Origin of the sequence: Nocardia goodfellowii (genome assembly GCF_017875645.1) — a bacterium.
Lineage (GTDB): Bacteria > Actinomycetota > Actinomycetes > Mycobacteriales > Mycobacteriaceae > Nocardia > Nocardia goodfellowii.
Map to the genome: position 1 here is coordinate 3,877,883 of NZ_JAGGMR010000001.1, position 57,671 is coordinate 3,935,553.

Below are 57,671 nucleotides of genomic sequence, written 5' to 3' on the forward strand. Positions count from 1 at the left end.
AGGTCGCCGCCATCGCCGACACCGCCGGGCTCGGTTCGGTCATCAGCGATCCGGCCGCGGCGGTGAACTCGCTGCTGAACGGCGGGTCGCTGGCCGCCCTGCCGGGTGTCGACCAGCTCATCAGCCCGATCCTGCAGCTGCTCAGCAGCTTCGGCACCGGTGTCATGGGCGCGTTGGACCCGACCGCGATCCTGAGCAACGCCTCCTCGGTCATCGAATCGGCGATGCAGGTCGGCCAGGGCGCCATCACGAGCGTCCAGCAGCTCTGGGAGGGCACCGCCGCGGAGCAGGCCACCACCGCCGCTCAGCAGGCGAATGCCCAGGGCACCGAAACCAGCCAGCGCGGCTTCGATATCTCCGATCTGACCCAGAAGGCCGCGGCCGTGGTGCAGACCGGCAACACCCAATTGACGGGCATCGCAACGTCATTCGCGAGCCAGGCGGTCGCCATGGCGCCGGTCATCCTGACCCCGCCCGGGCAAGCCGCCCTGGTGGCCTCGGCGACGGAGCATCTCGGCAACGCGGTGTCCGTGGTCAACGCCACCCGCGGCGATCTGTCCGGCAAGACCACCGAGCTGAACGCGATGCTGTCGAACCTGGTCGGCCAGAGCGGGCTGCCGTCGCCGCAGGAAGTCGCGCAGACGCTCGCGCAGAATGTCGCCGAACCGCTGTCGACCACGGCGCAGGAAGCCGCGACGAAGGCGCAGTCCGCGCTCAGCTCGGGCCTGCCGTCCAGCTCCACCACGCCCGCGTCGACGAACCCGTCCGCCCTCAACACCGGTGGTACTCCGGGCGCCACCAGTGTCCTGGGCACGGGGACGCCCCGGACGTCGACCGGTACGCCCAGAACCGGGACGGGGAGCGGGGTTCCGTCCACCGGTAACCCGTCGTCCAAGGGCGTGTCCGGTGTGCCCGGCACGGTCTCGCCGTTGCGCGCGGCCACCGTGCCCACGGGTCTCGGCGCCGGTATGAACGCCTCGACGACGCCCGCGGGCACGGGTAACTCGTTCATGGGTAATCCGGCGGCTGCCGCGAACCGGGGCAACAACGACGAAGACGAGCACGATCGCAACGTCACCCCGTACCAGAGCCTGACCGGCAACGACGATCTCACCGGCCCGCTCGGCGAATCGACGCCGGATGTCATCGGCGCCACGCACTCCGATGAGATGCTCGGTATGGACTACGAGCAGGATCAGTTCTAACACGCTCGAAAAACGATGCCCCGCTTCCCCTTCGGGAAACGGGGCATCGTCGCGTGTGGCCTAGTCCTGCACGAAGGCGTCGAACAGCCGCCGGTAGAGAGCCGCGAAACGAATCCGTCCGTCCTGTTGCTCGGGCGAGAGCCCCTCGGTGAAACCCGGTGCGTACAGGATCAAATGGACTTCTTGGCCTCGCTCCGCGGGCATCAGATCGATGATCTGCTTGCTTTCGTCGGTGACCGCGGGCTCCCCGAGGTCGACTGTGGACAGCGCCCGGATCTCGGCCTGCGCGGCCCGCAGCACATCCGCTCGGAGCGAACCGTTGAGCTGCTGCGGCGGCACCTCCGGGGCGCGTCCGGCGGCGGCTGCGTCGGGCTTCTTGATCGCGCGCCCGTCCGGGAAGACCTCGAGCTCGGGACGGAGATCGTGCCGGCCGGACCAGCCGTGCGGGATGGTCGTCAGGGTGACCTCCGCCAGCACCGGCGACGTCGCGGGATCGGGATCGGGATCGGCCGCGGCGAGACCCGAACCGCCCGCGAGCATCAGAACCAGAACGAGTAGAACCGATTTCGACTTGCGCATGGAACCCCTATTCGTTGGAACCGGGTGATGCCGAGATGTCGAACGCGCGGGAACCGAGGTTCCCGCGCGTCGCGGTGTCGATCATTGTGACAGGGCCCAATGTTCGGCCGGAGCCGGATCAGCGCACGGCGGGGGGATTGCCCAGGTCCGCCGCGCTGAAAGTGTCGCATCCCTTCAGCTGGCCGGACTTGTAGCCGGAGAGGAACCAGGCCTGCCGCTGTTCGGAGGCCCCGTGCGTCCATGCCTCCGGATTGACCCGGCCGCCCGACTTGCGCTGGATCCGGTCGTCACCGACCGCCGCGGCCGCCGACAGCGCGTCCTTGACGTCTTGATCGGTCAGCGGTTGCAACAGGGGAGCACCGCCGCCGGGCGCGGGCTGCTTGTCGGCGTAGTGCGCCCAGATTCCGGCGTAGCAGTCGGCCTGTAGCTCGGTGCGCACCGCGCCGGATTCGGGCCCGTTCGGATCCCGCTGCGCGCGACCGAGATCGCCGAGCAGGTTCTGCAGATGGTGCCCGATCTCGTGCGCCACCACATATTCCTGTGCCAGCGGGCCGGTGCTCGCGCCGAAGCGGGTGGTCAGCTCGTTGAAGAAACGGACGTCGAAGTAGGCGGTCTGATCGAGCGGGCAATAGAACGGGCCGACCTCGCTGGTGGCGTTGCCGCACCCGGTGGCGGTGGCGCCGGAGAACAGGACGACCTCGGGTTTGACGTATTCCTTGCCGCCGGTCTGTTCGGGAAACTCCGTGCCCCACACCGAATTCAGGCTGGTCACCGTCGCCGCTACCCGGCAGTCGAGGTATTTGTTGGCGTCCGCGCCGGTCTTGCAGTGCTCCGGCGTGCCCGCCGTCGGCGCGGAGGGGCTGTCCTCGACACCGTTCAGCCCGCCGACCACCGAACCGGGATCGCCGCCGAGCAGCAGGACGACGACCGTCAGGATCAAACCCCCCAATCCGCCGCCCAACGCGATTTTCCCGCCTGTGCCGGGACCGCCACCTCCGGACCTGACCGCGTCCGGATCGATCTGTGAGCCCTCGTTGAAGGTCATTGGTCTCGCTCCTGTAAATCGAATGGCCGGTCGGGCGCGGTTCGTCGCCATGGAGCTAGCGCGCCTACAGCTTTACATGTGATACCCAGCAATCCGGGACTCACCGCAATCGTGTCGCGTCCACTGCCGCCGCCGCCCTTATTAGGGCTTGGGCCTGCGTCATCGCTACGATGGCTACGCACCGGACGGGGAGAATGCCCGGTGACCGCAATCGTCGAAAGGAACACCGTGCTGCGCACCCACTTGGCTGGTTCGCTGCGAAGCGAGCACGCCGGTCAAACCGTCACCCTCACCGGATGGGTGGCCCGGCGGCGTGACCACGGTGGCGTGATCTTCATCGATCTGCGCGATGCGTCCGGTGTCTCGCAAGCGGTCTTCCGGGAAGGCGCGGCAGCCGAGCAGGCGCACAAGCTGCGCGCCGAATTCTGTGTCCAGGTCACCGGCGTGGTCGAGCAGCGGCCCGACGGCAACGAGAACCCCGAATTGCCCACGGGGCAGATCGAGGTCAACGTCACCGAGTTGGAGGTGCTCAACGAGAGCGCCCCGCTGCCGTTCCAGCTCGACGAGCAGCCCGGTGAAGAGGCCCGCCTCAAGTACCGCTACCTCGACCTGCGCCGCGAAGGCCCGGCGCACGCCATGCGCTTGCGTTCCAAGGCCAACGCCGCCGCGCGGGCGGTGCTGGCCGGTCACGAGTTCGTCGAGGTGGAGACCCCGACGATGACGCGCTCCACCCCCGAGGGCGCCCGCGACTTTCTGGTGCCCGCACGGTTGCAGCCGGGCAGCTTCTACGCCCTGCCCCAGAGCCCGCAGCTGTTCAAGCAGCTGCTCATGGTCGGCGGCATCGAGCGCTACTACCAGATCGCGCGCTGCTACCGCGACGAGGACTTCCGCGCCGACCGTCAGCCCGAGTTCACCCAGCTCGACATCGAGATGAGCTTCGTGCGCCAGGACGATGTGATCCTGCTGGCCGAGGAGATCCTGGTCGCGCTGTGGAAGCTGATCGGCCACGACATCACCACCCCGATCCCGCACATGACCTACGCGGAGGCCATGCGCCGCTACGGCTCCGACAAGCCGGACCTGCGGTTCGAGGTCGAGATCACCGAGTGCGCCGAGTACTTCAAGGACACCCCGTTCCGGGTGTTCCAGTCGCCGTATGTCGGGGCGGTCGTCATGCCGGGCGGCGCGAGCCAGCCGCGGCGTCAGCTCGACGCCTGGCAGGAGTGGGCCAAGCAGCGTGGCTCGCGCGGTCTGGCCTACGTGCTGATCGGTGAGAACGGCGAGCTGAGCGGTCCGGTCGCCAAGAATCTGTCCGAGGCCGAACGCGAGGGTCTGGCCAAGCACGTCGGCGCGGAGCCGGGCGACTGCGTCTTCTTCGCCGCCGGTGAGGTCAAGGCCAGCCGCGCGATCCTCGGTGCGGCCCGCGGCGAGATCGCCCGCAAGTGCGGTCTGATCGACGAGAACGCCTGGGCGTTCGTGTGGATCGTGGACGCGCCGATGTTCGAGCCGGCCGCCGACGCCACCGCGAGTGGCGATGTGGCACTGGGTTCTTCGGCCTGGACCGCGGTGCACCACGCGTTCACCTCGCCCAAGCCGGAATCGGTCGACACCTTCGACACCAACCCGGGTTCGGCGCTGGCCTACGCCTACGACATCGTCTGCAACGGCAACGAGATCGGCGGCGGTTCCATCCGTATCCATCGCCGCGATGTCCAGGAACGCGTGTTCAAGGTGATGGGCATCAGCCACGACGAGGCACAGGAGAAGTTCGGCTTCCTGCTCGACGCCTTCGCCTACGGCGCCCCGCCGCACGGCGGCATCGCCTTCGGCTGGGACCGGATCACCGCGCTGCTGGCCGGTGTGGACTCGATCCGCGATGTCATCGCGTTCCCGAAGAGCGGCGGCGGCGTCGACCCGCTGACCGACGCGCCCGCGCCGATCACCCCGCAGCAGCGCAGGGAAGCCGGGCTGGACTTCAAGCCCGAGGACAAGAAGAAGGACGACGCCAAGGGCAAAGCCGCCGAGTAACTCGGCTCCGCTCCCGCGCCTCCGCCCCACACTCGAAAGAGCGTGGGGCGGAGGTGTTTTGCCTAGCGCGACGGTACGAGGGTGCCGTCGGTGAGGATCCGGTAGGCGTAGGTCACCGCGATGACCGCGATCGGGGCCGCCACGAGCAGCCCGAAACCGCAGAGCAGCGCGCCCAGGAAGGTGAGCACCAAGACCGCCAGGGCGAGCAGCAGCACCGGACCGACATTGGCCATGACCAAGCGCGCGCTGGACCTGATCGCCTGAATCGGACCGAGGTCCTGGTCGACCACGAAGTGCAGGGCGAACATGCACAGCACTCCGATGATGATGCCCGGCAACACCAGCAGGGCCAAGCCGATGAAGGTCGCCACGAACGCGATCAGCGACGTCAGCAAGACATTGCCCGCATTGCCGACCTGGAAGTACGAGCCGAACACCGGTGGGGTGCCGTCGGTTTCATAGAGCGCGCCGCGGACCATGGCGGCCTGCAGCAGCCAGAGCGCCGCCATCACCGCGAGGAACAGAACCGTCAGGACCAGAACCGAATTCGGCTCGAAGATCGCGACGAAGAGCCAGTACACCAGGTAGATGGCGAAGCCGACCGCCGTAATACCGAGCCAGGGTGCGGTATTGCCGCGGAACCGATCCAGGCCGTAGCCCAGGGCGGAACCGACGTCCAGGCCGGTCGGCCGGTCCGGCGCGGCCGCCTGATATCCGAAGGCCGGTTGACCGGGCGGCTTGTGCCCGCCGGGTGGCGGCATCCCGCCGGGCGGGGGTTGCATGCCGCCGGGCGGGCCGTAGCCGGGCGGCGGGGGAGCGCCGGGCGGGCCGTAACCGGGCTGGGCCTGGTAGCCGGGCTGCGACTGATAGCCCGGTGGAGGCGGAAAACCTTGCTGCTGTTGGTATCCCTGCTGGGATGGCTGGTCGTCCTGCTGTTGGTAACCCTGTGGCGATGAGCTCTGCTGGGGTTGGTCACCGTGCTGGGGTGCGTATCCCTGTTGCGCTGAGCTTTGCTGCGGTGCGTATCCCTGCTGCGGCGAGCTTTGCTGGGGTTGGTCACCCTGCTGCGGTACGTATCCCTGTTGCGCTGAGCTTTGCTCCGATGCGTAACCCTGCGGGGATGGCCGGCCGACGTTGGACGGTGGTTCGTTGCCGTGCTGAGCGGAGGCCGGTCGACCGGATTGCGGGTCGTCGCCGGCTCCCGGCGTCTCCTGTTGACCATGCCCGCTTTGCCCGGCCTGCTGGGCCGGGGCCGGGTACTGCTGGCCACTCCGTGATTCGGGCGCGTCGCCAGTTGGTTCCTTCTCAGGGTCTCGGGGAGCGGACTGCGGTCTGTCGGTCATTGTCGTCGACCTTTCCGGCACAACTGGTTTGCGGTGTGGCGCACAACAGTTCACGATGAGAAAACCGGACGAACGCACCTGGTGTCAAGCAGACCGCGCAGGTCCGGCAACCACGTGACAGACACGCCGAGCGACGCGGAAAGGTTGTGCAACCGCTCGCTAGAAGTGACCCGATGCGAGTAGCTTGAGAGGCGATGACCGCACTATTGGCCGAACGCGCCGCCGAAGTCGTGTCCGCAGCACAGCAATTGCTCACAAAGCGAATGGGTGCTCCGGTGAAGCTGAGCGATCCGATGGAACTCAGCGGTAGTGGTAGGACGACGGTCCTACGTGTGCGCGTGTCCGAGAACGCCTTCTCGTTACCGCGCACCCTCATCGTCAAGCAGGTTCGCGGCAACGCCGCGGAACGCCGCACCGGCGGGCTCGCCCCGGGCGTCGCCAGCATCGACTCGGCATTCCTCCGGGAAGCCGTCTCCTACCAGTTCACCACCGCGCTCAGCCGCGATCAGCGCCCCGGCGCTTACCTCATCGCGCACAGCCTGCCGGAACGGCTGCTGATCCTCAGTGACCTCGGTGAGAACTCGCTGCTGACCCAGCAGTTGCGGTCCGGCGCCGAACCGGCCACCCGCAACGCGCTGATGGCCTTCGCGCAGGCACTCGGCCGGATGCACGCGGCGACGGTCGGGCGCGAAGCCGACTTCGTGGCGCTGCTGCGCCGCGTCGACGTGATGCACCGGGTCGACGGGATCGCTCAGCAGGCCGAGACCGCGATCGCCGAGGTGCCCGGCATGTTGCGGCGCGAACTCGGCATCGAGGTGCCGGGGGAGATCGCCGAACTCATCGTGCGCGGCAACCGGCTGTTCTCCGCGGGCCGGTTCCGCGCGTTCAGCCCCTCGGATCTGTGCCCGGACAATGTCATCCTCAACGAGGAGGGCGCCCGCTTCCTTGATTACGAGTGGGGCGGATTCCGCGACGCCACCCTCGACATCGCCTACGCGCTGGTGTCCTTCCCCGGTTGCCTGTGCGATTTCGAGCTGGCCCGGGATCGCGCCCGGCAGATGGTGGAGGCGTGGCGTTCCGAGGTGGTCGGGGTGTGGCCGGCGCTCGCCGACGACACCGTGCTCGCCGAACGGATCCTGGAGGCCCGGCTGATCTGGGTCTGGCTCAGCACGTACTGGTTCCTGCCCGTGGACCACGCGCGAATCGCCGCGGCGCGCGAGCACGGGTTGTCGGTGCCGCGTTCGGAGGCGCTGATCAACCGGTGGGCCGCGCTCGCCGAAGACGCGCGGTGCACCGGCGACGACATCATCGGTGACTTCGCCGACGAGGTATCGGCCATGCTCGAGGAGCGCTGGTCGGAGTAATTCGTGACTGTTCGGCCGGGCCCCGTCGGGTCCCGGCCGAACGCGTATCCGAGGTCAGACCACCGGAGCCGGACGGGGTTCGATCCGCCCACCCGAGCGGACCGCGAACGAAGCTCCGTGGCGGACACCGGTGTTCGGGTCCTCCACGTTCAGTACGTAGAACCAGTCCATCTGTGTCTGTTCCGCGGTGACCTCGAGCACGCCGTAGCCGTGCGACTCCAGTTCCACGTAGCGCATGTGGTGGTTGACGCCCTTGATCGTCTCCTCCAGCGGCACCGCCGCCGTGCGCGGAGCCGATTTCAGCATCTCGCCGATGCTGGCGGAGGTGACCGACGGGACGACGAACTCCGCGCCTACGGTCGGGCCCGCGGGATAGGTCGCGGCCTCCACCGGCAGGTCCGAGGCCCAGGAGGAGTGGATGTCGCCGGTCAGGAAGACCACGTCGGAGACCTGATTCTCGGTGAGCGCGGTGAACAGCTTCCGGCGGTCGGCGGTGTAGCCGTCCCACTGGTCCGCGTTCGCCGGAACACCCGACTGCGGCAGGCCGATCGCATCGGTGAACGCTTTGCTCTGGGCCGGGTCCAGCGGCGGGAACACCAGCGGTGCGACCATCACCGAATTGCCGATCAGCTTCCAGCGCACCGGCGCCGACGCCAGACCCGCGGTGAGCCACTGCATCTGTGCCTGGCCGGTGAGCGTCCGGGCGGGGTTGTCGACATTGCGCCAGCCCGCGCCGGGAGCGACCTCCTCGTCGCGGTAGCTGCGCAGATCCAGCATGGACAGTTCGGCCAGCGTGCCGAAGCGCAGGCGGCGATAGATCTGGACGTCGTTGCCGGAACCCTTGGCGCGCACCGGCATCCACTCGAGATATGCCTGAGCCGAGGCGGCGCGCCGAGCGGACCACGGGCCCTGGACGGCGGGATCGTGATGGCCGGCGCCGCCGGACCAGGAGTTGTCGGCGGACTCGTGGTCGTCCCAGGTGCAGATGAACGGGACCAGCGCGTGCAGGGCGGCCAGGTCGGCATCGGTTTTGTATTGTCCGTGCCGGATCCGGTAGTCGGCGAGGGTGACGATCTCGGTGGCCGGATCGTGCCCGCGGACCGCGCCGGCGCGGCCGCCGTATTTGCCGCGACCGTATTCGTAGATGTAGTCACCGAGGTGGATGACCGCGTCGAGGTCGCCGCGGGCGGCGAGGTGGCGGTAGGCGCTGAAGTAGCCGGCCTCCCAGTTCGAGCAGGAGACCACGCCGAACCGCAGGCGGTCGGGTGTGTCGGACTCGGCCGGTGCGGTCCGGGTGCGGCCGACCGGGGAGGTCTCGCCCAGGGCGGTGAACCGGTAGTAGTAGACGCGATCCGCCGTCAGGCCGGATACGTCGACCTTCACGGTGTGATCGGAATCGACTGTGGCGGTGAACGTTCCGGACGCGGCGAGCGATCCGAAGGTGTCGTCGCCGGCGACCTCCCAGCGCACCGGGGTGGCGGCCCCGATACCCGAACCGGGGGTCGCGTCGTCGGCTACGGTGACGCGCGTCCAGATCACCACGCCGGTCGGTAGCGGATCACCCGAGGCGACGCCGTGCCGGAACATCGAGCCCTGAGCGCGCGCCGGGCCGGCCACTGACAGCGTGGTCGCGGCGGCAGCGGCGGCACCGCCCTTGAGGAGCGTCCGCCGACCGATGGATCCCGGCACAGCGGAATCTGAAACAACCGTGTTTTCAGCCACGACTATTGATCTCAGTCGATTACCGGGCGCTGAGCAAGTCGAAACCGCCGAGCTTCGTGGTCTTCGATGACCGGTATCGGCTTTCGCTGCCGTTGGCCGGCGACCGTGCGGAGATGTCGGAGGTGCGAGGTACCGTCGCCCTCATGACCGAGCGGATGTTCTTCCTGCGTGCCCCGAGCGAGGTGCGGGCATGACCGACGGACTGTTCGACGTACCCGGGCAGGCCGCGGGGGAGTCGGATGGGCGGGGCCGGGTCGAGTTCCGCGGTGCGGGGGATTCGGTGCCGCTGGCGGTGCGCATGCGCCCCGCAACGCTGGAAGAGGTCGTCGGGCAGCAGCATCTGCTGGGTCCCGGTTCGCCGCTGCGGCGGTTGGTGGAGGGCTCGGGCGCGGCCTCGGTCCTGCTGTACGGACCGCCCGGCACCGGGAAAACCACGCTCGCGTCGCTCATTTCGCAGGCCACCGGCCGCCGCTTCGAGGCGCTGTCGGCGCTGTCGGCCGGTGTGAAGGAGGTGCGCGCGGTCATCGACTTGGCGCGCCGCCGGTTGACCGTCGGCGAGCAGACCGTGCTGTTCATCGACGAGGTGCACCGCTTCTCCAAGACTCAGCAGGACGCGTTGCTCGCCGCGGTCGAGAACCGCATCGTGCTGCTCGTCGGTGCGACCACCGAGAACCCGTCCTTCTCCGTGGTCTCACCGCTGCTGTCGCGTTCGCTGGTGCTGCGACTGCACTCGCTCACCGACGCCGACATCCGTCAGGTGCTGTGTCGCGCCATCGAGGATCCGCGCGGTTTCCACGGCGAGTACACGGTGACCGAGGCGGCCTTGGCCCACATCGTGCGTATCGCGGGCGGGGACGCCCGCCGGGCCCTGACCGCGCTGGAAGCCTCGGCCGAGTCCTCCCTCGACGGCAATGTCGACGTGGATCTCGTCGAAGCCAGTGTCGACAAGGCGGCGGTCCGCTACGACCGGGCCGGTGATCAGCACTACGACGTGGTCAGCGCCTTCATCAAATCCATTCGCGGCTCCGATGTCGACGCGGCTCTGCACTACCTGGCCCGCATGCTGAGCGCGGGGGAGGACCCGCGCTTCATCGCCCGCCGCCTGGTCATCTCGGCCAGTGAGGACATCGGGATGGCCGACCCGACCGCGCTGCAATCCGCGGTCGCCGCCGCCCAGGTGGTCCAGCTGATCGGCATGCCCGAGGCGCAGCTCACCCTGACCCACGCCACCATCCATCTGGCCACCTCGCCGAAGTCCGGCGCGGTCCCGGCCGCCCTCGGCGCCGCCATGTCCGATATCTCCGCGGGTAAAGCCGGTCTGGTTCCGCCGCATCTGCGCGATGGGCACTACGCGGGCGCGGCCAAGCTGGGTAATGCCCAGGGCTACAAGTACCCGCACGACGACCCGGACGGCGTGCTCGCCCAGCAATATCCACCGGACGAACTGGTCGGCCGCGATTACTACACCCCTACGGATCACGGCAACGAACGTGAGATCGGGCCCCGGGTCCAGAAGCTCCGCCGCATCGTCCGCGGCAAGTAGCCGGGTCGGAAGATCACCGCACCATATCCGGATAGCGTTCTCGCCCAGGGCTGTTCACGAGTCGTCCCCGGAGCGCCGAAAACAGGTGTGCCGCTCGGTTGCCGGGCGTAGGGTCGGGCCAGCGGTGGGATGCACTGACCAACGGAGGAGGTGCCCGGTGACAGTTCGGCCGGACCGACCTCAGATGTCAGTGGCAGAGTTCGAGGAGCTCGCCCGGCACACGCCGGAGGCGGTGCGACTGGAGTTGCTGTCCGGAAAGCTGACGGTGCGGGGCAACGCTCCGCAACTGCTGATCGAAGAGTTCGAGGAACTCGCCCGGCACGCGCCGGGTTCGGTGGCGCTGGAATTCCTGTACGGAAGACTCGGCGCGAAGCTGGCGCCGGACCGCAGCCGAGTGGAGATCCGGCGCTCGATCACCCAGCAAGTCCTGCGCCAGCGCGACGATCTGCGGCTCTATCCCTGCCTGGACCTGAAGGTGCAAGCCGACCGGGAAGGCCGGGTCCGGGTGGACGGCGCGGTGGCGCTCGACGGGACGTTCCGTCGTCGCGGCTGGGCCGAACCCGACGAGGTGCTGATGGTCGTCGAGGTCACCGCCTACGAAACCGAGACCGATCAGCGCGCCCGGGTCCGCAAGACCCAGGCCTACGCCGAAGCCGAGATTCCGCTCTACCTCCTGGTCGACCGCGCGGTCCAGGGCGCTTTCGTCTTCAGTCATCCCGTCAAAGGCTGGTACGCCCAGACCTCCCGCGCGGAATTCGGTCACACCATGGAGTTGCCGGACCCGGTCGGCGCGGTGCTGGAAACCGAACCGTTCCGCGCGTCGGCCGGCCCGTGCTGATCACTGGGCCGTGAAAAACCGGATGCGCCGTCCCGGTAGGCTGGATACCTGTGCAGACCCACGAGATCCGACGGCGATTCCTGGAACATTTCGTCCGTGCCGGCCACACCGAGGTGCCGAGCGCCCCGCTGAGCCTGGACGACCCGACCTTGCTTTTCGTGAACGCGGGCATGGTTCAGTTCAAGCCGTACTTCCTGGGTCAAGAGGCAGCGCCGTACCCGCGAGCTACCAGCGTGCAGAAGTGCGTGCGCACCGGTGACATCGAAGAGGTCGGCGTCACCACCCGGCACAACACCTTCTTTCAGATGGCCGGCAACTTCTCCTTCGGCGACTACTTCAAGGAAGGCGCCATCACCTACGCGTGGGAGTTGCTGACCAAGTCGCAGGAGGACGGCGGCTACGGTTTCGACCCGGAACGCCTGTGGGTCACCGCCTACGAATCCGACCCCGAGGCCGCCGAGATCTGGAGCAAGAAGATCGGCATCCCGGCGGAGCGGATCCAGTTCCGCGACGGCCGCGACAACTACTGGGACATGGGTGTGCCCGGACCGGGCGGCCCGTGTTCGGAGATCTACTTCGATCGTGGTCCCGCCCACGGTAAGGACGGCGGCCCGGTCGCCGACGAGGACCGGTACCTGGAGATCTGGAACCTGGTCTTCATGCAGGACATCCGCGGCGAGCAGAGTCCCAAGTACGGGCACCCGCCGATCGGTTCGCTGCCGAAGAAGAACATCGACACCGGCATGGGCGTCGAGCGCGTCGCGATGCTGCTGCAAGGCGTGGAAAACGTCTATGAGACCGACCTGCTGCGCCCGATCATCGCCAAGGCCGAGGAACTGACCGGTAGTTCCTACGGTGTCGACGCCGAGGGCGATCGCCGGTTCCGCGTCATCGCCGACCACGCCCGCAGCGGCGCCATGCTGATCGCCGACGGCATCAACCCCGGCAACGACGGCCGCGGCTACGTGCTGCGGCGGCTGCTGCGCCGCATCGTGCGCTCGGCTCGTCTGCTCGGTGCGGACAAGCCGGTGATCGGCGAGTTCATGAAGACGGTCAGCGATCTGATGGCGCCGTCGTACCCGGAACTCGGCACCGATTTCGAGCGCATCAGGAATGTCGCCGTCGCCGAGGAAGCCGCGTTCCTCAAGACGCTGAACACCGGTTCCAAGCTGTTCTCCGATGCCGTCGACGAGGTGGCGGCCAAGGGCAGCAAGACGATTCCCGGTTCGGCCGCGTTCAAGCTGCACGACACCTACGGCTTCCCGATCGAGCTCACTCTCGAAATGGCCTCCGAGGCGGGGCTTTCGGTGGACGAGGCCGGCTTCCGCTCGCTGATGGCCGAGCAGGTCGCGATGGCCAAGGCCGACGCGCAGGCGCGCAAGCACGGCCACGCGGACCTGTCCATCTACAAGGAGCTCGTCGATCGCGGCGCCACCGAGTTCACCGGCTTCGACGAGCTGACCTCCGAGGCGAAGGTGCTCGCGCTCATCGCCGACGGTGTGCGTGTCCCGGTCGCCACCGCGGGCCAGGACGTGGAGGTCATCCTCGATCGCAGCCCGCTCTACGCCGAGTCCGGCGGCCAGATCGCCGACCGCGGCTCCATCACCGGCACCGGTCTGAAACTGACCGTCAACGACGTGCAGAAGATCGCCAAGAAGCTGTGGGTGCACAAGACCACGGTCGAGCAGGGCCAGATCACCGAGGGCGATGTCGTTCTCGCGCAAGCGGATCCGGCCTGGCGGCGGGGCGCCACCCAGGGGCACTCGGGTACCCATATGGTGCACGCGGCGCTGCGGCAGATCCTGGGGCCGAACGCGGTGCAGGCGGGTTCGATGAACAAGCCGGGCTACCTGCGCTTCGACTTCAACTGGACCGGTCAGCTCTCGGAGAGCCAGAAGGTCGACATCGAGGCCGTCTCCAATGACGCTGTGGGCGCGGACTTCCCGGTGAACACCTTCGTCACCGACCTGACCAAGGCCAAGCAGATGGGCGCGATGGCCTTGTTCGGCGAGAACTACGGCGACGAGGTGCGCGTGGTGGAGATCGGCGGCCCGTTCTCGATGGAACTCTGCGGCGGTACGCACGTGCAGCACTCCTCGCAGATCGGCCCGATCACGCTGCTGGGCGAATCGGCCATCGGTTCCGGCAAGCGCCGCGTGGAAGCCTTCGTGGGCCTGGACTCCTACAAGTACCTGGCCAAGGAACGGGCGCTGCTCGCCGGTGTCGCGTCCTCGCTGAAGGTGCCCTCCGAGGAGGTGCCCGCCCGGGTCGAGCAGCTGGTGGAACGGCTCAAGGTGGCCGAAAAGGAACTCGAGCGCAGCAAGATGGCCGCGGTGCTGTCCTCGGTGTCCACCTTCGTGGAACAGGCCGAGCGGATCGGCAGCGTACTGCTGGTCGCGGTGGCGGCGCCCGAAGGCGTCGGCGGCGGTGACCTGCGCACCCTCGCCACCGATATCCGCGGCCGCTTCGGCACCGATCCCGCGATCGTGGTGCTGCTCGGCAACGCGGACGGCAAGGTGCCGTTCGTGGTCACCGTCAATAAGCCCGCGCAGGAGCTCGGCTTCAAGGCCGGCGATCTGGTCGGCGCTTTCGGCCCGAGCATCGCGGGACGCGGCGGCGGGAAGCCGGAAATGGCGCAGGGCGCGGGTTCGGATCCCTCGGGAATCGGCACCGGTCTAGCGGCCGTCCGGGCACGGGTGGCCGAACTGGCCTCCTGATGGACGACTCTTCCGAAACTTCAGATTCAGCCTTGCCCGCGGGCGGTCACCGGCCGGATCCGACGACCGACCCCGGGCGGGGCAGGCGCATCGCCATCGACGTGGGCAGCGTCCGTATCGGCGTGGCGTCAAGTGACCCTGACGCTATTCTCGCGACGCCTGTCGAGACGGTGCCGCGCGCGAAATCCGGTGCGCGCGGCGGGGGTCCGGCAGCCGACATCACGAGGATTGCCGAAATTGTGCGCGAGTACGAGGCAGTGGAGGTTATTGTCGGCCTGCCCCGAACATTGCGCGGGGAGAAAGGCACTGCGGCGGGATTGGCCATTGCATTCGCCAAGCGTTTGCAGGCGAGTATCGCCCCCGTGCCGATCAGGCTTTCCGACGAACGGTTGACTACGGTGTCAGCTGCACGTGCATTGCGGGACAGTGGAGTACGCACGCGTGGCCAGCGCCGAGTAATCGATCAGGCGGCGGCCGTGTCGATCCTGCAAGGATGGTTGGACGAACGGAGTGCGGTGTTGAGGTCGGGCGAAGAGGTACGTGGTGCGTCGTCGGAGGGCGATGCATGACGGATCGATGGGCGCGGGCCGAAGAACGTTTCCGGCAGCGCGAGGCTGATCGGCGCTACCGGCGCGACGACCAGGCGTGGGAAGACTACGACGACGACACCACCGTCATCCCGCGCTACACCGACGACGAGCCGTTCTACGAGGGCCCGGCGCTCTACGATCCCGCCAAGGATCCCGACTACGACGGCTATGACGTCGATCCCGATTTCGACGGGGAGCTCGACGAGCCGGAACCGCCGAAGCGCGGCAAGCCGGTGCGCACGAATTCCCGTGCCACCCGGCGGACCAAGCCGGAGCGGGCGCCGAAGTCGCCGCGCAACAGGCGATCTCGCGCCGCGTCCCGCAAGGCCGCCGAGCGCAAACGCCGTCGCCGCAATCTGTGGATCATCGCGGGCGTCTTCGTCGTCTTGTTCACCGGCGCCGCCGGTTTCGCGATCATGAAGTTCGCGAAGTCGTTCGGACCGCCGGAGGATTACGCCGGGCCGGGCGGCCCGCTGGTGGTGGTGCAGGTGCACCCCGGCGACACCTCCAGCCAGATCGCGGAGACCATGCTGGAGAAGGACGTGGTCAAGAGCAGCGCCGCGTTCTTCGAAGCGGCCGTGCGCAATTCGAATATGACCTCGGTGCAACCGGGGTATTACGCCATTCCCAGCCAGATCCCCGCCGCGCAGGCGGTCACCACCCTTGTCGGCAAGGGGTCGCGGGTCGGGAATCTGGTTGTCGCCGAAGGCAAACTGCTGCACGACCAGCACGACGTGAACACCGGATCGCGCTCGGAGGGCCTCTACACCAAGATCGCGGCCGCGAGTTGTGTCGGTGCCGGACCGCAGCAGAAGTGTGTCACCGCCGACCAGCTCGCCGCGGCCGGGTCGAGCACCGATCTCGCCGGTCTCGGCGTCCCGGCCTGGGCGATGAACGACGTCCGCGCCGCACCCGACCGCAGCCGGCAATTGGACGGACTGATCGCCGCGGGCACCTGGGATTTCGATCCCAGCGGCACGCCGCAGCAGATTCTGCGGCAGTTGATCACGCAGAGTGCGGCCAGTTACGAGTCGACCGGGTTGCTGCAGTCCGGCTCCGAGACGAAACTGAGCCCGTATCAGACGCTGATCGCGGCGTCGTTGGTCGAACGTGAGGCCAAGCCGGAGGACATGGGCAAGGTCGCGCGGGTGATCGTGAACCGCCTGGCGATCGATCAGCCGCTCCAGTTCGACTCCACGGTGAACTACTCCCTGGACAAGACCGAGGTCGCCACCACCGACGAGGACCGGGCCACGAAAACGCCGTGGAACACCTACGCGATGCCCGGCCTGCCCGCCAATCCCATCGCCGCGCCGTCGCTGAACGCGTTGCGCGCCATGGAGAATCCGGAACCCGGCAGCTGGCTCTACTTCGTCACCATCGACAAAAAGGGCACCACGCTGTTCACCGAGAGCTACGCCGAACATCTGCGCAACATCAGGAAGGCCCAAGAGAGCGGAATTCTGGACAGTGGCCGCTGAGGTACGCAAAGCCGCGGTCCTGGGCAAGCCGATCTCGCACTCCCGCTCACCCCAACTGCACCTGGCGGCTTACCGCGCGCTGGGCCTGCCGTGGACCTATGAGCGGATCGAATGCGCGGCCGAGCAACTGCCGGGACTGGTAGACAGTCTCGGCCCGGAATGGGTCGGCCTGTCGGTCACCATGCCCGGCAAGGAAGCGGCGCTCGCCTACGCCGCCGACCGCACCGAGCGCGCCGTGCTGGTCGGCTCGGCCAACACCTTGCTGCGCACCGCGACCGGCTGGCGCGCCGACTGCACCGACGTCGACGGCGTGCTCGGCGCGCTGCGCGGCGCCGGCGTCGACACCCTCACCGAAGCGGTGGTGCTCGGCGCGGGCGGCACCGCTCGCCCCGCCCTGCTCGCCCTCGCCGAACTCGGCGCGAAATCGGTGACCGTCCTGGCCCGTGACGCCGGAAGAGCCCGCAGCGCACTGGATCTCGCCGAACGCCTGGGCCTGACCGCCACCGTCCTCGGGTTCGACCCCGATGCGGTACACGCGGCCTGCGCGATCGCCGGGGCCGTGGTCAGCACCATCCCCGCAGAAGCCGCCGCTGTCGTCGCGGACTCGGTCGCCGTCGCCCCGGTAGTTCTCGACGCGATCTACGACCCGTGGCCGACCCCGCTCGCCGAGGCTGTCAGTCGGGCAGGCGGTGTGGTCGTCAGCGGGCTCGACATGCTCCTGAATCAGGCCTACGGCCAAGTCGAACAATTCACCGGCCGGCCCGCTCCGCGCGCGGAGATGGCCGCCGCACTGGTCGGTGGTTAGGACCGGTCGGCACCGCGATCGAGCACGCTTGGGCGAGTCGACCGCCCATTTCTGATACCCGTTCCAGTTCGGATCGGTGGAGCTGCGGGTTATGGTGTTGGCCATGACTGGTTGGGTTATGCGGGCCGTGCTGCTCGGCGGGCTCGTGGTGGCTATGCGCACCCTGCTCGGGTTCGGGATGGTGTACTGGCCGACGCAAGGCTCGTGGATGCGGATGCTCTGCCTGGCGGTGCTGGTCGGTGTCGTCGTGGCGTGGGGCGTGCTCGACGGGCGCAAAGATCGGGAGGTGCATCCGGATCCGGAGCACGGCTCCGATCTGACGATTCTGTGGCTGAAGGCGGGACTGGCCGGGGGGCTCGGGATGGGCTTGGTCTCGTGGCTGCTGGACTTCTTGCCGCGGTTCGATCTCGGTGACAACCCGATCCTGTTCGAAGTGACCGCGGCGGCGGCGTTCATCGTGCTGCTGATCTTCCTGCCCGCGCTGGCGGGTATCGGCATCGGGCGCAGGGTGGCCGACCGGCGTTACGAGAAGGCGGGCACATCGAGCACGAAAGCGCACGCCGGCAGCGCGGCCTGAACGCGCACCTGGCACGCCGAACGCCCCGCTTCCCGGAGGCGGGGCGTTCGTGTCGAAGCCGTTGGGGCGGTAGCCGTTACAGCAGGATGGCGCCGCCGGCGGGGCTGTCCTCGCGGGCGATGGCGGAGTAGGCGGCCGCGAGCAGGGTTGGATCCGGACCTTCCAGACGACCCGGCTTGGCCAGGCCGTCGAGCACCACGAAGCGCAGCACTCCGGAGCGGGTCTTCTTGTCGGTCTGCATAGCGTCGAGCAGCTGCGGGAGGGCGTCGGCGTCGTAGGTGGTCGGCAGGCCGACACTGTCCAGCACCGCGCGGTGGCGGTCGGCGGTCGCGTCGTCCAGTCGACCGGCCAGGCGGCCCAGTTCGGCGGCGAACACCAGACCCACCGAGACCGCGGCCCCGTGCCGCCAGCGGTAGCGCTCGCGGCGTTCGATGGCGTGCCCCAGCGTGTGGCCGTAGTTGAGGATTTCGCGCAGGCTCGATTCCTTGAGGTCGGCGGCGACCACGTCGGCCTTCACCTGAATGGCGCGGCGGATCAGTTCCGGCAGCACATCCCCGGTGGGATCGAGGGCGGCGGCGGGATCACGCTCCACCAGTTCCAGGATGACCGGGTCGGCGATGAAACCGGCCTTGATGATCTCGGCCATGCCCGCGATGATCTCGTTGCGGGGCACCGTTTCCAGCGTCGCCAGGTCCACCAGGACCGCGGCGGGTTCGTGGAAACAGCCGACCAGGTTCTTGCCCGCCTCGGTGTTGATGCCGGTCTTGCCGCCGACCGCCGCGTCCACCATGGCCAGCAGCGTGGTCGGCACATGCACGATCTGCACGCCGCGCATCCAGGTGGCGGCGACGAAACCCGCCAGGTCGGTGGCAGCGCCGCCGCCCAGGCTCACGATGACATCGTTGCGGGTCAGCCCGATCCGGCCGAGCACCTCCCAGCAGAAACCGGCCACCTGCAGGTCTTTACCGGCCTCGGCGTCGGGAATCTCCACCCGATGCGCGTCCAGCCCCGAGTCGGCCAGCGCCTTGCGCACCGCCTCCGCGGTTTCGGCCAGCGGCGGTTGATAGAAGATCGCGACGGTACGCACCCCATTGGTCGCGCCGGTGACCGACTCGACGAGTTCACCGAGCAACCCGCGCCCGATGATCACCGAATACGGGTCGGCGGTGCGTACCTCGATACGGGTCGGCTCACTCACGTTGTCTGCTCCGATTCTGTTCGTGCCGAAGGGTCTTGGTTTCGCCCGCGGCCGCGGCGAGAACGGGCGCGCCGCGCGCGACCGCTGGAAGTGGACTTGCCGCCGGACTTGCCGTCCGGCCCGGCCGCCGCCCCAGTGGCCGGGGCAGCGCCCGCCGAACCATTCGACGCGACGGAAGGCCCACGGTCCGAACGGCTCGTCGATGCGGCGCCGGCGACGGAGTCTCCAGTCGGTGCTCCCGCTGCGCGTCGGGCGCGCCGCGCACCGCGGGAAGTGCGTCCTCCAGCTTCACGGCCGGTGCCTGCGGCAGCGGGGATGGATGCTCCGTGACTATCGGGTGCGCCGGACGTAGCGGGATGGTTCGCTCCGCCGGATACCGCTCCGGTGACGGGGGCAGCGTCGACCGATGATCTGTGACTATCGAGGGAGCCGGATGCGGCACTCGCCGCAGTGGGACGGGATGTCCTGTCGGACTTCGCTTCCGTGGTGGGGCCGAGCGGCCGGGTGGTGGGACGGCTCACGCCACCGGATACCGATCCGTTGGGTGCGGCAGCGCTGACGGATGACCCGTGGCTGTCGGATGCGACGGAGGCAGCGTGGGTTGACGCGGTGGGACAGTTCACGCCGCCGAAGTCTCCGCCGGTGCCTGCGCGGTTGACAGGTAGCCCGTCATCCCCGGCTGCACTGGACGTGGTGTCGGTCTTCGCGGACGCGTGCTGTGGACCGTCTGCTTCCGCTGCGGCAGTGGGTTTTCCGGCTGTGGTTCGGGCGCGTCCGCGGCGGCGGGATCCTGAGCGACGGGAACGGCGTGGAGTGTCCGAACGGGTCGCCGCGGCAGTGGATTCGGTAGCCGTGACAGAGGCTTCCTCGGTGCCAGTGCCAGTGCCAGTGCCAGTGCCAGTGCCGGTGCCGGTGCCCGATGCCGGATCGGCGGGTTGCGCTCGGCGGTGTTCGGATAACTCGGGGCTGTCGGTCGGCGATCCATCGTTCGTGCCGGTGCCGGTGTGCTTAGCGCGGCGGCCGCGTCCTCGGCGCCGAGTGGACTTGCCGGTCTCGGTGCTGGGTTCCGCGGAGCGACTGGGGGTTTCGGCGGTATCGGTCGCGCCGTTTTCTCCGGTGGTGCGCCGAGCCGCGGCGGCTCGGGCTCGGGCGCGGCGGCGGGCACGGGAACGGCTGCCGGTGGGTTTGGCTTCCGAGGGGGTGGGCGCGGATTCGGCCGGGGCCGCGAGTGGGTCCGGGGTGGAGGGTTCGACGCCCAGTTTGGCCAGGATCATGCGGACGACGCGACCGGGGCTGCGGCCGTCGGTGCGTACGCGGATGGCGGCGACCTCGCGGTACAGGGGGCGACGCTTGCGCATGAGTTCGCGGTACTTCGCGCCCGGGTCGTCACCGTTCAGCAGCGGTCGCTGGCTGCTCGCGCCGGTGCGCCGAAGTCCTTCGGCGACACTGATTTCCAGGTACACCACGGTGCGCCCGCGCAGCAGCGCGCGGGTGTCGGCGGACAGCACGGAGCCGCCGCCGAGCGAAACCACGCCGCGCTCGTTGAGGATGGCGCGGCGCACCACCCGCTCCTCGATCTTGCGGAACTCGGGCTCGCCGTCGGTGGTGAAGATTTCCGGAATGGTGCGGCCGGTCTCGGACTCGATGCCCGCATCGGTATCGAACAGCTCGACACCGAGTTCTTTGGCGAGCTTGCGGCCGATCGTCGATTTCCCCGCCCCCGGCGGTCCGACCAGCACCACGCGCGGCGTGCGTGGATCGGTCTGGACGATCATTGCGGTATGTGCGGCCGAGAGCTGATCCGCTTGAGGTAGCTGTTGATGTTGTCGACAGTCTCGACCAGCGAATCCCCGCCGAACTTCTCCAGCGCTGCCTGCGCGACGACCAGCGCCACCATGGCCTCGGCCACCACGCCCGCGGCAGGGACGGCGCAGACATCGGAGCGCTGGTGAATGGCGACGGCTTCCTCGCCGGTGGTCATATCGACCGTGGACAGCGCACGCGGCACCGTGGAGATCGGCTTCATCGCGGCGCGCACGCGCAGCGGTTCACCGTTGGTCATGCCGCCTTCCAGGCCGCCGGCGCGGTTGGTGGAACGCAGCACGCCGTCGCGGCCGGGCTTCATCTCGTCGTGCGCCTGGCTGCCGCGGCGGCGGGCGGTCTCGAAACCGTCGCCGACCTCGACGCCCTTGATGGCTTGAATGCCCATCAGCGCGGCGGCGAGCCGCGAGTCCAGGCGGTCCGCGCCGCTGACGAACGAGCCGAGGCCGACCGGCAGACCCTCCACGACCACCTCGACCACGCCGCCGAGGGTGTCGCCGTCCTTCTTGGCGGCTTCGATCTCGGCGATCATCGCGGCTTCGGCGGCGGAATCGAACGCGCGCACCGGGCTCTCGTCGATGGCGGCGAGATCGGCGGCGGTCGGGACGACGCCGGTGGAGTTGACGGCGGTGCCGATGGATACCACATGCGAGATGACCTCGACGCCGAACGCCTGACGCAGGAAGTTCCGTGCCACGGTGCCCGCGGCGACGCGCGCCGCCGTCTCCCGGGCGCTGGCCCGCTCGAGCACGTTGCGGGCGTCGTCGAAGTTGTATTTGAGCATGCCCGAGTAGTCGGCGTGCCCGGGGCGCGGCCGGGTGAGTGGTGCGTTGCGGGCGAGGTCGGCGAGTTCGGCGGGATCCACCGGGTCGGCGGACATGACGGTGGTCCACTTGGGCCACTCGGAGTTGGCGACCTCGATGGCGACCGGCCCGCCCATGGTGCGGCCGTGGCGGACGCCGCCGACCATGGTGACCTTGTCGGCCTCGAACTTCATCCGGGCGCCACGCCCGTACCCGAGCCGCCGGCGCGCCAGCTGTGCGGAGACCTCGTCGGACGTCACTTCGACACCCGCGACCATCCCCTCGAGGATGGTGACGAGAGCGGGACCATGGGATTCTCCGGCAGTTATCCAGCGCAACACGCCTTATATCCTTTCATGCTGGTCCCCGAGCTTCGGAATCTGGTCGATTGTGATTGCGGGCACGTGTCCGGGCGGCGAACCCACCCCGATGTACAGAGGTCATCGCTACGGGGACCCGGTTGCGCAACGACGGCTCAGGGTGGCGCCGCCACCAAGGCGAGCAAAGTCGCGGCACACATCGCCGGCCCGTGCGGCACCGCATACGGGCCCGCGGACTGCGTCCGGCGTCGAATCCGATCGGCGCACAAAGCGACGACCCCGACGCCCGCGGTGAGGAACGGCGCGGCGACCGCGGCGCAGACCCAAGTGTGCGCACCACCGAGACCGGCCGCCGCCCCGAGACCGGCGGCCAGCTTCACGTCGCCCGCGCCGAGCGCGTGTGGAGCCACGAGGTGTACCAGCAAATAGGGCACCGCCAGTAGCAGCGCCCCGACCATCGCGGCGGTGAATTGCGCAGTGCCCAGGGCATATCCGAGCACACCCAGCAGCAAGGTCCCGGTGAGCGAATTCGGTAACCGCCGCTCCCGCAGATCCCATCCGCTCAGCACCACGCACAACCCCGCGAGCACCGCGAACGCCAGAATTTCCATGTCCTCCAGCCTCGTCCGTACGGCGCCGGACGCAACCCGCCAGCCGAGAATGGGGATAACTCCCGCGGATGTGGACAGCACGTCTCCCGCCGGGGGCACGGAAACATGGGCAACTGTAGTAACGGTTTCCCGTGGCGTGCCGGGTTGCCCGTACTGCCGCCGTTGTGGGCTGGTGGCGGTACGGGTGTGGGGGTGGGGGTTAGCGTTGCGGCGGCTGTGGTGGCGGAGGGGAGTGTTTCGTCGGTCAGTGTGGCAGCTATTGGCGGGCTCGGCCCATGCCTTCTCTGCCGTCTCGCCTGTCTCGTTGGCGTGCCCGGGTCGTCTCGTCATCGTCGCGGGCGGGAGGTTCGATCGCTGGAGGCGGAACCCACGGAGGCCGCACGGATGTCGCTCCGGGCACTTGCAAGGGCCCCAATCTGCCTTGTGCCCACTCGATCGCTGCGTTGCGTTCCTTGATGGCTGCTTCACGCGCTGCTTTTGCTTGTTCGTCGCTTGCGGTGCGTGGTGGGGGCTCGGTGGGTGGCTGCGGGGCGGGGGCGTCGCGTTCGGCAATCGCTTTGTCCAAGGCGGCCCGCGCTTCTCGGGCTACCGTCTCGGACGCCTCCCGGATGACCCGGTCACGGGGGCTCAGCTCCTGTACCGGCCTGGAGTCGTGAGCGCTGCGGGCTGGTGGTTGCGGCGCATCAGTACTCCGGTGATTCTGGGCGTTCCATTCGTCCGCGGCTCTGGTGGCGGCTTCGATGGCCTTGGCGAGTTCGGGTGAGGCCGGCTGTCTCGTCTGCGGGCCGCGCGCCTGGGAGTCCTTTGTGGTTCGCGTCTGTCCGGGTGTGGCCGGTGGCGCACGTCCGGGAGTCTCGCGGCCCGGGATGTCGCGCGCGGAAACAGCGCGCAGGAATTTGACGCGTTCCTCGCGAGCGACTTTCCGGGCGGCTTCTTGCTGGGCTCTGACGCGGTCGTCCTTCTTCTGTGGCTCGTCGCCACGCCCTCGCTCCAGCTGCCGGGGGTCTTTGCCTTGTTGCTGCCGTTGACGGTTCCTTTGCTCACGCGCTTGGTCGCCCACACCGCGCAGCTCGAGTTGCTGCCCAGATTCTCGCTGTAGCCCGATAGCCCATATTTGGCGAGCGACCGCCCTCGAAATGACCTGATGCTCGAATCGATCCGGGAAGTCGCGCTCGAGTCCTTCGATCAGTTCGCGGACTTCCTTCGAAACATATTCGCCTTCGACCGAGCGGACCACATGCTTGTGTATTTCACCGGTCCCCAGCAGATACCGCGCAACCTTGAGTTGCTTCTCATCTTTCGGACCCTCGAACCGGCCGGATTTTTCCTCGATCGTGCGTGTAAGTCCCCGGGTCTCCTTGTACTTGTCGACCTGCATTCGACCTTTCGGAGACTCCAGCGTCTTAGACCCCTGTACGTATCCGTTCTCTTTGTCGCGGAAGTATCGGTAGGAGCCGTTCTCGAAGATCCTGCCCCGTTGGTTGTTGTCTCGGATCGGTTCACGATCTCTGTCATAGCCGTCCATACCGACACCCCACCCCCGATCACCTCAGCGTCAGGTCGGATCAGATTCCGCGCGGCGCTTGGCCTCATGATCGGCGGTGTACTCGCGAAGAATCGCGGCAAATCGCGAGCATACGCCTTGGGAAGACTCGAACATGTCCTCCACCAGACCCCATGCGGTTTCCACATCTTCGTCGTAGGTATCCAACCGCAGCGCGGGATTCACATCGTCGTAGAAGGAGTGGTCACGCCCGAACCACTTGTATTCGATCCACTCCGCGCCAGTGAACTCGATAAAACATTCGCCGATGAAACAAACGAACGCATCAATCCTGTCCGAGTTCTCAGGCGCCCGCGCCGAAGCCATATCCGGAAACCACTCGGCGATCACACCGTCGAGGCGCTTCACTTCCGGCGAGTCGTCCGGCCATGGCTGTGCCGGGATACGTTCCAGCCCAGCGAGTTCCATGAACTTCCGTACCTGCTCGGTGCGGCGCGCAGCGTCGTGCCACTTGCCCCACTCGGTCTGCTTCACCTCGGGTCCGAGGTCCATCATCATCTGATCGTCGTCACTCATCTGCTGCCTTCCTCGTGTGATCCCCCCAGTCGCCGGGCCAGTGTGGCACGGGCCAGCCGTCTCGGTCTCGTGGGCGCACGGCACGATCCGCACGATCTGGCGACCGCCCGACAACACAGCCTCGAATTCATCTCCGTCCAAAGGTGATACCCGCAGATTGCAGCTCCTGAATGTGTCGGCGATAGCACCCAATCTTTCTCTGCATTCTGCGAGGTTTCCTGAGCCGACGATCGCCGGAGTGTCCCCTTTCCTGTGGCGCATGGACACCATCTCCACGGTGTATTGCCTGGTGGGCTGGCGCAACTCCTCGATGTTTTGGCTGTGCACAGGCGCTGTGTCTCCGAAGACGACTTTTCTTGCCACTGCGAGCCCTTTCTCGGTGAGAACGAACCGAGGTTCGATCACGCTGCAATCAGCTGCAAACCATTCAGGTTCGCCAACTCTCACGTACTGCCACCGGCACAGCCAGTTCAGTGCACGCGCAGCGCTGTGCGGGCGTGACATTCCACATTTGCGGTACAGCCCTTCCACCGTGTGCGTCCGGCCATCGACCATGACTTCCAGGACCCGCAGTCGCTGAGGGCTGAAGTACCGACGTATCTCGGTCATGCGTTCGGAATTTCCGGTGCTCGCGTCGAAAACGCCGACGAAGCGAAGTGGTCTTCTCGCCATTTGCCGCCAGCGGCCTCAACCTTCCGCAACGACTCCAGGCATCGCGCAATAACATCGACCGGCGCACCTGCGAGGTGAGTTACTGGACCGGTCCAGGGAACGCGTTGGGGTAGAGCTGAGTTCGGTATCCTCGCCGGCCGCGGATTGTCTGGCGTGGGTCCGGCCGTAGCTGAGTGCATGATGGTCAGCCTTCGCTGGCGGTGGAATTATTGGTGTGGTTGTCGAGGGCGCGGGCCAGGATGGCCCGTGCGTCCTGTCCGTAGGCGGCGACTTCGAAGATCGCGTCGAAGGTTCGTGCTGCCAGCGCGACGTCGCGGGCATCGCTGGATGCTGCGACCCCGGTAACGGTTTCGATCCCCTCCACGCAGGTGTCGTCGGGGATGTCGAGCATGGCGATGCTGGCCGAGAGGATCGCGGTGGCGTAGGCAGGGGTTTGCAGGAGGCCGATCACGATGTGGGAGTTGTAGTTTCGCTGCAACGTGGTCGCTGCCTCGCGATCGATAAGACGCGACTGCACGGCAGCCAACCCGCCGGAGGCGCAGCTGGTGTAGGTGCTGATGTGGGTCACGATATTCTCACCCTTCTGTGGTTTGAGGGAAGTCACTGGGCTGCAACGGTTCTCGGGCACAGCCGCGCTGGAGTAAGAGGTGAGCGCTCGCCAACCGGATAGCCCGGGGGACGGGGTTGGCGAGCGCTCACAGCGCGCCCAACCAGACGCGCTATGTGCCCTGACCTCCGGCGACGCAGGGCTGATCACGGCATCCGCCCTGTCGGTGCCGAGATTCATGTCAGGACCGGCCTTTTCCCGGCGCTGGCAGTGACCGCACTGCGGCTATCGCGGCGTCGAGAACGACGGAGCGTGCCGGTAGGCGTGCCCCGATCGCTGGCGCGGGATCTTCGGCCCACCGGGCAGGACCCCACGCGCTTGTCGGCATCACCACGCAGTAACCGGGCCGCTGGACACCGACACCGTGACGAGCCAGCTCCAGGATTTGCTGCGCGTCGACCGGTTGGGACTCGGTGGCACACAATAGAATCCACCGGTCGGCGCTGGGAACTTCTACCGCTGGCGGCGCGACGGTGTGGATACTCAGCGTGAGGATCTTGCACACCTGCCTTCCGACCGCTGGCGGCATAGTGACCGCCGCGATGTCGGATCCGCAGCGCAACAGCACATGGTCACCGTCGAGATACACAGGCAGCCGGTACTGGCGCCTGAGTACGTGATACATCTCGTGCGCCGACCGGTAGAAGCTATACACAGTTACGTCCCTTACTGTTTCGTTGTCTCGGCAGTTCCCACAGGTGTGCGTGGCTTCCTTTGCCCAGCAACGGCCAGACTGAAGCGGCTTGCTCACTCATCGGGCACTCTCTCGCTGTCAGGCGGCAGTGCCGCATTGAAGGCGTCCAGCCGTGGGCGCACCCGGCACACCGTCGAGCACCTGTCGTGCCATTTCGCCGCCGTGGCGGCAGTGGTGGCGTTGAGCGGGCCAGGGTCGATGAGGCAGTCGTGGAGGTGGGACTGCACGTGCGCCAAGGTGGGCTCCATACAGCCCGGCCGGTGTTCATAGGTCATGACCAGCCGCCCCCTCGTGAGTACGCGAGTAGGTGGTGTCGTCATCGGCGGTCACCACGTCGTCACACCAGCCCAGGATCGGACTCGAGTCCCCACGGATATGGGACAGGGAAACCGTCAACACGGCCGTGACGAAGATGCCGTCGATGAGCGCCATATTCCGAATCACGTGATGCAGGCGCATCATCGAGGACGTGCCGCCCCCGGCCACGGTCACGATGTCGAGCAGCTGGTAGCCGAAATCCGCTGCCAGACGCCATAGCTCGGTCTCGTCGATGTAGCGAGGCAGATGCGAAAGGTCGCTGCGGATGAAGCCGATCGAAGCCGCAGGTCTGCGGGACGCGCGCATTCGCCACAAGTCCACCGGCCGGAGGTCAGCAGCGCGAGCTGGCCTGCTGCCCAGCCACACAGGCCGCGCCGTCTGCGGAGTCGGCGGCAGGGTCATGACCAGCGGGATTGAGCACCCACCGACAAACACCGGTGCGGCATTTGCGGTCATGATCGCCATGGGTGGCGAGGAGATCGTGGGCGTGGGCCGGTTATTAGCAAGCGGCCCGATGGCATTCGTGGATTCAAGCCGGGAGTCAGGTCCGGTCTCGGCAGGGAGGATCAGGTCGGGCACGAGCAAAATTTCTCCCTATGGCTTTTCGACCGAGGACGTGACCAGCCCGGCGGTTTCCATCTGCGCCAGATCGGCTGCGAGACGCCGCAATGCGCGGGCTTGCGCCCGTCGGACACGCCAGGGTGGTTTCGGGGCGGTGGCGATGGAGTAGGCGCGGCGAAGGTCGCGGCGGAACAAAGCCACCGCAAGCCAGCCGAAGGCCCCGAAACCACCCAGACCGACGAATAGGAGAAGCAGCAGAATCCTCGCACCGAATTCACCTGCCTCGCTGGTGATTGCATTCGTCGCAATCCACGCGGTCATGACCGCGCCCACTGTCTGACCGCCGCGACTGGTTTGCACCAATCTGGTTGCATGACTTGGGCTCTGCTGCGGCGCAGCAGAAGGCCCCCGGTGATCACTGCTACGTCCGCCACCAACTGGATCGACTGCAGATCGCTGAGGCCGATGTGGGCCAGAGTTGGCACCACGAGCACTACCGGCGCGGACTCGGGGCTTCCGCCAGCACGAGCGATGCCCTTGAGAATGCTGGAGATCGGCGTTCGGTCATCGGCGGCGCACTCGAGCACATCAGGGCCGGACATCTGATTCCACCGCGAGCCGAGCTGCGCGGGTAAGGGCCACCAACCACAGTCCCTGATGTACTTGCGTACGGCCGCCGAATCGACGGCCGGGCCACTCTCTTTCGCAGCCTGGACTGCGGACACAACTCCGAGCGGGATAACCCCATGGAGTCGCGCGTGCGTTGGGTGTGGCGGAACCATGCCGGGGCCTTCTTCCCGTGCGACCGTGAGCGTCTTGAAAGACGGCACCCGGGCCGCGATGAGAATGACCCTCGCCAGTTCGCGACCCGGATCCCGACAGCATCGCCGCAGGACGCTTAACTGCATTGGATGCTGATCAGAACAGTAAGAGTCCGTTGACCTGCAAACTCGTAATTTTTTACGAACTTCGATCTGTACGCTCGTGATATGGGTCCTGAATCACTGATCGGCGGCATCGGCGCCAATATCGCCGTATACCGCAGGGCAATCGAGATGTCGCAAGTGGATCTCGCTGCACGTATAGGCAAGTCGGCCGCATGGGTCGGTCTCGTAGAACGCGGGATCCAGCATCCTGAGAGGTTGACCGACCTGATCAACATCTCGACTGTTCTCGGATGCAGATTGGATGATCTGCTCGGCCAGCCAATCGACTCACTGATACCCGGCCCGCGTCCCAAAGTCGAAGCGGTCGCGGCGGTCCGCGAGGTGATGCTGCGCGCCGCGGTCCCCGGGCCTCTGTCCGCAACCTCGCCAGTCGAGGTGTCGTTGGATGACGTAGGCCATAGGGTCGCGCAGGCGTGGACTACATGGCACACCTCTCCCACCGCGCATCGTGCGCTGGGGCGGGTGCTGCCGGATCTTCTAGCCGACGCGAATGCGGTCATGGTGGCCGCGAAACACGATGACCCCAGACGCGTGGCCCGTGCCCTATCGGGCACCTACCAAATTGTTCGCCAGTGGCTGCATCATCTTCCCGAAGCCGAACTGTCCTGGATCGCAGCCGAACGCGCGATGCACAACGCGCGTGAAGCCGACGACCCTCATCTGATTGCGCTCGGCGCTTGGGCCCTTTCGGCCTCGTATCGGCGGGCAGGCCAGCAGGAGGAGGCAACCAGGCTATGCCTTTCCGCAGCCGACGAACTGAAGCCGAGGCTCGACCAGAATCCCACTGACGACCTCCTCGCTGACTACGGCATGCTGCACCTCGCTGCGGCGATCTCGGCGGCGCAGAGCGACGAGGAAGGTCGCGCCTGGGCGCTGCACCGGATCGCGGACGAAGCGGCGCGATCGTTGGGTGCTCGGTATGACCCTTGGACGATGTTCGGAAAGGGGAATGTAGCTATCCACTGGCTGGGAATTCGCGCCGAGCTGGGGCACCCCGACGCCATAGTGGACTACGCCTCACGCCTGAACGTCGATGATGTGCCCAGCGTCGAACGGCGCGCCCGCGTCCTTATCGACACCGCACGCGGCCACGTCCAGCAAAAGAACGATGAGGCGGCCGTCCTCACCCTGCTCGACGCCGAAAAGATCTCAGCCGACGAGATCCACGACTCCGGACTTGTTCGAGAGCTGCTACGAGAAATGCTGTTCCGAGATCACGCCCGCGCTCGCCCCCACGTCCGGGCGCTGGCTCTGCGCTGCCGAATGCTCAACGCGGCCTGATTGTGCGTGGATCTGGTGGAATACCTCTCGTGGAGAATATGACAGCTCGCTACGCCTATGCGGCTACTGATGTGCTGGCAGCAGTGGCGAAGGAACTTCAGCAGGGAGCGCCAGACCGCCTGCTCCGCAAGGCCGCTGGCGGGCTAGCCGTCATCATCGCCGAGGAGTTGCAAGTCCGATGCGGCAGCGTCTACGGCCGCCGTGTCGCGTTGCTCGTCGGCACCGGTAACAACGGTGCCGACGCCGTGCTTGCTGGTGTCCGGCTTCGTCGGCGCGGCGTGGCGGTCGACGCCGTGCTGACCGGCGACTCTGCATACGAGCCGGGTGTTCGTCAGCTGGCCGCCGCTGGCGGGCAGATCATTACCGCTTCCAACACCGAGACTGCAATCCGCGCCGTGGAAACTGCCGAACTGGTTGTCGACGGCATCCTCGGTGAAAGCGGTACCGGTGGACTACATGGTTACGCGGCCGAGCTGGCCGCCGCGATACGGCCCGACACCCCAGTGATCTCAGTCGACCTCCCCAGCGGAGTAGAACCAGACAGCGGGGAAATCCGCGGGCCACACATCCGTGCCGACCTTACGGTCACTTTCGCCGCATGGAAGGCCGCCACCTTCCTACCGCCCGCCAGCAACGCCTCCGGGAAACTACGGTTTGTAGACGTCGGCCTGCCGGGACTACCCACTGAGCCGATCGTGCGCCGTCTCAACGACATTGGCGCTGCCAACCGATGGCCAGTCCCGACCACTACCTCCCACAAATACCTTCGTGGCGTACTCGGCGTGATCGCGGGATCAGACACCTATCCCGGTGCCGCAGTCTTGGCCGTCATGGGCGCAAAGGAGGCTGGGGCCGGCATCGTTCGATATGTCGGCCCGGAACGTGTAACAGCGCACGTGCTCAACGAAGTGCCCGAGGCGGTGCCGGGTGTCGGCCAAGTCCAAGCGTGGCTGCTAGGCAGCGGAGTCGAGGATGACGAGGAGCAGGACCGCGCCATCGACATCGCACTCACCAGTGGTCTGCCGTGTGTTGTCGATGCCGGCGCTCTCGAGGCATGCGTCCGCAGGCGCATCGAAGGCCAGCGAGCAACCGGCGCTGACCGGCTGCTACTGACGCCTCACGCCGGTGAGGTAGCCCGGATCCTGGGATGGCTTGGACAAGACGTTCCTCGCACTAAAGTCGAAGCGAAGCCAGCGCATTTCGGGCTCGAGATCGCCCGCGCTGTCGATGCCACAGTTTTGGTGAAGGGGGCGACAACGATAGTTGTGCGCCCCGACGGCCTGATCGCTAGCCAGGCCGAGGCTCCACCCTGGCTTGCCACAGCAGGAGCGGGCGATGTCCTGGCAGGAATCGCGGGCGCGCTCATGTCCGGCGGCGTAGACGCTTTCGATGCGGGAGAGCTTGCCGCCTTAGTCCACGGACGCGCGGCAATGCAGGCGCACCACGCGCGCGGCGGCGGCCCAATCACCGCCAGCTCTGTCGCGCAGGCAACGCCAGCGGTGATCGGGCAGCTACTAGGAAACGCGTAACCCCATCAGTTACGTCTCCGCCGCACCCCGCGCGGAATAGCGATCCGCATCCCGGCCAGCACCGAGCATTTCGCGTCGGATCGGCCACAGCGTCGCAGCAGGTACAGCCGGTGCGGAGGCGGCTGAGTTGGACACTAGTACCAAGACCGTGCAGGACCGACCAGCCCGGCGCACGATGTCGTGACCATCCTCGCGTGTGGGGGCTTGATGGCGTTCACATCGAGTAAGGACGTTGTGGCCCTTCTGTACCGACGCCTCCTGGATCTCATCGCCGCTGGTACCTCCACCCTCGTATGACCGACTAGTTGATTTGATAGAAAGTGAGGCCTACAAGAGGGATGCTGGCCAGCAGCATGGTGGTGGCAAAGATTCGAGCCGCGCTCAATCTGGAACTGTGGGTCGTCGACAGATAGATCTCATGGCTGGACGTGTCGAGGCAGATCGCTGCGAGTCGCGTAGCAACATAGTCGATCCGCTGAGCCCGCAATTCGGCCTCTTCGATAGCAGGGGGGAAGGTGGGGAGGAGCGTGAACTCGATGTGCGGTCGAAGATCGAGGCAAAGCGGTCGCTTGAAGGACCGACCTTCCAGCGTGGGAGGCAGCGCGGTCGTATGGTTCCAGTTGAAGCTGTTTTTTCCTTTGTCCCATCTGATATAGCCGCCCGTTTGGACAATCAGCAGGCGATCGAATCCGTGCTTCTCGCCCCAACGCTCTACCTCGCTGTTCACCCGTTCCGAGCGTGCTGCGGCAGGCGAAGCGATCAGGATGAACCACTTGGACAGTTCCATTGCCTCTTCCGCCAGATCAACGCGGTCGGGCCGGTCGGGGTCCTCGAAGAGGGTGATTCCTTGCTTGCGGGTGCCCCGCGCAGCCCTAATTAGCGCGTGCTGGAGCTCCACAACCGTCGGATCATGAAAAGCGGCGCTGTAGCTCATGTAGGCGTCGATTCGAGATTTCATGGCAAGGCGCTCGGCAATGCGTTGACGCCGATGCTCCCCACGAAGGGCGAAGCCGACCGCAGGAGCACCGAGGAGGATCCGAAAGGTAGCGCGGAGGACGGGCAGACCGGCCTCGGCGACCTCGTCCAGCGCGGCGCCCCACTCCTCGCGATAGCGCGGTCGATCACGCGGAGGCAGGAACCACAACGAAACTGCAGCCAGGAACATCTGCATCCGAATCTTGCCGACCGCAACACGCAGACTCGTCATTCTGAGGGCATGTGCGGAGCGTTCCGCCCCGATTACGTCGAGGACCTCCGCAACGGCCCCCATCACACCACCCCCGGCCGTGGAATGAACTGCTGCGCGAGTGCAGGTGTAGCCGAGGGCGCCAACTGCTGTTGTGCCTTGTTGATCTCGATCTGTGCCCTTGCAGCCCCGTCGTCGGTGAGTTGGTAGTGACGGCGGCGGCGTCGCCCTTCCCGTGATTCGTCGATCTTCTCGAATTCGCTGGTGACCCAGCCGGCGGTCTCGAGGCGCGCAAGGATCGGGTAAATGCTGCCGGTGGCCAGGCCGGACTCTTGGGCAATCTTCAACCCGTAGTGCTCGTCGGCTGGCCGGCTCAGTAGCACCCGTAGGACTTGCAAGGTCTGAAGGGTTATGCGGACGTCGCGCACCATGTGTAAAACTCTACACTGGGTAGGCTAGTATGAAACTCTACAATGGTCTGAGCTGGGCGCATCCCAGAAGGCCTCATGTGATCGTTGGGGAGAAGTGAAGTCTGATGATGCAGATCGGTTCGAGTGCCTTCTGGTTGACACTCACGGCGATCGTCGTGGTGCCGCTCATATGCGGGATCGTGTGCGGCTTCGCAGCCTCCAACGGAGGCGCGAGCGCGTGGCAGTCGGTGGAGACCGGCTTCTCCAAGTTCGCTTCGGCGATGGGGCTGGCGATCCTGCTTGCCGGATTCATCGTGGCTCTCGGAGCTGCCAATGCAGCCTTCGACGCGGCGAACAAGGACGAGAAGAAGCTGGAATGCCGTTCAGTCGCAGTGTGGGGGTTGCAGGTCGAGCATGATCGGGCCGCTGGCCATCTCAAGGCTAGACGGCTGCTCCTACACCCGGAGGTGCTCGGCGGCGAGGTTGGCGGCGAAGCGTCTCTTTTCGGTCAGCACGTGCTGGTCATCGGTGCAGTCGGAACTGACCACCACGCCTCGTATCTGTGGACAATGGCCACATAGCCTTCACGGTACGGCCAGCTCAGGGCGTAGGTGGTGCTGTTGCCTCGCAGCAGACCACATTACGCGAACAGTTTCTGTGCCCAATGCGATTTGCCGTCGGCCATGGCTGTCAGGACCGTGCGGGCGGTCGTGCGTGAGCCATGCTGCTCTTAGATCGTGGCAAAGGGCGCGCCGTCGAGCCGCCCTGCCCGGGTACGCGGCTGGAGGGGCGCTAGATCCGGCAGGTCGCGACCGCGACGGCCTTGGTCTCGACCAGGTGGCCGTCGCGCTCGTCATGGCGCGCCCGCGTGTCCACAATCCCAGCGTCGCTGCCTGCTCTTTTTCAGTCAGACGGCTGATCCTCGGGTCGCGATGTTGGCGTTGAAGTAGTCGATGAACTCCCCGAGTGGACGCGGAGTTCACCCGAGAGAAGCTGTACACCGACACCTCGCCCCAGTGCCAACCCGTCGGCGATCAAAGCGTTGTTTATGAGTTAGGCGCCGGATCGCCTACCCCGAGGTGTCGAAGAACCGACCCGCGCGCTGTCGGCAGCCGAAGCCTCTCGGTTCGTTGGTCTTCTGTGGGCCATGGCTGGCCGGTTCGAAAAGCGCGGTTCGCGGCAAGAGAGTGCGTTGTGCATCCAGCGTCTCCAGGCTTCCCCTGGTAAAACTCGGTAGCGGGAGGTGCGCTGGATCGGTCACCCTAGGTCCAGCACCGAGACCTCCACCAACTGTCAGATGAGGCCGAGCATGACGAAGAAGTACGGGCGGAAGAACCCGAACAGGCCTTCAAAGCCGTCGGCGCCTCCGAAGAAGAACCGACAATCGCTGCCGGAGCTTAAGGTCGTGCCGAAGCGGGAACGCGGTGGGACTCTCACAGCCAGATGGATCACCCATCAGGACTCCATCCTCCCGGTGGCACTAAAGTTCCGGCCCCCGCTGCGCGAATACTCCGCCGAGCCAGCGCATTTCGAGTACCACTGGCAGCACCTCACCTATGCTTTCGGCCTACCTGATCCCGCAGATTTTCCCCCACTCACCTCTCCTGTCGATTCGGCGGACCGTCGGAACCTGATGAGATTCGTCCAGGTCTGCGAGAAGACCGCGGCTTACAGCGTGGTTAGCCACAAAGGTGGGATGACGATGTCGCTTGAGAACGGTGACGCAACGATGGCCTTCAACCGAGCCGAAGACGATATCACTGTGGGGTTCTCGGTGAGGTTCCGGCAGTTGCACAGCTCGAGTGCTGGCGATCCCGACTTTTCGAACGTCGCCAACATCCTGGCCAAGTACGCCAAACGGGAGTCCGACGGCCATGCCGGAAAGCGGATGGAAATTCTCGCGGCTTGGCGCAAAGCTCGGGGCCAGCTGATGAATCAGCCCTTGCAAAACATCGTGTGCCGCACGGTACTTGCGAGCCACGGCTACACGTCTGCCCAGATCGACCAGCTCGAAATGTACGGCGACGTGAACCCGGCCGAGATCATCAACTTGTACAACTACGGCGAGTTGATCCACTTCGGCAAACACAGCGAGGCCTACGACGAACTCGCCGAAGACCCCGAACAGGAGGGGATCCAGTACCACAACTTCATGGTTTCGATGCTCGGCTTGGTTCACCTCTATTTTGGGTTCTCCATGGTTATCCAAGCGGCGCTGAAAGGTCCATCCTCAGCTATCAAAGGCTGATCAATTCGGACGCGGATCCGTTGGCTCAACTCGGTTTTCGGGTAGATGACATGACGGCATCGTGTAATCGGCATTACAGCGCGATGGGACCGTGCGCGAACCGGCGAGTTAGCGGATCGAAAACTTTCCGCATGCCGGACGTGTAAACACCACCGGGCGAGGCATCAGACCAGCCGTCTCACAACATCATCGCCGAGGCAGCATCGGCCCAGGCAAAACGACCGCTTCATCTGCCCTACCACCGATAATCGTCTCAATCACCAGCTGTGACCTGAACCCGCAGGCCGTCCCCGTCCCGTGTTCGATCGTGTCCGGCCGTGGGCAATCGAAGATGGGAACCGGAACCTATCGATACCGGCGGTCCGGTGGCATCAGATCGAATAGGAATCCGCGATGACGAGGCGTCTTCCGGTTGCCCACGTTTTGCGTCTCCCGCCAGTGGCACAGACCGGCAACGAAGCGATGCCGGCTGATCGCCGGTCTCGTGTTGTGGCTCCGCGGGGCGGCGTGTCGGCGGTAGTTTGGTTTCCATGTGTGCTGATCACGCGGCCCCTGGGCCCGATTACGCGGCGCGCCGTAGCGCGTTGCGGAGTCTGCTGATGGAGAACGAGGTCGACGCCCTGCTGGTCACCGATCTGGTGAACGTCAGGTACCTCACCGGCTTCACCGGGTCCAACGCGGCACTGCTGGTGCACGCGTGGGAAATGCGGAATGCCGAGGAGCGCACGGTGATCGGCACCGACGGCCGCTACCGCGACCAGGTCGCCCAGCAGGTCCCCGATCTGCGTGCCGAGATCGCGCGCGCCACCGCCCGGCGCATCATGGAGCTGGCGGGGGAATGGCAGGTCGGGCGGGTCGGCTACGAAAGCCACATCGTCACCGTCGACCAGCAGCGGGGATTCGCTGAGCAGAAGACGGGCCTGGAACTGGTGCCGATTCCCGGTCTGGTCGAACAGTTACGCATGGTCAAGGACGATTACGAGGTGGCCCAGTTGCGGGCTGCCTGCGCCGCCGGTGACGCCGCGCTGGCCACGATCCTGGAACGTGGTGCGCTCCGCCCCGGCCGCACCGAACGACAGGTCGCCCGAGACCTGGAATGGGCCATGTACGAGCACGGCGCGGAGGCGATCGCGTTCGAGACCATCGTCGCCGCGGGCCCCAATTCGGCGATTCCGCATCACCGCCCGACCGGCGCGATCTTGCGGGCCGGTGACTTCGTCAAGATCGACTTCGGCGCGGTGATCGGCGGCTACCACTCGGATATGACCCGCACCTTCGTGCTCGGCGCACCCAGCGATTGGCAGCGCGAGGTGTATGCCCTGGTGGAGGAGTCGCAGCGGGCCGGGCGCAACGCGTTGCGCCCGGGCGCGGAGGTCGTCGATGTCGACGCCGCCGCACGCTCGGTCATCGAAGCCGCCGGGCACGGCAGGCTGTTCTCGCACGGTCTCGGGCACGGTGTCGGACTGCGGATCCATGAAGCACCGGGGATCATGAAATCCGGAACCGGTACACTTCTGTCCGGCGTGGCGGTGACCGTCGAACCCGGTGTGTACTTTCCCGGCCGCGGCGGGGTCCGGATCGAGGACACGCTCGTGGTGCGGGAGGGGGGCCCGGAGTTGCTCACCAACACCAGCAAAGACCTGACCGTCGTCGAATGACGCCGGCTTTACCTGTTACGAACGAGGAGATCCGAGGACAGTGGCGGACACCAGCGACTTCAAGAACGGCCTTGTGCTGAAGATCGACAATCAGCTCCAGCAGATCGTCGAATTCCAGCACGTCAAGCCGGGTAAGGGCCCCGCCTTCGTGCGGACCAAGCTGAAGAACGTGGTGTCGGGCAAGGTCGTCGACAAGACCTTCAACGCGGGCGTCAAGGTGGAGACCGCCACCGTCGACCGTCGTGACATGACCTACCTCTACCACGACGGCTCGGACTACATCTTCATGGATGGCGAGACCTACGACCAGATCCACCTCCAGGAGAACATCGTCGGCAAGGCGAGCGGTTTCCTGATGGAGAACATGGGCGTGCAGATCGCGATGTACGAGGGCGAGGCGCTGTTCATCGAGCTCCCGGTCTCCATCGAGGTCGAGGTCACCCACACCGAGCCGGGCCTGCAGGGTGACCGCTCCAGCGCCGGCACCAAGCCCGCCACCATCGCGACCGGCGCCGAGGTGCAGGTCCCGCTGTTCATCAACCAGGGTGACAAGCTGAAGATCGACACCCGCGACGGCAGCTACATCAGCCGCGTCAACTCCTGACGACGCGCGGATACTGTGACAGTGCCTCAGCAGCCAGAAGACAAGAAGTTCAAAAAGCTCGGCGCCCGGCACAAAGCCCGGCGCCGCGCGGTCGACCTGCTCTTCGAAGCGGAGGCCCGCGACGTCGACGTAGCCGACCTGCTGTCCGAGCGCGTCGAGCTGGCGCGCGGTGATCAGGCCGTCGCCCCGGTGCACGCCTACACCCACATCCTGGTCGAAGGCGTAGCCGACGATCTGGATCGCGTGGACGGCACCATCGAGTCCTACCTGCAGGACTGGACGCTGTCCCGCCTGCCCGCCGTGGACCGCGCCATTCTGCGCATCGCGGTGTGGGAGTTGTTCCACGCCAACGATGTTCCGCCGGTTGTCGCCGTCGACGAGGCCGTGGAACTGGCCAAGGAACTCTCGACCGACGACTCCCCGTCGTTCATCAACGGCGTGCTCGGCCAGGTTGTCCTGGTGGCTCCGCAGGTCCGCGCCGCCGCCGCGGCTACTCGCGCCGCCCGTCCGGAGCCTGAAGCGTAGTTCCGCAAAACCCAACAGCCGCACCCTCTTCACTGAGCGTGCGGCTGTTTTCGTAACCGCCGGTGGGTGTACTGGACCCGGCGGTACGACGATCATCCTGGTTCCTCAACCATGCTCGAGGTCAAGGGGATTCGGTGTGGCCGTGGCCACCCGTGAGTTCGGCGATACCGGGTGGGAGGGGTTGCGGCGGCACCTATCCTGGGGAGAAACACGGGGAGGGTGGTGGATGGCGCGGTTTCTGACGTGGTTGCGCAACAACGTCGATGGTTTGGTCGCGTTGGTGCTCGCGGTGACCGTGGGCGTGCTCGCGGTGATGGATCTGCTCGAGGCGGACAAGGTCAACGCGGCGATGCTGCTGGTGCTGGCGTTGCTCGCGACGACACTGCTGCGGGACCGGCATCTGTCGGCCAAGGCGATGCGGGACGCGTCGTCGGTGCAGATGTTGAACGGGCCCGAGATCGGGCATCAGCACACCCTCGCCCGGCGGGATACCGAGAAGTGGATCTTCAAGGGCGGCACCGGAACCTACATTCGCGCGGTCACCTTGAAGGAGTGCGTGCGCAATGCACGGCAGGCGCAGCGCAGCTTGCGGGTGCGGCTCGAGATCCTCGATCCGACCAATGAGCTGCTCTGCAAGACCTACGCGGAGTTCCGGGCCTCGGTGGCGCCGGATGCCATCCGCGCCCGCGATCCCTGGACGACCAGGCGGGTGCAGCAGGAATCCTTCGCCACGGTGCTCGCGGCCTGCTGGTACAAGCAGCAGTACAGCCCGCTCGATATCGCGGTCGGATTCTCCTCGGTGATGACGACTTTCCGGTGGGACCTCGCGACGAGTTGCATCATCATCACCCAGGACAACCCGAATACCCCGGCCATGATGTTCGAGCGGGACAAGCCGTACTACCGGGATTTCAGCCGCGAACTGGATTCGAGTTTCGACCAGGCCAAGAAGGTGCCGCTGGGCAACGCGCGCGATGTCCAGTTGGACGACCCGCCCTCGGTTGAGCAGGTCCGGGCCGTCTTCGACGCGCTCGGCCTGCCGCTGCCCGTGTCTTTCGAGGATCGCGACGTCGCCGAGATCGTCCGTCGTGCGCTGACTCCGGAGAATCCGTTCTGATGAATCTTTATGCCCGACTACGCAGTTCGATCGCCTCCGCCGCGGCGGCCCGTGAAGTCGGCACCTGGGTGCGGGACTATCTGACGCCGGTGGCCGCGGGCACGGCGCTGGTGCCGCTGGTGCGGCATCCGCTGGGGTTCCTGTGCTTCCCGGTGTGGCGCGGCGGCGATCTGGGGATCTGCCTGCACGTGTGGGCCGAGGGGATGCGGGCCCAGCCGACCACGTCGCCGGTTCACGCGCACAGCTGGGATCTGCTGAGCATCGTGCTCTACGGCGCGGTCGCCAACGACGTGTTCGAAGTGATCGAGGCCCCCGAACGCCCGACGCACCGGGTGTTCGAGATCCAGAGCGGCGCCGACGGCGATCTGATCCGGGCCACCTCGCAGGTCGTCGCCTATCACCGGCGCTCACATGAACTTTTCCGGGCGGGGGACGCATATACCCTTCCGCACGGTGTATTCCACGTATCAGAGGTGGCCGGTGCCGCTGCGACCGTCGCCTTGGGCGAGTACCGTCACGGCAAGCCCGACCGATCACTGGGCGGTCTCGCCACCGACGACCACTGGGTGCACCGCATCCCGTGCACCGCGGCGGAAACTCGGCGCGTGGCACAGACCGTGTTGGATCAGCTGACCCAGCCAGCTCACCTGGAGGAGCAATGGGACCGAGCAACGTCTTGAACTTGGCGCCGGACCTCGCTACGCCGCCCGGTGTCGCGCTGGATGTCGCGATCGCGGCGGCCGAGGAGGCGGGTGCGGCGATCCGCACCGGTCTGGGCGGTGCGCTGGCCATCCGCGCGAAGGGCGCCGCCGGTGATCTGGTCACCGACCTGGACCTGCGCGCCGAGAACATCATCCTGGGCCATCTGCGCCGGGCGTTTCCCGAGCACCGGATCCTGGCCGAGGAATCGGGCCTGCTGGCCGGGGCGGACGACGCGTGGTGCTGGGTGGTCGACCCGCTCGACGGCACCAACAACATCGCCATCGGCCTGCCGGTGTGCACGGTCGGGATCGCGCTGTGCCACTACGGAACCCCGGTGGCGGGGGTCGTGCACGAACCACTCACCGGGCACACCTGGTCCGCGCTGCGCGGCCGGGGCGCGAACGGCCCGGACGGCCGACTGTGGCAGCCGCCTACCGCGCGCGGCGATTCCGCGCCGGTGCTGGCCTGGTTGCAGGGTTATCCAGTGGGCCGCGCGGACCCGGTCGCCCGTGCCATGCGTCTGACCCTGGAAGCGAACTCCCGCCGTCTGATCCAGCTGTGGTCGCCCCTGCTGTGCTGGATCATGTTGGCGCGCGGTGATATCGACGGTTTCGTCGGCTACCGCGCGGGCGTGGTCGATCTACCCGCCGGCAGTCTCATCGCCAGGGAATCCGGGGTCGACATCACCGATTTCGGCGGCGCCCCGTTCGAGGACACCATCGATCCGCTCGGCGGCGAGGTCGATTTCATCGCCGGTCGTCCGCAGATGACGGCCGAGCTCGCCAGGTGGGTCAAGTCGGCGGCCGAGGTCGCGGTGACCGGCCTGGTCTAGCCCGTGAGCAGCAGGGCGGCCACCGAACCGGCGGTCGCGAGGGTCGCCAGCACCAGCCCGGTGCCGACGAACCGCCATATCGGGACGCGCACGTGGTGGGTGCGGCAGAACTCCAGGCACAGCAGGGTCGCCAGTGAGGCCCACGGGGTGACGACGGGTCCGACGTTGGTGCCGATCAGCAAGGCCAGCAACTGGTTTCGGTTCTCGGCGGGTACCACTGCCTCGCCGGCGGTGTAGGCGGGCAGATTGTTGGCCACATTGGACAGCCCCGCCCCGGCCGCCGCGGCTCGATAGGTTCCTTCCGCTCCCGGGTCGGCGCCGATCAGCAGGTGCATCAGATCGGAGAGGCCGTGCCGGCTCAGCGTCGGCACCACCAGGAACAGGCCGACCACGAAAACCAGCAGCTGCCAGGGGAACAGCGAGAACTTCAAGGCCGAGCGGTCCAGCACGGCGAAGGCGGTCAGGGCGATGAGCGCGGCGATCACGGCCGCCACGTCGATCCGTTCCCCGACGAACGGAATCGCCAGGATGAACAGCAGGCACGCGCCCGCCGTGGTGTAGAACAGCGCCCGCTCCCGGGGGTTCTCCGGTCGCACCGGCTCCGGCGGCACATAGCGGTCCGCGTCGCGGTGCCCACGCCGCCAATAGAACACCCACAGGCACAGCATTGTCGCGGCGATCGAAATCAGCTGCGGCACCCACATTCTCGACGCGAACTCCGTAGCGTGCAGTGCTACCCGCTCGGCGGCGAGCAGATTCGTCAGATTCGATACCGGCAGCAGTAGGCTGGCGGTATTGGCCAGCCAGAGCGTGAGCATCGCCAGCGGTAGCGGCGGAATCCGGGCCGGTCCGGCCAGCGCCAGCATCACCGGGGTGAGCAGCACCGCGGTGGTATCCAGATTGAGCAAGATCGTGGTGGCCGACGCGAACAGCACGCACAGACCGAACAGTGCAGGATAGTATCCGCGCCCCAGAATCGCCAGCCGATGCGCGATGACATCGAAGACCTTTGCCTGCCTGGTGAGTTCGGCCAGAATGATCACGAAACCGAGGAACACCAGCAGCGGCCAGATCCGCCGCATATTGGCGACGGCCTCGTCCTCGGGCAGCGCGCCGGTCAGCACACACAGCAGCCCGGCCACCAGCAGCGCGATCCGGACCCAGTCCAGCATCGTCAGTCCCCAGTATCGCCGCGTCCGCTCGGCGGGCGGCGTCTCGGACGCGGCGGAATCGACCTGTTCGGGCACCTGTTCATGATCGCATTCGACGTCGCGATCGGCGCGCACTCGACGGTTGGCGGTTCGCGGACCAGGAGTTCGATCGGTCCCCGGCCGCTGATTGCGGTGTCTCCCAAGATGATCGAGCGGGCGGGCATACTAGGAGGGTGACGCAGCCCGGCGCCCAGCCTCGTGACTTCTTCATCAGTTACTCCCCGGCAGACGAACGGTGGGCAACTTGGCTGGCCTGGCAACTGGAATCCGCGGGCTACCGAACCCTGATCCAAGCCTGGGATTTCGTGCCCGGCACCAATTTCATCGACTTCATGGACCGTGGCGTGCGCGAATCGGCGGTCGTGGTCGCGGTGTTGTCGGAGAACTATCTGAATTCCAAGGGCGGCACGCAGGAGTGGCAGGCCACCTACCGCACCGAGCCGGGCAAACTGCTGCCGATCCGGATCGCCGAGTGTGAACTGACGGGCTTGCTGGCCACCATCACCTATGTGGACCTGGTCGGTGTCGCCAGTGCCGAGGTGGCGCGCCGGACGGTGCTGGAGCGGGTAGGTCATCTGCTCGCGGGCCGGGCCAAGCCGGTACTGGCGCCCGGCTTCCCGCTCGACGCGGTGCCCGATCAGCAGGCCGAGCACGAATCCGACAGCGTCGAAAGACCCTGGCATCGGCGCACTCCGGTCGCCGCGCCGGAGTTCCCGGGCGCTCCCACCGCCACCGCGGACCGGCACGAAGGCGTGTCGGTGCTGCATGTCGCGGGCCCGCGCTTCGGGCGGGGTCTGCTCGGCCGCGACGACCCCGCGACCGCGGGTGATCTGCAAGCCCACATCTGGGCGAACGTCACCCATCTGGTGGATCAGGGTGTGCCGAAACCGGACCTGATCGTGGTCACCGGCGATCTGACCGAATCCGCTCGCCCGAGCCAGGTCGACGAGGCACTGCGGTTCCTGACGGGGCTGCGGGTGCTGCTCGGGCTGGAACCGAGCCGATTGATCGTGGTGCCCGGTAACCACGATGTCTCCAAGGCCGCCTGCCAGGCGTATTTCCTCGAGCAGGAGGCGAACGAACGCCGGCCGCAGCCGCCGTATTTCCCGAAACTGAAGCAGTTCTCGCGTTTGTTCGGCGAGCTCTATCAGGGGCTGGACCATCTGGTCTTCGACATCGGCCAGCCCTGGACGCTGTTCCCCATCCCGGAGCTGCGGGTAGTGGTGGCCGGGCTGAATTCGACACTGGCGATGACCCACCGCCCCGGCGACGACTACGGCGAGATCGGCACCGCACAGGCGGCGTGGTTCGCCCAGCAGTTGCGCGAGTTCGAGCGGCTCGGCTGGCTTCGGCTCGGTGTGCTGCGGCACGACCCGTTGCCGGGGCCCGCTGCCGCGCCGGAGGATCCGACGGTGCTGCGCGATGCCGACGCGCTGACGCGATTGCTGGGCGGGCGGCTGAATCTGCTGCTGCACGGTCCCGGACCGGGCGGGCGGCACCTGGATCGGCTCGGCGGTGTGCTTCCGGTGCTGCCCGCCGCCGCGCCCGGCCGGGACGAGATCGTGCATATCACCCCGGACGGGCTGGCCCGCTACAGCAGTACCGATGCCAAGCCGGGGGAGCCGTGGGCGAAGCTGACTCAGACCTGGGTACACGCCGCCGCCGCGCTGCCGCCGGAAAAACAGCTGGCATTGCCCGAAGCCGAAGAGCTGGAAACCGAGGAGCCGGAGGCCCGCGATCCGGAGATCGTCGACCCGCACAGCAGACTGCTGGAGCGCGTCGCCGAGGTGTGTGAGACCCGCTTCCCGGGTGCGAAAATCCGCCAGGTACAAGCGGATCCGCCGCACTTGCTGATCGTGCACAAGGAAGGTGACGTAGTCGGCGTGCGGCGGGTGGGCGTGCACGTCGGCGACATGACCCGGCAGGTGGTGGAGGAATTCCTCGCCCAGGACCCGGAATACGGTTCCGATCTCGTCTATCGCGGTGCGCCGCCGCCGCTTTCGCTGCGCGAGGAGGCCGCCAGCCACGGGGTGTGGTTGCGCAGCTTCACCGATTTCCAGGGTCTGCTGGACCTGGATCACTATCTGGCCGGGCAGTTGGTGCGGCTGCGAACCGATCGCCGGTACCCGCCCGATCTGTATGTGCCGCAGAAGTTCCGGATGCTCGAGCACGGGGACGAACAGGCGCACGAGGACCTGGTCGGAGAACTGCTGCGCGTAGTCTCGGCCGATCACGGGCGATTCGTCTTGCTGCTCGGAGATTTCGGGCGCGGCAAGACCTTCGCGCTGCGGGAGCTGGCCCGGCGCATCACCGAGACCCGGCCCGCCCTGATCCCGATCCTGATCGAGTTGCGTGGCCTGGACAAGTCGCACACGGTGGACGGACTGGTCGCCGCGCACCTGGCCAACCACGGCGAGGGCCGGATCGATCTGGACGCGCTGCACTACATGCTCAACGAGGGTCGGGTGGTGTTGCTGTTCGACGGTTTCGACGAACTCGCCACCCGGATCAGTTACGAGTTCGCCGCCCAGCACCTGGAAACCCTGCTACAGGCCGCTACCGGTAAAGCGAAGATCATCGTGGCCAGCCGCACCCAGCATTTCGCCTCCCGCTCCCAGGTGCTCTCGGCGCTCGGCGAGCGTGTGGGCATGCTGCAGGACCGGCACATCCTCAGCATCGAACCCTTCGCGCACGAACAGATCCGTGCTTTCCTGGTGAACCGGTACGGCGGTGATCTGGCGCGCGCCGACGACCGGATGCGGCGGATCACCGGCATCCAGGATCTGCTCGGCCTGGCACGCAACCCGCGCATGCTCAGCTTTATCGCCGACCTCGAGGATTCCCGGCTGCGCGCGGCGGCCGACACCAAGGGCGCGGTCGGCCCGGCGGGCCTGTATCGCGAGATATTGGGTACCTGGCTGGAATTCGAGGCCCGCCGCACCGGGTCGGTCGCGGGCTCGCTGCCCGGCCTCACCGTCAGCGAATTATGGCTCGCGGTCACGGCTTTCGCGCTGCGCTGCTGGGAATCCGGCGAACAGTATCTGCGGATGGCCGAATTGACTGATGTGGCAAAGGATCTGGTGGAGATCACCGGGTCGAACCGGCTGACCCCGGAACAGCAGGCGCACGCCATCGGCGCCGGTAGTCTGCTGGTGCGCACCGAGGAGAACCTGTTCGGTTTCATCCATTCGTCGGTGACCGAATGGCTGGTCGCCAACCATATCGCCGGGCAATTCGCGGGCGGCACGGCGGCACCACCGCAGTTGGCCGCGCGGCCGCTGTCGCAGCTGGTCGTCGACTTCCTGTGCGATCTCGCCGATCACCGCGCCGTCGGCGCCTGGGCCGAGGCGGTGCTCGCGGATCCCGAGGCCGGTGAGCATGCCCGCCGCAACGCGTTGCGGGTGAGCACCCGGCTGGCCACCGCGCCCACGGCGGATCTGCGCGGCGCGATGCTGGCGGGTGCGGATCTGTCCTACCGTGAGCTGCGGGGCGTCGACCTCAGTGACGCGGATCTGAGTGGCGCGCGGCTGGTCGGCGCGAATCTGGCGGGTGCGGTGTTGCGCGGCGCGCGGCTGGTCGGGGCCCGCCTGGACGACGCGGTGCTGACCGACGCGGACCTCAGCGGCGCCGACCTGACCCGCGCGCGGCTGGCGCGCACCGACCTGACGGGCGTGCGTGCAGGCGGCGCCCGATGGCATCGCGCCGCGCTGCTGGAAGTGCTCGGCACGCCGCTGGATTCGGACCTGCGGGGCGCGGCGACGGTGCCCGGGACGCCGGTGCATACCGAGTTCGCGCCCGCCGCGATCGGCGTGCGGCACGGTTTCCACGCCCGGCACGGCCGGCTCCCGCAACCGGTCGCCTACAGCCCGGACGGCAGCACGCTGGCCATCGGCAGCGAGAACGGCGGCGTGCTGATCTACGACACCGACACCGGGCGGCCGTTGCGGACGTTGCAGACCCACCGGGCGCGCACCTTCGCCGTTGCTTACACCGACGAGGTGCTGGTCACCGGTTCCGGAGACGGCACCGTCGGCGTGTGGGACGCCGCTACCGGCGACCTGCGCCGCATTCTGCCCGGCCACGACAACTGGCCGTGGCCGGTGGTCCTGAGCAAGCGTGGCTCGGTGCTCGCGACCGGGGACGCGGCGGGTGTGCTGCGCATGTGGTCGCTCCCCAGCGGCGACCTGTTGCACGAATGCCGCCCCGCCGACGGCGGCCGCGAGCTCATCTACAGCATGGACTTCCACAACGGCACCCTCGCCGCCGCCTACCGCGACGGTGTGGTGCGGTTGTGGGACATCGAAACCGGTACCGAGGAAGGCAAATTCGCCGCGGCTCCGGTGCCGGTGTATCGAATCGTCTTCAGCCCGAGCGGGGCTCTGCTGGCGACGGGCGCGGCCGACGGCACGGTGTCGCTCTGGGATCCCGATACCTGCCTGCGGGTACGGGAGCTGACGGGGCACACCGGCCGGGTCTACACCCTCGCCTTCCATCCCGGGCTGCCGATCCTGGCGAGTGGGGATACCGAAGGGGGACTGCGGCTTTGGGACATCGAGACCGGCGAGACTCGGCATACATCGGCCGAACATGCGGGCGCGGCCATCTACTGGCTGGCCTTCGACCCCGCCGGTGAGCAACTCGCATCCGGGGACAGCGCGGGCCGAATCTGCTTGCACGACAGTGTGTCCGGGCAGTTGGGGCGTCGGCTCACCGCGCATACCGGGTCCATCTGGCCGTTCGTTTTCCGCGCCGACGGCCGTCAGCTCGCCGTGACCGACGACCAATTCACCACCCGGCTCTGGGATACCGGCACCGGGATCTGCCGCCACGTGCTGGCCGGGCACGGCCGCCAGGTCACCACCGTGCGCTTCAACTCCGACGGCTCCTTGCTCGCCGCCTGCGGAAACGACGGCGTGGTCCGGTTCTGGGATCCCGTGACCGGCCGCCTCATCCGGCGACTGCTCGGCAGCGAGGACAGGTTGTTCTCCTACGAGGCGGCCAGATTCAGCTCGGTGGACCCCAACCAGATCGCCATCGCCCGCAACGACGGTCGCTTGAGCCTGTACAACCTGGCCACCGATTCCTACGAGCGGCACATCACCGGTGAATCGCCGCCGATCTGGGCCACGGCCTACGACCCCACCGGCGAGTACGTCGCCATCGCCAACGACGACGACACCGTCACCCTGTGGGTCCGCACTACCGGTGCGGTGCATCAGCATTGCGTCGAACACCGGGGCCGGGTGCGGTCCATCGCGTTCAACGCCGGGGGCACGCTGATGGCCACCGGCTGCGATGACAAGGTCGTGCGTTTGTGGGATGTCAAGTCCGGCAGTCTCATTCGCGCGCTGCGCGGGCACGAGGACCGGGTGTACGCGGTCGCGTTCCACGGCGACCGGCTCGCCAGTGTCTCCTGGGACACCACGGTGCGGATCTGGGATGTCGGCAGCGGGGACTGCCTGCACGAGATCACCAGGCACACAGCGCGATTGTGGGCGGCCGCGATCGACGCGAAGACCGGCGTCCTGGCGACCGGCGGCGACGATCTGGTGATCCGGTTGTGGGACATGGCGACCGGGCGGCACCTGCACACGCTCGAGGGTCACAAGCGCCAGATCTGGTCGCTGGCCTTCGATCCGTCGGGCCGCGTCCTGGCCAGTGGCGCCGACGACGGCAATGTCATCCTGTGGACGATGGGGGAGCGACCGGCGGACGTGCCCGTCATCCGGGCGATCCTGCTCGGGCTGCCGGAGAGCTGGGCGGCTGTCGCACCCGATGGCCGGTACAAGCTCGACGGCAGCCCGGCGGGCCAGTTCTGGCATGTCATCGGCATGTCCCGGTTCGATATCGGCGAGCTCGATCAGTTCCTGTCGGAGGTGCGCCAGCTCCCGCCGGACGAGGCGTTCTGAGAGAACGATAGACTTTCTCTCGCAACGTTGCGCGAAGGAGATTCGGAATGGAACACGGCACTGAACTGCCGACCCTGCCGGCGTCCGGGTGCACGCCCGAACAAGCCTGGGCACTGTTCGACCGGTTGCCCGCCGTCGCTGTCTCCGAGATCACCACCGGCCGCTGGCGCGGTGCGGAGCTCGACACCGGGCATCCCTGGGCCGGTGTGCTAGTCGAATCCGGCTGGTACGGAAAGCAGTTCGACGACGCGGACACGGTCCATCCACTGCTGTTCACCGACGGCGCCGGCGCGGTGTTCCCCGTCGACCCGCGCCGGGTGCCGCTGGGTCTCGCCGGACAGGTTCCGCTGCCCGCCATCCGGGCGGCGCGAAAGACGCTGCGCTACACCGGGTTCGCGATTCGCACCGGTAAGCCGGCGGCGCGATTGCGCGGCATCGAATACCGGGGCGTGCTGAGCGCGGCGATGGTGTACGACCACCTGCCGATCATCGACCACTTCCGGCGTGTGGACCCGGACACCCTGCTGGGCGTCATGGACCTGCGTGGAATGTCCGATCCCTATTTTTTCGTGCTGCGCAAGTGATTCGGCGCGGGCGATAACGGCCTGCCGCGCCGGGCGCCGCACTACCATCGATAACTGCTGAACGGCTTGCACATCCGCTTCCGGATGTCCCCGGGGGCGCGTGCGTACCGAGGGAGGTAGCTCGATGGAACGTACGACGTGCCTGGTGGTGGGCGGCGGCCCGGCCGGGATGGTGCTCGGCCTGCTGCTGGCCCGGGGTGGCGTCGATGTCACCGTGCTGGAGAAACACAAGGACTTCCTGCGCGACTTCCGCGGCGACACCGTGCATCCCACCACGCTCGACCTGCTGGACGAACTCGGCCTCGGCGCGGAGTTCGCGAAACTGCCCGCCCGCAAGATCCGCGCGATCCAGCTGCCCGTCGCCGGGTCGATGCAGGCGCTCGCCACCCTCGATCATCTTCCCGGGAAGCACAAATACATCGCGATGGTCCCGCAGTGGGATCTGCTCGATCTGCTCGCCCGTGCCGCCGAGCAGGAGTCGAGTTTCCATCTGCGCATGAATACCGAAGCGACCGAGCCCATTTGGGACGACGGCCGAGTGGCGGGCGTGCGCTACCGCACCGCGGACGGGCGGACAGGGGAGATCCGGGCCGACCTCACCGTGGCCGCCGACGGGCGCAACTCCGTGCTGCGGGCCGCCTCCGGACTACCGTCACGCAGCTGGCCCACCCCGATGGACGTGTGGTGGTTTCGCCTGCCGCGCAACGACATCGATCCCGCCGGCGCCGTGCCGGTGATCAGCGCCAACCGGGCGGCGGTCCTGCTCGACCGCGGCGACTACTGGCAGGTCGCCACACTCATCGCCAAGGGCAGCGATGAAACCGCCCGCGGCGGGCCGGTCGAGGCGATCGTCCAGAGCATGGCCGAGGCCGTCCCGTGGCTACGCGACCGCGTCGACGCGCTGCGCGAGTGGGACGAGGTGAAGCTGCTCGACGTCAAACTCGACCGCCTGGACAAGTGGTACACCGGAGGCCTGCTCTGCATCGGTGATGCCGCGCACGCAATGTCCCCGGTCGGCGGCGTGGGCATCAATCTCGCCGTTCAGGACGCGGTGGCGACCGCCCGCATCCTCGCCGAGCCGCTCGCTGAAGGCCGGGTGACCACCGCGGATCTGGCCAAGGTCCAGCGCCGCCGCACGTTGCCCACCGCGGTGACCCAGGGGCTACAGCGATTCCTGCATGCCCGCGCCATCGCGCCCGCGCTGGCCGGCCGAATCGATATCGCGGGTGCCGACAAGGTCCCGGTCCCGGTCCGGATCATCCGCCGCATCCCGATACTCCGCAGCGTGCCCCCGTATCTCCTGGCGCGTGGCATCCGCCCCGAGCATGCCCCGGTATTCGCCCGCCGCTATCCCAGGTCCTGAACCCGCGGCTGAAAGGCCATGACCGGAACCTGCTAGCACGTATGTTCGATTTGGCGTACATTCTGGGCCATGTCGTCTCCACTGTTGCAGGGATCGCTGCTGGACGGGTTCGGTGTGGTCGAGTTGGGCGGGCTCGACCGGATCCGGCGCACCGAGCTGACGCGTGGCGCCTGGGTCGATCTGCTGCCGGGGTGGTTGAGCGGTGCCGATGTGCTGTTCGACCGGCTGGTCGAGGCGGTGCCGTGGCAGGCGGAACGGCGGCCGATGTACGACCGGGTGGTGGACGTGCCACGGCTGCTGCGGTTCTACGGCGAGGGGGAGGAGCTGCCGGATCCGGTGCTGGACGAGGCGCGGACCGCGTTGAGCGAGCACTACCGGGCCGAGTTGCGCGAGCCGTTCCGCACCGCCGGGATGTGTTACTACCGCGACGGCCGGGACAGCGTCGCCTGGCACGGAGACAACCTCGGTCGCGGCGCGGCGCACGACACCATGGTCGCGATCGTGTCGGTCGGCGCGCCGCGAGCGCTGCTGCTGCGCCCGCGGGGCGGTGGCGAGGCGATCCGCTACCAGGTCGGCCACGGTGATCTGCTGGTGATGGGCGGATCATGCCAGCGCACCTGGGAACACGCGGTGCCCAAGACCCGCAAACCGGCTGGGCCGCGCATCAGCATTCAATTCCGTCCCCGCGGGGTCCGGTAGATGACCGAGCCGCCGAGTTGACCTGAACTTTGGTTCAGGTATCAAGCTGTCCAGCATGAGCGCAAAGACTTTCGTCGCCCCTACTGTCAACGACACCACTGTCGACCACACCGCGGACATCGCGGCGATCGAGCAGATCATCCGAGATACCGAGACCGCGTACAACACCAACGACGCGGAACTGCTGACCAGCCCCTTCACCGCCAACGCGGCCGTGGTCAACGCCATGGGCATGCTGATGACCGGACGAGAAACCCTCCTCGAAGCCAATCGCGCCGGCCTGGCGGGTTTCCTGAAGAACGAGTACGTGCGCTACGACATCGCCGACATCACCTTCCTGCGCCCCGATATCGCCATCGCGCACAAACTGGCCCGCGCCACCACCGCCGAAGGGGAACTGATCGACGAAGATCCGGCGATGATCGCGCTGTACGTGCTGGTCAAGGAAAACGGCAAGTGGTGGACCGCCGCACGGCAGAACACCCTCGTACCGAAGGCGGACTGACCGGACGGGAATACCACCCCCCGGCCCGCAGTTCCCACTCCTCGTCAGCGAATCGTTGGGAGTGGTGCAGATGGGTACGTCATTTTTGCTCGGTGGCGAGCTGAAGGTCAGCCGGATCGGTTACGGCGCAATGCGTTTGGCGGCCGCGCCGGAACCCGGCGCCGAGCCGGGCCCGGCGCATATCTGGCGGGCGCCGGTGGATCGCGAGGCGGCCCGGGCCGTGCTGCGGACCGCCGTCGAGTCCGGGGTGAACCTGATCGACACCGCCGATGCGTACGCGCTCGGCGAGAACGAGGAACTGGTCGCCGAGGCGCTGCACCCGTACCGGGATGGCGTGGTGATCGCCACCAAGGTCGGCTTGGCCCGGCCCGCGCCGGCCGAATGGGTGCCGGTCGGCAATCCGGCGTATCTGCGGCAGCAAGCTGAATTGAGTTTGCGCCGGTTGAAACTCGATCGGATCGACCTGCTGCAACTGCATCGCATCGATCCGTCCGTGCCGCTGGCCGACCAGATCGGCGCGCTGCGTCAGTTGCGCGAGGAGGGCAAGGTCCGCCACATCGGCCTGTCCGAGGTGACGGTGCAGCAGTTGCGCGAGGCCGAGGCGATCACGCCGATCGCCAGCGTGCAGAACATGTACAACCTGGCCGAGCGCGGTCACGAGGCGGTCGTCGACTACGCGGCCGAGCACGACATCGCGTTCATCCCGTTCTTCCCGGTGGCCGGCGGTGGCCACGCGGGCTCGGACAGCCCGGTGGCCGCGGTCGCGAAGGAGATCGGCGCGACGCCGGCGCAGACCGCTCTGGCGTGGTTGCTCCGCAGGTCGCCGACCATCCTGCCGATTCCGGGCACGACCTCACTGGCACACCTGGCCGAGAACCTCGCGGCGGGCGAGGTGCGGCTCTCGGACGAACAATTCGAACGGCTGTCGGCGCTCGCCAGCGTCTGATCAGTCTGCCGCGGTGCGCTTTTCGTCCGCCGTCGGATAACGCCGGCGGCGGACGGTCGCGCCGTGCGACCAGATCTCGGGCTCCTGCCCGAGCGCCGCGCCCCCGCCGGAACTACTACTGAGGACCTCCGCTCGGGCCTGCCGGGCGATGTTCACTTCGCGCCGGTACTGGCGAAAGATCTGGACCTCGCCGTCTGCCCGTTCGTCCAGGTACAGGTAGTCCATGTCGTAGTGGACGTGGTCGCCCAGGGTCGCGAGATCGCTTGCCCAGTCCCGCATTCGGCTGGGCGAGCCGAAGATGGCGAGCATCCCGCCGACGCGCTCGATTCGGGTATAACCGGTCGGCAGCGGCCAGTGGTAGGCATTGCGAGCTTCGGGCCGGGAGCGCCAAGCGTGCACTTTGGCCACCCGGGGCCGCAGGCCGAAGGTTTGGAACCGCACCGTGCCCTGCGATTTGTCCCGCAGTGGGAGTCGTCTGCGCAAGGCGGTGGCCGCGGCCTGGGTGAGCACCGTCAGCTCCGAGGGGACCAGCACGATCGGGTCCGACGGCGCCGCGTCGAACGGGTTCGGGTCCAGGTGCGCCGGATCGATCACCACCAGGGTGCCGGGCCGCCGCTGGTACGACAGCCCCCACAGCAGCCGGGCCAGCACCCGTGCGCCTCGCCAATCCGAGAGCACATGCCAGGTTTGGTGAAATCTGTTGGTGGCGAAGCGGAAATCGCTCCCGGGGCGCAGGGTGAGCACGGTGTAGACGCGCCCGTCCAGCACCATGGTGCGGCGATGCAATTTCACGATGTCGTCGGTGGCCGAAGCTGGGCGCGGCCGTTTGTTCTGCGCGGCCACGTAGTACCTCCAGTTTCTGCCTCGCGTGAAATAAAGGACACCACGGACGATCTCGCCGGGCAACGGAATTACCGCCGCCGCCAGTGCGCCGGAACATCTAGGAAGCGGAGGAATTCACCGCGCGCCAACCGTGGCGTCCCGGATAGATTGAGCAGATGAGCAATCCTGGGGCGGGGGTCTTGGCCGTAATGCCGCTGCACACGATCAGCGAGGTATACGGCGAGTCCGGGCTGCGTGAACGATTACTACTGGAGATCGCCGAACTGCCGGATTCCGAGCGACTCGGCGAGGCGCTCGAACTGGCCTCCGCATTGCACGGTGCCGATCGTTACGGCCGCGAGCCCTATCTCAATCACCTGCTGCGCGTGACGATTCGGATCATCAGCCACTATGAGGTCCGGGATCCCGACGTCGTGGTGGCGGGTTTGCTGCACGATTCCGTAGAGGATCATCCACGCGAACTGGCGGGCGATTCGACCGGTGCGCCCACCGACGCGGCGCTCACCGAACTCGCCCGGCGATTCGGCGTCCGGGTCGCCGATATCGTTGCCGCCGTGACGAATCCGGAACCCGACCCCCGGGTGGACCGGCACGAGCAGTACCGCGAGCATGTCGCCGCCAACCTCGATCGCGCGCCCTGGGCCCGCGTGGTCAAGTTCTCCGATTTCACCGACAACGGCGTCGGCATTCTCTACTCCACCGGCCCGCACATGCGGAAGCTGGCCAGTAAATACCGTCCGCTCACCGATGTGTACCGCGAGCTGGTCATGCGGCCCGACACTCCGCTCGCCGAGCACGTCAAACAGCACATCCTCGACCAGCTGGATCGCGCCGACGAACGATTCGAAGCGATTCTCGCCCGCGACTGAAGCGCGTCGGCCGCGCTTCGGGCCTAGGCTCGCAGCATGGCAATCAAGAACATCGGCGAGCGGCTGTTCGTAGGTCTGAACGCGTTCCTGTACCGGATCAGTGGCGGCAAGGTGCTCGGCAAGATTCAGGGCGCACCCGTGCTGCTGCTCACCACGGTCGGCCGCAAGACCGGCAAAGCCCGCACCTCCCCACTGCTGTATCTGCGGGACGGCGACCGCTACCTCGTCGTCGGTTCGCACGCGGGCGCGCAGGCCGATCCGGCGTGGGTGCACAATTTGCGCGCGAAGCCCGAGGCCGAGATCGAGATCGGCAAGGAAACGATCCCGGTCCGGGCCGTCGAGCTGTCCGCCGCCGAAAGCGCGCCGCTGTGGCCGCGGCTGGACGCCATGTACGCCGGGTACGCCGATTACCGCACCAAGACCGACCGCACCTTCCCGGTTTTCGCGCTCACCCGGCGGTGAGCTCCTCGCCCAGGAATCCGCCGGACTGGTGCTGCCACAGCTTCGCGTAAACCCCTTGGGCGCGAAGCAGTTCCGCGTGCGTGCCCTGTTCGAGCACGGTGCCGCGGTCGAGCACGACCAGCTGATCCATGCTGGCCACGGTGCTCAGCCGGTGCGCGACCACCAGCGCCGTGCGGCCCGCCATGAGTTCCCACAGGGCCTGCTGCACCAGTAGTTCGCCTTCGGAATCCAAGGCGCTGGTGGCTTCGTCGAGCAGCAGGATCGGCGCGTCGCGCAGGATGGCGCGGGCCAGTGCGACGCGTTGGCGCTGGCCGCCGGACAGTTTCACCCCGCGCTCGCCGACCAGCGTTTCCAGCCCCTCCGGCAGGGCGTCGGCGAATTCGGTGACGTGAGCGGCCTTCGCCGCGCGCTGCACTTCCTCGTCGGTCGCCCCGGGCCGGGCGAAGCGGATGTTCTCGCGCAGCGTGCGGTGGAACATCGCCGGGTCCTGCGGCACATAGGCCAGCATGCCGCGCAGATCCGCCTGCTTCAGCCGCGAGATGTCTTGTCCGCCGATGCGAATCGCGCCACCCTGGATGTCGGTCATGCGCAGTAGCAGTTGGGTGATGGTGGTCTTGCCGCCACCCGAGCGGCCGACGAGGCCCATCCGGGTGCCCGCCGGGACATCCAGGTCCAAGCCGGTGAACAGCGGCTTCGCGCCCGGATAGGTGAAATCGACCTTGTCGAAGCGCACCCCGAAGTCCTTCGGCCGCAAGGGTTCCGGCTGCTCCGCCTCCTTGATCGCGGGCGGGGTCAGCAGCAGCTCGGTGAACTGGGCGGCTTCGGTGATCGCGCTTTCCAGCCGGCGATAGATCTGATTGAACCGGAACATGATTCCGGTCGCGTTCCAGTAGTAGGTGAACACCACGACGATCACCCCGACCCCGGCTCCCCGGCCCAGCAGCCGCAAGGCCAGCAGCAACCCGAGCACATTCGTGAGCACGAACAGCGGCGTCACCACCAGATCGATCCGCAGGTTTCCGTAATCCCAGGAGATCAGCGCTCTGCGCCGCATCTCCGTCACCCGCCGGCGATGCTCGGCCGCTTCGTGCCGCTCGGCGGCGAAGGCGCGCACGGAATGCATATTCGACACACTGTCGGCCACATGGCCCGCCACCTGGGCGATAGCGCCTTCGCGCGCGTCGACCATCCGCTGCCGCCGCCGCACCAAGGGCGCGATCATCAGCCCGGTGAGCACGATCAACCCGACCATGACTGCCACCAGTAGCGGGTCGTAACGCCACAGCACCACCGCCGCGAAACCGATCGGCACGACCAGTGCGCACACTTCGAACACCAGCGTGTCGACGAAGATCTCGAAGCGCGACGCGAAACCCAGCGCCCGTTTGGTCAGCGACCCGGCGAAATTATCGTGGAAGAACGCGGCATCTTGAGCGAGCAACTCGTCCATCGCCGTGACGTACAGATTCTCGATCCCGTACGCGGCGGTTCGGTTCAGGCAATGAATCCCGAACCGCCAGAACAACTCCGAACACAGCAGCAATCCCGCGACGCCCAGCACATAGGGCAGCACCGCCCCGGGCTCCGCCTTCCCCTCGGCGGCGATCCGCCCCACCATCGCCGCCACCAGCAGCGGCACGAGATACAACTGGCAAACATTTCCCACCGCCGGCGCGAGCAGCGCCGGTACCGTGAACCTCGGTCGCCGGCGCAATTCTCTTCCGTAATAACGAAGTACCCGCCGGACGGCCGTCTCCCGAGTAGCCATCGATCTCCCTCTCGAATCGTCTTCGAGCAGCCCGCGACCGTCCCGGGACGGCGATGGCCGGGAAACGGTGCGGGGATGGAGTAGCCCATGGTGCCCGCCGGGCGGCGGTCCGGTCCACCGATTTTGCGGGCGAGTCAGGGTGTGCGCAGGACGGATTCGACGAGTTCGCGGACGGCGGTCAACAGCCGATCGGCCGCACCGGCGCGGACCATGTGCTGGACCAGCTCGCCGCCGAGCGGGGCGAGCAGCAGCGCTCCGACGGTCTCGGCGTCGAGATCGGGGCGGGCTTCGCGGAGCAGCGCGGTGATGTGGGCCGCCCAGAAGCTGTGGAATTCCGCGCGCTCGGGGTGCGGTGGCACGGCCTGGTAGGCGACGACGAGTTCGACGTTGTCGATGATCAGGCGGGTCATCGCGTCGAAGTAGGCGAGCAGCCGTTCCCCGGCGGGAGCGCCCGGACCGAGCGGCGGGGGGCCGCTGGTGACCGCGGTGACCAACTCGCGGGCGGGGGCGCTGACCAACTCGTGCAGAAGCCCCGCCCGGCTGCCGAATCGATGGAAGATGGTGCCTTTTCCGACTCCGGCCGCGGCCGCGACCCGGTCCATCGTGATGCCCTCGGCACCGTGCTCGGCCAGTAGCGCCTTGGTCGCGTCGAGGATGGCGCGCCGATTGCGTGCGGCGTCGGCCCGTTCCCTGGGGTGCCCGTCGGACATCTCACCCGCTTCCTGCAGAGGCTCCGAACCACAAGAGCATTGACAAGTTGACCGACGGTCCATAACGTCGAGTTAATTGGACTGTCAGTCAACTTATGGAGTTATCGAATGCAGGCAATCGTAATGACGGGCGTCGGCGGGCCCGAGGTGCTGGTCGCTCGTCAGGTGTCCACCCCGCATCCAGGTGCCGGTGAGGTGGTGATTCGCGCCGAAGCGATCCCGGTGCTGTTCCCCGAGACCAAGCTGCGCTCCGGCGAATTCCCACTGGCCGCGGAACCGCCGTTCGTATTCGGCTTCCAGGCGGTGGGCACTGTGGTGGAAGTTGGAGCGGGGGCGGACACCGAGCTGATCGGGCGGCGAGTCGCCGTGTCCACCATGGGTTTCGGCGCGTACGCCGAATTCGTCTGTGCCTCAGCGGCTTCCGTGACCCCGATTCCGGCAGGTTTGTCCGCGAGCGACGCGGCCGCCGTCATGATGAGCGGCTCGGTGGCGCTGGCCTTGCTCGACGCCGCTCGTCTGACCGGGGCGGAGACGGTATTGATCGAAGCCGCCGCGACGGGCGTGGGCGCCGCGCTGACCCAGCTGGCCGCAGCCGCCGGCGCCGCCCGCGTCATCGCGACCGCGGGTGGCCCGGCCAAAAACGCCCACGCCCGCAAGCTGGGCGCCGACGAAGTGGTCGACCATACCGACCCGTCCTGGCTCGCCCGGGTCCGTGAAATCCTCGGTGACGCACACGTGGACGTCGTCTTCGACTCGATCGGCGGATCCTCGGCCGCCGATCTACTCGACTGCGTAACACCCCTGAGCGGACGCATCCTCAGCTACGGATTCCTCTCGGGCGCTCCCGCCCAGGTCTCCGCCGCGGACCTGATCCCGCGCGGTCTCACCCTGACCGGCTGTGCCGGACCGCACTGGCTCGGCCGCGTAGCGCAGTCGCGCGCCGCCGCCTTCGACTCGGCCGCGACCGGGACGCTGATCCCCTACATCGAAGCCACCTTGCCGCTCGACCACGCGAGCGAAGCCCACCGCCTCCTCGAATCTCGCACCGCCCTCGGCGCGATCCTTCTGCGACCCAGTCAGTCTTGAACCGCGACTTGGTAATTCAGCTCGGCATCACATCGCGCGTGCACCCGGCCGGCGGCTATCGCTGACGGTCGGCGGAAAAACTCTCGCAACCGTGCCGGGGGCGGGCCGCGTGGCCCGGCTCACAGCCGCGCGCGTGGCCCGGCTCACACCGGATA

Annotated in this window: 50 protein-coding genes and 1 pseudogene (1 of these 51 cut by a window edge); 31 read left to right on the top strand and 20 right to left on the bottom strand. The window is 67.1% G+C overall.

Annotated elements, in window-relative coordinates; all coding sequences use genetic code 11:
* Positions 1 to 1,205, top strand: partial view of a hypothetical protein gene (locus tag BJ987_RS17710; RefSeq protein ID WP_209891096.1) — the 3' portion only. Its footprint begins 451 nt before the window's first position; the window shows 1,205 of its 1,656 coding nt (coding positions 452-1,656); its start codon lies off the left edge, out of view; its stop codon occupies positions 1,203 to 1,205.
* Positions 1,206 to 1,265: 60 nt separating this feature from the next.
* On the opposite strand, the gene BJ987_RS17715 is transcribed toward BJ987_RS17710, so the two are convergent.
* Entirely contained in the window at positions 1,266 to 1,784 is a 519-nt protein-coding gene (locus BJ987_RS17715) for a hypothetical protein (protein ID WP_209891099.1), read from the bottom strand.
* A 118-nt stretch (positions 1,785 to 1,902) separates the two neighbouring features.
* The gene (gene ypfJ / locus BJ987_RS17720) at positions 1,903 to 2,829 is read right to left on the bottom strand and encodes a KPN_02809 family neutral zinc metallopeptidase (protein ID WP_209891102.1); all 927 of its coding nucleotides are present in this window, start codon (positions 2,827 to 2,829) and stop codon (positions 1,903 to 1,905) included.
* A 228-nt stretch (positions 2,830 to 3,057) separates the two neighbouring features.
* Here ypfJ and aspS point away from each other — a divergent pair, with 228 nt between their 5' ends.
* Entirely contained in the window at positions 3,058 to 4,857 is a 1,800-nt protein-coding gene (gene aspS, locus BJ987_RS17725) for an aspartate--tRNA ligase (protein ID WP_209898620.1), read from the top strand.
* A 62-nt stretch (positions 4,858 to 4,919) separates the two neighbouring features.
* Here aspS and BJ987_RS17730 read toward each other — a convergent pair whose 3' ends face one another.
* Positions 4,920 to 5,639 carry a DUF2189 domain-containing protein gene (locus BJ987_RS17730; RefSeq protein ID WP_245366017.1) on the bottom strand — a complete coding sequence of 240 codons (720 nt, stop codon included), beginning with the start codon at positions 5,637 to 5,639 and terminating at the stop codon, positions 4,920 to 4,922.
* Between the two features lie 372 nt (positions 5,640 to 6,011).
* Between BJ987_RS17730 and BJ987_RS37750 the strand changes: the two genes are divergently transcribed.
* Positions 6,012 to 6,134 (top strand): hypothetical protein, encoded by a 123-nt coding sequence (locus tag BJ987_RS37750; protein WP_281070374.1) that lies wholly within the window; start codon positions 6,012 to 6,014, stop codon positions 6,132 to 6,134.
* A gap of 260 nt (positions 6,135 to 6,394) precedes the next feature.
* Positions 6,395 to 7,564 (top strand): phosphotransferase family protein, encoded by a 1,170-nt coding sequence (locus tag BJ987_RS17735; RefSeq protein WP_209891105.1) that lies wholly within the window; start codon positions 6,395 to 6,397, stop codon positions 7,562 to 7,564.
* 54 nt (positions 7,565 to 7,618) lie between these two features.
* Here BJ987_RS17735 and BJ987_RS17740 read toward each other — a convergent pair whose 3' ends face one another.
* Positions 7,619 to 9,253, bottom strand: coding sequence for an alkaline phosphatase D family protein (locus BJ987_RS17740; RefSeq protein ID WP_307869659.1), 1,635 nt, complete (start codon positions 9,251 to 9,253; stop codon positions 7,619 to 7,621).
* Positions 9,254 to 9,291: 38 nt separating this feature from the next.
* On the opposite strand from BJ987_RS17740, the gene BJ987_RS17745 reads away from it, so the two are divergent.
* The 8 genes from BJ987_RS17745 (at position 9,292) to BJ987_RS17780 (ending at position 17,837) form a co-directional block, all read left to right on the top strand.
* The gene (locus BJ987_RS17745; RefSeq protein WP_209891108.1) at positions 9,292 to 9,480 is read left to right on the top strand and encodes a hypothetical protein; all 189 of its coding nucleotides are present in this window, start codon (positions 9,292 to 9,294) and stop codon (positions 9,478 to 9,480) included.
* The gene (locus BJ987_RS17750) at positions 9,477 to 10,829 is read left to right on the top strand and encodes a replication-associated recombination protein A (RefSeq protein WP_209891112.1); all 1,353 of its coding nucleotides are present in this window, start codon (positions 9,477 to 9,479) and stop codon (positions 10,827 to 10,829) included. The genes BJ987_RS17745 and BJ987_RS17750 overlap by 4 nt, the downstream gene beginning before the upstream one ends.
* A 184-nt stretch (positions 10,830 to 11,013) precedes the next feature.
* Positions 11,014 to 11,667, top strand: a complete 654-nt coding sequence (locus BJ987_RS17755) for a Uma2 family endonuclease (protein ID WP_209891115.1) — start codon at positions 11,014 to 11,016, stop codon at positions 11,665 to 11,667.
* Positions 11,668 to 11,717: 50 nt separating this feature from the next.
* Positions 11,718 to 14,384 carry an alanine--tRNA ligase gene (alaS, locus tag BJ987_RS17760; protein ID WP_209891118.1) on the top strand — a complete coding sequence of 889 codons (2,667 nt, stop codon included), beginning with the start codon at positions 11,718 to 11,720 and terminating at the stop codon, positions 14,382 to 14,384.
* On the top strand, positions 14,384 to 14,953 hold the full coding sequence (gene ruvX / locus BJ987_RS17765; protein WP_209891120.1) for a Holliday junction resolvase RuvX: 570 nt from the start codon (positions 14,384 to 14,386) through the stop codon (positions 14,951 to 14,953). The genes alaS and ruvX overlap by 1 nt, the downstream gene beginning before the upstream one ends.
* Positions 14,950 to 16,455, top strand: a complete 1,506-nt coding sequence (locus tag BJ987_RS17770; protein ID WP_209891123.1) for an endolytic transglycosylase MltG — start codon at positions 14,950 to 14,952, stop codon at positions 16,453 to 16,455. The genes ruvX and BJ987_RS17770 overlap by 4 nt, the downstream gene beginning before the upstream one ends.
* Positions 16,445 to 17,260, top strand: coding sequence for a shikimate dehydrogenase (locus BJ987_RS17775; RefSeq protein ID WP_209891126.1), 816 nt, complete (start codon positions 16,445 to 16,447; stop codon positions 17,258 to 17,260). Before BJ987_RS17770 ends, BJ987_RS17775 begins: the two co-directional genes overlap by 11 nt.
* A 103-nt stretch (positions 17,261 to 17,363) precedes the next feature.
* Positions 17,364 to 17,837, top strand: a complete 474-nt coding sequence (locus BJ987_RS17780) for a B-4DMT family transporter (protein ID WP_245366019.1) — start codon at positions 17,364 to 17,366, stop codon at positions 17,835 to 17,837.
* Between the two features lie 76 nt (positions 17,838 to 17,913).
* On the opposite strand, the gene aroB is transcribed toward BJ987_RS17780, so the two are convergent.
* The 10 genes and pseudogenes from aroB to BJ987_RS17830 all read right to left on the bottom strand — a co-directional run bounded on the left by aroB (position 17,914) and on the right by BJ987_RS17830 (position 27,843).
* Positions 17,914 to 19,035, bottom strand: coding sequence for a 3-dehydroquinate synthase (gene aroB, locus BJ987_RS17785; RefSeq protein WP_209891129.1), 1,122 nt, complete (start codon positions 19,033 to 19,035; stop codon positions 17,914 to 17,916).
* A gap of 1,256 nt (positions 19,036 to 20,291) precedes the next feature.
* Positions 20,292 to 20,810: pseudogene (locus tag BJ987_RS37325) on the bottom strand (shikimate kinase); the annotation flags it as partial.
* Positions 20,807 to 22,000: a chorismate synthase gene (gene aroC / locus BJ987_RS17795; protein WP_209891135.1), complete on the bottom strand. Its 1,194-nt coding sequence runs from the start codon at positions 21,998 to 22,000 to the stop codon at positions 20,807 to 20,809. The gene aroC and the pseudogene BJ987_RS37325, both read right to left, overlap by 4 nt.
* 134 nt (positions 22,001 to 22,134) lie before the next feature.
* Positions 22,135 to 22,590 (bottom strand): A24 family peptidase, encoded by a 456-nt coding sequence (locus BJ987_RS17800; protein ID WP_209891137.1) that lies wholly within the window; start codon positions 22,588 to 22,590, stop codon positions 22,135 to 22,137.
* A 256-nt stretch (positions 22,591 to 22,846) separates the two neighbouring features.
* The gene (locus tag BJ987_RS17805) at positions 22,847 to 24,115 is read right to left on the bottom strand and encodes a hypothetical protein (protein WP_209891140.1); all 1,269 of its coding nucleotides are present in this window, start codon (positions 24,113 to 24,115) and stop codon (positions 22,847 to 22,849) included.
* Positions 24,116 to 24,145: 30 nt separating this feature from the next.
* Positions 24,146 to 25,279, bottom strand: coding sequence for a hypothetical protein (locus BJ987_RS17810; protein ID WP_209891143.1), 1,134 nt, complete (start codon positions 25,277 to 25,279; stop codon positions 24,146 to 24,148).
* A 247-nt stretch (positions 25,280 to 25,526) separates the two neighbouring features.
* On the bottom strand, positions 25,527 to 25,910 hold the full coding sequence (locus BJ987_RS38025) for a Scr1 family TA system antitoxin-like transcriptional regulator (RefSeq protein ID WP_209891147.1): 384 nt from the start codon (positions 25,908 to 25,910) through the stop codon (positions 25,527 to 25,529).
* Between the two features lie 786 nt (positions 25,911 to 26,696).
* Positions 26,697 to 26,918 carry a hypothetical protein gene (locus BJ987_RS17820; protein WP_209891150.1) on the bottom strand — a complete coding sequence of 74 codons (222 nt, stop codon included), beginning with the start codon at positions 26,916 to 26,918 and terminating at the stop codon, positions 26,697 to 26,699.
* On the bottom strand, positions 26,908 to 27,540 hold the full coding sequence (locus BJ987_RS17825) for a hypothetical protein (RefSeq protein WP_209891153.1): 633 nt from the start codon (positions 27,538 to 27,540) through the stop codon (positions 26,908 to 26,910). Before BJ987_RS17825 ends, BJ987_RS17820 begins: the two co-directional genes overlap by 11 nt.
* Positions 27,541 to 27,555: 15 nt before the next feature.
* The gene (locus BJ987_RS17830; protein ID WP_209891156.1) at positions 27,556 to 27,843 is read right to left on the bottom strand and encodes a hypothetical protein; all 288 of its coding nucleotides are present in this window, start codon (positions 27,841 to 27,843) and stop codon (positions 27,556 to 27,558) included.
* Positions 27,844 to 28,511: 668 nt separating this feature from the next.
* On the opposite strand from BJ987_RS17830, the gene BJ987_RS17835 reads away from it, so the two are divergent.
* Together BJ987_RS17835 and BJ987_RS17840 are read left to right on the top strand one after the other, a co-directional pair.
* On the top strand, positions 28,512 to 29,750 hold the full coding sequence (locus tag BJ987_RS17835; protein ID WP_209891159.1) for a helix-turn-helix domain-containing protein: 1,239 nt from the start codon (positions 28,512 to 28,514) through the stop codon (positions 29,748 to 29,750).
* 38 nt (positions 29,751 to 29,788) lie between these two features.
* A complete protein-coding gene (locus BJ987_RS17840; protein WP_209891163.1) occupies positions 29,789 to 31,279 on the top strand; it encodes a bifunctional ADP-dependent NAD(P)H-hydrate dehydratase/NAD(P)H-hydrate epimerase in 1,491 nt (496 codons plus the stop codon).
* Between the two features lie 301 nt (positions 31,280 to 31,580).
* On the opposite strand, the gene BJ987_RS17845 is transcribed toward BJ987_RS17840, so the two are convergent.
* Together BJ987_RS17845 and BJ987_RS17850 are read right to left on the bottom strand one after the other, a co-directional pair.
* Positions 31,581 to 32,486 carry a hypothetical protein gene (locus BJ987_RS17845; RefSeq protein ID WP_209891165.1) on the bottom strand — a complete coding sequence of 302 codons (906 nt, stop codon included), beginning with the start codon at positions 32,484 to 32,486 and terminating at the stop codon, positions 31,581 to 31,583.
* Positions 32,487 to 32,548: 62 nt separating this feature from the next.
* The gene (locus BJ987_RS17850) at positions 32,549 to 32,896 is read right to left on the bottom strand and encodes a PadR family transcriptional regulator (protein ID WP_209891168.1); all 348 of its coding nucleotides are present in this window, start codon (positions 32,894 to 32,896) and stop codon (positions 32,549 to 32,551) included.
* 104 nt (positions 32,897 to 33,000) lie between these two features.
* Between BJ987_RS17850 and BJ987_RS17855 the strand changes: the two genes are divergently transcribed.
* From BJ987_RS17855 to BJ987_RS17890, 8 genes are all read left to right on the top strand, one after another.
* Entirely contained in the window at positions 33,001 to 33,456 is a 456-nt protein-coding gene (locus BJ987_RS17855; protein WP_209891171.1) for a hypothetical protein, read from the top strand.
* A gap of 728 nt (positions 33,457 to 34,184) precedes the next feature.
* On the top strand, positions 34,185 to 35,123 hold the full coding sequence (locus BJ987_RS17860; RefSeq protein ID WP_209891175.1) for a hypothetical protein: 939 nt from the start codon (positions 34,185 to 34,187) through the stop codon (positions 35,121 to 35,123).
* Positions 35,124 to 35,653: 530 nt separating this feature from the next.
* A complete protein-coding gene (locus BJ987_RS17865) occupies positions 35,654 to 36,781 on the top strand; it encodes a M24 family metallopeptidase (RefSeq protein ID WP_209891178.1) in 1,128 nt (375 codons plus the stop codon).
* A gap of 40 nt (positions 36,782 to 36,821) precedes the next feature.
* Positions 36,822 to 37,385 (top strand): elongation factor P, encoded by a 564-nt coding sequence (gene efp, locus BJ987_RS17870; protein ID WP_209891181.1) that lies wholly within the window; start codon positions 36,822 to 36,824, stop codon positions 37,383 to 37,385.
* Between the two features lie 21 nt (positions 37,386 to 37,406).
* A complete protein-coding gene (gene nusB / locus BJ987_RS17875) occupies positions 37,407 to 37,910 on the top strand; it encodes a transcription antitermination factor NusB (protein ID WP_209891184.1) in 504 nt (167 codons plus the stop codon).
* Between the two features lie 226 nt (positions 37,911 to 38,136).
* Complete coding sequence (locus BJ987_RS17880; RefSeq protein WP_209891187.1) at positions 38,137 to 39,027, top strand: hypothetical protein; 891 nt, start codon at positions 38,137 to 38,139, stop codon at positions 39,025 to 39,027.
* Positions 39,027 to 39,707 carry a hypothetical protein gene (locus BJ987_RS17885; RefSeq protein ID WP_209891191.1) on the top strand — a complete coding sequence of 227 codons (681 nt, stop codon included), beginning with the start codon at positions 39,027 to 39,029 and terminating at the stop codon, positions 39,705 to 39,707. The genes BJ987_RS17880 and BJ987_RS17885 overlap by 1 nt, the downstream gene beginning before the upstream one ends.
* Positions 39,686 to 40,561, top strand: a complete 876-nt coding sequence (locus BJ987_RS17890; protein ID WP_209891195.1) for an inositol monophosphatase family protein — start codon at positions 39,686 to 39,688, stop codon at positions 40,559 to 40,561. The genes BJ987_RS17885 and BJ987_RS17890 overlap by 22 nt, the downstream gene beginning before the upstream one ends.
* Here the strand turns inward: BJ987_RS17890 and BJ987_RS17895 are convergent.
* Complete coding sequence (locus tag BJ987_RS17895) at positions 40,558 to 41,808, bottom strand: ArsB/NhaD family transporter (protein WP_307869660.1); 1,251 nt, start codon at positions 41,806 to 41,808, stop codon at positions 40,558 to 40,560. The genes BJ987_RS17890 and BJ987_RS17895 overlap by 4 nt on opposite strands.
* A 137-nt stretch (positions 41,809 to 41,945) precedes the next feature.
* On the opposite strand from BJ987_RS17895, the gene BJ987_RS17900 reads away from it, so the two are divergent.
* The 6 genes from BJ987_RS17900 (at position 41,946) to BJ987_RS17925 (ending at position 51,778) form a co-directional block, all read left to right on the top strand.
* Complete coding sequence (locus BJ987_RS17900) at positions 41,946 to 47,681, top strand: WD40 domain-containing protein (RefSeq protein ID WP_209891198.1); 5,736 nt, start codon at positions 41,946 to 41,948, stop codon at positions 47,679 to 47,681.
* Positions 47,682 to 47,728: 47 nt separating this feature from the next.
* Positions 47,729 to 48,265, top strand: coding sequence for a DUF4334 domain-containing protein (locus tag BJ987_RS17905; protein WP_209891201.1), 537 nt, complete (start codon positions 47,729 to 47,731; stop codon positions 48,263 to 48,265).
* A 124-nt stretch (positions 48,266 to 48,389) separates the two neighbouring features.
* Positions 48,390 to 49,628, top strand: a complete 1,239-nt coding sequence (locus tag BJ987_RS17910; protein WP_209891204.1) for an FAD-dependent oxidoreductase — start codon at positions 48,390 to 48,392, stop codon at positions 49,626 to 49,628.
* A 69-nt stretch (positions 49,629 to 49,697) separates the two neighbouring features.
* Entirely contained in the window at positions 49,698 to 50,327 is a 630-nt protein-coding gene (locus tag BJ987_RS17915; protein WP_209891207.1) for an alpha-ketoglutarate-dependent dioxygenase AlkB, read from the top strand.
* Between the two features lie 55 nt (positions 50,328 to 50,382).
* Positions 50,383 to 50,832, top strand: a complete 450-nt coding sequence (locus BJ987_RS17920) for an SgcJ/EcaC family oxidoreductase (RefSeq protein WP_209891210.1) — start codon at positions 50,383 to 50,385, stop codon at positions 50,830 to 50,832.
* A gap of 70 nt (positions 50,833 to 50,902) precedes the next feature.
* Positions 50,903 to 51,778, top strand: coding sequence for an aldo/keto reductase (locus BJ987_RS17925; RefSeq protein ID WP_209891213.1), 876 nt, complete (start codon positions 50,903 to 50,905; stop codon positions 51,776 to 51,778).
* Here BJ987_RS17925 and BJ987_RS17930 read toward each other — a convergent pair whose 3' ends face one another.
* A complete protein-coding gene (locus BJ987_RS17930; RefSeq protein WP_209891217.1) occupies positions 51,779 to 52,621 on the bottom strand; it encodes a hypothetical protein in 843 nt (280 codons plus the stop codon).
* A 155-nt stretch (positions 52,622 to 52,776) separates the two neighbouring features.
* On the opposite strand from BJ987_RS17930, the gene BJ987_RS17935 reads away from it, so the two are divergent.
* Entirely contained in the window at positions 52,777 to 53,490 is a 714-nt protein-coding gene (locus BJ987_RS17935) for an HD domain-containing protein (protein WP_209891220.1), read from the top strand.
* Between the two features lie 36 nt (positions 53,491 to 53,526).
* Entirely contained in the window at positions 53,527 to 53,952 is a 426-nt protein-coding gene (locus BJ987_RS17940; protein WP_209891223.1) for a nitroreductase family deazaflavin-dependent oxidoreductase, read from the top strand.
* On the opposite strand, the gene BJ987_RS17945 is transcribed toward BJ987_RS17940, so the two are convergent.
* Both BJ987_RS17945 and BJ987_RS17950 read right to left on the bottom strand, forming a co-directional pair.
* Positions 53,939 to 55,720: an ABC transporter ATP-binding protein gene (locus BJ987_RS17945; protein ID WP_209891226.1), complete on the bottom strand. Its 1,782-nt coding sequence runs from the start codon at positions 55,718 to 55,720 to the stop codon at positions 53,939 to 53,941. The two genes, BJ987_RS17940 and BJ987_RS17945, sit on opposite strands and share 14 nt — an antisense overlap.
* Before the next feature lie 134 nt (positions 55,721 to 55,854).
* On the bottom strand, positions 55,855 to 56,430 hold the full coding sequence (locus tag BJ987_RS17950) for a TetR/AcrR family transcriptional regulator (RefSeq protein WP_209891230.1): 576 nt from the start codon (positions 56,428 to 56,430) through the stop codon (positions 55,855 to 55,857).
* Positions 56,431 to 56,538: 108 nt separating this feature from the next.
* Here BJ987_RS17950 and BJ987_RS17955 point away from each other — a divergent pair, with 108 nt between their 5' ends.
* Entirely contained in the window at positions 56,539 to 57,516 is a 978-nt protein-coding gene (locus tag BJ987_RS17955) for a quinone oxidoreductase family protein (RefSeq protein ID WP_245366021.1), read from the top strand.
* The last annotated feature ends 155 nt before the right edge of the window (positions 57,517 to 57,671 follow it).

Coding starts and splice junctions, on each gene's coding strand:
- BJ987_RS17855 (WP_209891171.1), top strand. CDS start 33,001: ATGATGCAGATCGGTTCGAGTGCCTTCTGGTTGACACTCACGGCGATC.
- BJ987_RS17935 (WP_209891220.1), top strand. CDS start 52,777: ATGAGCAATCCTGGGGCGGGGGTCTTGGCCGTAATGCCGCTGCACACG.
- BJ987_RS17735 (WP_209891105.1), top strand. CDS start 6,395: ATGACCGCACTATTGGCCGAACGCGCCGCCGAAGTCGTGTCCGCAGCA.
- BJ987_RS17850 (WP_209891168.1), bottom strand. CDS start 32,896: ATGGTGCGCGACGTCCGCATAACCCTTCAGACCTTGCAAGTCCTACGG.
- BJ987_RS17885 (WP_209891191.1), top strand. CDS start 39,027: ATGAATCTTTATGCCCGACTACGCAGTTCGATCGCCTCCGCCGCGGCG.
- BJ987_RS17830 (WP_209891156.1), bottom strand. CDS start 27,843: ATGACCGCGTGGATTGCGACGAATGCAATCACCAGCGAGGCAGGTGAA.
- BJ987_RS17805 (WP_209891140.1), bottom strand. CDS start 24,115: ATGGACGGCTATGACAGAGATCGTGAACCGATCCGAGACAACAACCAA.
- BJ987_RS17915 (WP_209891207.1), top strand. CDS start 49,698: ATGTCGTCTCCACTGTTGCAGGGATCGCTGCTGGACGGGTTCGGTGTG.
- BJ987_RS17840 (WP_209891163.1), top strand. CDS start 29,789: ATGACAGCTCGCTACGCCTATGCGGCTACTGATGTGCTGGCAGCAGTG.
- BJ987_RS17820 (WP_209891150.1), bottom strand. CDS start 26,918: ATGACCTATGAACACCGGCCGGGCTGTATGGAGCCCACCTTGGCGCAC.
- BJ987_RS17950 (WP_209891230.1), bottom strand. CDS start 56,430: ATGTCCGACGGGCACCCCAGGGAACGGGCCGACGCCGCACGCAATCGG.
- BJ987_RS17730 (WP_245366017.1), bottom strand. CDS start 5,639: ATGCAACCCCCGCCCGGCGGGATGCCGCCACCCGGCGGGCACAAGCCG.
- ypfJ (WP_209891102.1), bottom strand. CDS start 2,829: ATGACCTTCAACGAGGGCTCACAGATCGATCCGGACGCGGTCAGGTCC.
- BJ987_RS17770 (WP_209891123.1), top strand. CDS start 14,950: ATGACGGATCGATGGGCGCGGGCCGAAGAACGTTTCCGGCAGCGCGAG.
- BJ987_RS17865 (WP_209891178.1), top strand. CDS start 35,654: ATGTGTGCTGATCACGCGGCCCCTGGGCCCGATTACGCGGCGCGCCGT.
- BJ987_RS17925 (WP_209891213.1), top strand. CDS start 50,903: ATGGGTACGTCATTTTTGCTCGGTGGCGAGCTGAAGGTCAGCCGGATC.
- BJ987_RS17845 (WP_209891165.1), bottom strand. CDS start 32,486: ATGACGAGTCTGCGTGTTGCGGTCGGCAAGATTCGGATGCAGATGTTC.
- BJ987_RS17810 (WP_209891143.1), bottom strand. CDS start 25,279: ATGACCGAGATACGTCGGTACTTCAGCCCTCAGCGACTGCGGGTCCTG.
- BJ987_RS17945 (WP_209891226.1), bottom strand. CDS start 55,720: ATGGCTACTCGGGAGACGGCCGTCCGGCGGGTACTTCGTTATTACGGA.
- BJ987_RS17750 (WP_209891112.1), top strand. CDS start 9,477: ATGACCGACGGACTGTTCGACGTACCCGGGCAGGCCGCGGGGGAGTCG.
- BJ987_RS17940 (WP_209891223.1), top strand. CDS start 53,527: ATGGCAATCAAGAACATCGGCGAGCGGCTGTTCGTAGGTCTGAACGCG.
- BJ987_RS17755 (WP_209891115.1), top strand. CDS start 11,014: ATGTCAGTGGCAGAGTTCGAGGAGCTCGCCCGGCACACGCCGGAGGCG.
- BJ987_RS17920 (WP_209891210.1), top strand. CDS start 50,383: ATGAGCGCAAAGACTTTCGTCGCCCCTACTGTCAACGACACCACTGTC.
- BJ987_RS17860 (WP_209891175.1), top strand. CDS start 34,185: ATGACGAAGAAGTACGGGCGGAAGAACCCGAACAGGCCTTCAAAGCCG.
- BJ987_RS17955 (WP_245366021.1), top strand. CDS start 56,539: ATGCAGGCAATCGTAATGACGGGCGTCGGCGGGCCCGAGGTGCTGGTC.
- BJ987_RS17835 (WP_209891159.1), top strand. CDS start 28,512: ATGGGTCCTGAATCACTGATCGGCGGCATCGGCGCCAATATCGCCGTA.
- BJ987_RS17800 (WP_209891137.1), bottom strand. CDS start 22,590: ATGGAAATTCTGGCGTTCGCGGTGCTCGCGGGGTTGTGCGTGGTGCTG.
- BJ987_RS17890 (WP_209891195.1), top strand. CDS start 39,686: ATGGGACCGAGCAACGTCTTGAACTTGGCGCCGGACCTCGCTACGCCG.
- ruvX (WP_209891120.1), top strand. CDS start 14,384: ATGGACGACTCTTCCGAAACTTCAGATTCAGCCTTGCCCGCGGGCGGT.
- BJ987_RS17905 (WP_209891201.1), top strand. CDS start 47,729: ATGGAACACGGCACTGAACTGCCGACCCTGCCGGCGTCCGGGTGCACG.
- BJ987_RS17880 (WP_209891187.1), top strand. CDS start 38,137: ATGGCGCGGTTTCTGACGTGGTTGCGCAACAACGTCGATGGTTTGGTC.
- BJ987_RS17910 (WP_209891204.1), top strand. CDS start 48,390: ATGGAACGTACGACGTGCCTGGTGGTGGGCGGCGGCCCGGCCGGGATG.
- BJ987_RS17780 (WP_245366019.1), top strand. CDS start 17,364: ATGACTGGTTGGGTTATGCGGGCCGTGCTGCTCGGCGGGCTCGTGGTG.
- BJ987_RS17715 (WP_209891099.1), bottom strand. CDS start 1,784: ATGCGCAAGTCGAAATCGGTTCTACTCGTTCTGGTTCTGATGCTCGCG.